This window comes from Paraburkholderia sp., from assembly GCF_036488795.1.
Classification (GTDB): domain Bacteria; phylum Pseudomonadota; class Gammaproteobacteria; order Burkholderiales; family Burkholderiaceae; genus Paraburkholderia.
In genome coordinates, this window is the sequence record NZ_DASXHA010000085.1 from 1 (window position 1) to 50,609 (window position 50,609).

47 protein-coding genes, 1 other RNA gene and 1 pseudogene are annotated in these 50,609 nt (G+C 63.0%); 38 read left to right on the top strand and 11 right to left on the bottom strand.

Annotated features, from left to right (window positions below; genetic code table 11):
* The 11 genes and pseudogenes from VGH41_RS11290 to pyrF all read left to right on the top strand — a co-directional run.
* A pseudogene (locus tag VGH41_RS11290) lies at window positions 1-168 on the top strand (IclR family transcriptional regulator); the annotation flags it as partial.
* Window positions 165-1,292 (top strand): 2-dehydro-3-deoxygalactonokinase, encoded by a 1,128-nt coding sequence (locus tag VGH41_RS11295; RefSeq protein ID WP_331597503.1) that lies wholly within the window; start codon window positions 165-167, stop codon window positions 1,290-1,292. The pseudogene VGH41_RS11290 and the gene VGH41_RS11295, both read left to right, overlap by 4 nt.
* Window positions 1,293-1,335: 43 nt before the next feature.
* Complete coding sequence (locus VGH41_RS11300) at window positions 1,336-2,016, top strand: 2-dehydro-3-deoxy-6-phosphogalactonate aldolase (protein WP_331597504.1); 681 nt, start codon at window positions 1,336-1,338, stop codon at window positions 2,014-2,016.
* Entirely contained in the window at window positions 2,013-2,789 is a 777-nt protein-coding gene (locus VGH41_RS11305; protein WP_331597505.1) for an SDR family oxidoreductase, read from the top strand. The genes VGH41_RS11300 and VGH41_RS11305 overlap by 4 nt, the downstream gene beginning before the upstream one ends.
* Before the next feature lie 198 nt (window positions 2,790-2,987).
* On the top strand, window positions 2,988-3,986 hold the full coding sequence (locus VGH41_RS11310) for an arabinose ABC transporter substrate-binding protein (RefSeq protein ID WP_331597507.1): 999 nt from the start codon (window positions 2,988-2,990) through the stop codon (window positions 3,984-3,986).
* Window positions 3,987-4,195: 209 nt separating this feature from the next.
* Window positions 4,196-5,725, top strand: coding sequence for an L-arabinose ABC transporter ATP-binding protein AraG (gene araG, locus VGH41_RS11315; protein WP_331597508.1), 1,530 nt, complete (start codon window positions 4,196-4,198; stop codon window positions 5,723-5,725).
* Window positions 5,726-5,789: 64 nt separating this feature from the next.
* On the top strand, window positions 5,790-6,806 hold the full coding sequence (gene araH, locus VGH41_RS11320; RefSeq protein ID WP_331597509.1) for an L-arabinose ABC transporter permease AraH: 1,017 nt from the start codon (window positions 5,790-5,792) through the stop codon (window positions 6,804-6,806).
* 42 nt (window positions 6,807-6,848) lie between these two features.
* On the top strand, window positions 6,849-7,649 hold the full coding sequence (locus VGH41_RS11325) for an SDR family oxidoreductase (protein ID WP_331597510.1): 801 nt from the start codon (window positions 6,849-6,851) through the stop codon (window positions 7,647-7,649).
* On the top strand, window positions 7,646-8,560 hold the full coding sequence (locus VGH41_RS11330; RefSeq protein ID WP_331597511.1) for an SMP-30/gluconolactonase/LRE family protein: 915 nt from the start codon (window positions 7,646-7,648) through the stop codon (window positions 8,558-8,560). Before VGH41_RS11325 ends, VGH41_RS11330 begins: the two co-directional genes overlap by 4 nt.
* A 187-nt stretch (window positions 8,561-8,747) precedes the next feature.
* Window positions 8,748-9,851 (top strand): aldose 1-epimerase, encoded by a 1,104-nt coding sequence (locus tag VGH41_RS11335; RefSeq protein ID WP_331597512.1) that lies wholly within the window; start codon window positions 8,748-8,750, stop codon window positions 9,849-9,851.
* A gap of 163 nt (window positions 9,852-10,014) precedes the next feature.
* The gene (gene pyrF, locus VGH41_RS11340) at window positions 10,015-10,830 is read left to right on the top strand and encodes an orotidine-5'-phosphate decarboxylase (protein WP_331597551.1); all 816 of its coding nucleotides are present in this window, start codon (window positions 10,015-10,017) and stop codon (window positions 10,828-10,830) included.
* 54 nt (window positions 10,831-10,884) lie between these two features.
* Here pyrF and VGH41_RS11345 read toward each other — a convergent pair whose 3' ends face one another.
* The 4 genes from VGH41_RS11345 to thiL form a co-directional block, all read right to left on the bottom strand.
* Complete coding sequence (locus VGH41_RS11345; RefSeq protein WP_331597513.1) at window positions 10,885-11,403, bottom strand: cupin domain-containing protein; 519 nt, start codon at window positions 11,401-11,403, stop codon at window positions 10,885-10,887.
* A gap of 92 nt (window positions 11,404-11,495) precedes the next feature.
* Window positions 11,496-11,996: a CinA family protein gene (locus tag VGH41_RS11350; RefSeq protein ID WP_331597514.1), complete on the bottom strand. Its 501-nt coding sequence runs from the start codon at window positions 11,994-11,996 to the stop codon at window positions 11,496-11,498.
* 26 nt (window positions 11,997-12,022) lie between these two features.
* Window positions 12,023-12,604, bottom strand: a complete 582-nt coding sequence (locus tag VGH41_RS11355; protein WP_331597515.1) for a phosphatidylglycerophosphatase A — start codon at window positions 12,602-12,604, stop codon at window positions 12,023-12,025.
* On the bottom strand, window positions 12,594-13,586 hold the full coding sequence (gene thiL, locus VGH41_RS11360; protein ID WP_331597517.1) for a thiamine-phosphate kinase: 993 nt from the start codon (window positions 13,584-13,586) through the stop codon (window positions 12,594-12,596). The genes VGH41_RS11355 and thiL overlap by 11 nt, the downstream gene beginning before the upstream one ends.
* 164 nt (window positions 13,587-13,750) lie before the next feature.
* Between thiL and VGH41_RS11365 the strand changes: the two genes are divergently transcribed.
* From VGH41_RS11365 to VGH41_RS11375, 3 genes are all read left to right on the top strand, one after another.
* The gene (locus tag VGH41_RS11365; protein ID WP_331597518.1) at window positions 13,751-16,090 is read left to right on the top strand and encodes an NADP-dependent malic enzyme; all 2,340 of its coding nucleotides are present in this window, start codon (window positions 13,751-13,753) and stop codon (window positions 16,088-16,090) included.
* 381 nt (window positions 16,091-16,471) lie between these two features.
* Window positions 16,472-16,888 carry a ribonuclease gene (locus tag VGH41_RS11370; RefSeq protein WP_331597519.1) on the top strand — a complete coding sequence of 139 codons (417 nt, stop codon included), beginning with the start codon at window positions 16,472-16,474 and terminating at the stop codon, window positions 16,886-16,888.
* A 7-nt stretch (window positions 16,889-16,895) separates the two neighbouring features.
* Window positions 16,896-17,465 (top strand): barstar family protein, encoded by a 570-nt coding sequence (locus VGH41_RS11375; RefSeq protein ID WP_331597520.1) that lies wholly within the window; start codon window positions 16,896-16,898, stop codon window positions 17,463-17,465.
* 180 nt (window positions 17,466-17,645) lie between these two features.
* On the opposite strand, the gene VGH41_RS11380 is transcribed toward VGH41_RS11375, so the two are convergent.
* The 3 genes from VGH41_RS11380 to speE form a co-directional block, all read right to left on the bottom strand.
* Complete coding sequence (locus VGH41_RS11380; RefSeq protein WP_331597521.1) at window positions 17,646-18,386, bottom strand: 16S rRNA (uracil(1498)-N(3))-methyltransferase; 741 nt, start codon at window positions 18,384-18,386, stop codon at window positions 17,646-17,648.
* 19 nt (window positions 18,387-18,405) lie between these two features.
* A complete protein-coding gene (locus tag VGH41_RS11385) occupies window positions 18,406-18,819 on the bottom strand; it encodes a glyoxalase/bleomycin resistance/extradiol dioxygenase family protein (protein ID WP_331597522.1) in 414 nt (137 codons plus the stop codon).
* A gap of 101 nt (window positions 18,820-18,920) precedes the next feature.
* Window positions 18,921-19,790 (bottom strand): polyamine aminopropyltransferase, encoded by an 870-nt coding sequence (gene speE, locus VGH41_RS11390; RefSeq protein ID WP_331597523.1) that lies wholly within the window; start codon window positions 19,788-19,790, stop codon window positions 18,921-18,923.
* 369 nt (window positions 19,791-20,159) lie between these two features.
* On the opposite strand from speE, the gene tkt reads away from it, so the two are divergent.
* Complete coding sequence (tkt, locus tag VGH41_RS11395; RefSeq protein ID WP_331597524.1) at window positions 20,160-22,181, top strand: transketolase; 2,022 nt, start codon at window positions 20,160-20,162, stop codon at window positions 22,179-22,181.
* A gap of 94 nt (window positions 22,182-22,275) precedes the next feature.
* Entirely contained in the window at window positions 22,276-23,286 is a 1,011-nt protein-coding gene (gap, locus tag VGH41_RS11400) for a type I glyceraldehyde-3-phosphate dehydrogenase (protein ID WP_331597525.1), read from the top strand.
* A 136-nt stretch (window positions 23,287-23,422) separates the two neighbouring features.
* On the opposite strand, the gene fur is transcribed toward gap, so the two are convergent.
* Window positions 23,423-23,851, bottom strand: coding sequence for a ferric iron uptake transcriptional regulator (gene fur, locus VGH41_RS11405; RefSeq protein WP_331597526.1), 429 nt, complete (start codon window positions 23,849-23,851; stop codon window positions 23,423-23,425).
* Window positions 23,852-24,013: 162 nt separating this feature from the next.
* On the opposite strand from fur, the gene VGH41_RS11410 reads away from it, so the two are divergent.
* The 9 genes from VGH41_RS11410 (at window position 24,014) to VGH41_RS11450 (ending at window position 33,549) form a co-directional block, all read left to right on the top strand.
* A complete protein-coding gene (locus VGH41_RS11410) occupies window positions 24,014-24,835 on the top strand; it encodes an outer membrane protein assembly factor BamE (RefSeq protein WP_331597527.1) in 822 nt (273 codons plus the stop codon).
* A 187-nt stretch (window positions 24,836-25,022) separates the two neighbouring features.
* Entirely contained in the window at window positions 25,023-25,820 is a 798-nt protein-coding gene (gene dapB, locus VGH41_RS11415) for a 4-hydroxy-tetrahydrodipicolinate reductase (protein ID WP_331597528.1), read from the top strand.
* A gap of 71 nt (window positions 25,821-25,891) precedes the next feature.
* The gene (locus tag VGH41_RS11420; protein WP_331597529.1) at window positions 25,892-26,554 is read left to right on the top strand and encodes a MotA/TolQ/ExbB proton channel family protein; all 663 of its coding nucleotides are present in this window, start codon (window positions 25,892-25,894) and stop codon (window positions 26,552-26,554) included.
* A gap of 36 nt (window positions 26,555-26,590) precedes the next feature.
* Window positions 26,591-27,022 carry a biopolymer transporter ExbD gene (locus VGH41_RS11425; protein ID WP_331597530.1) on the top strand — a complete coding sequence of 144 codons (432 nt, stop codon included), beginning with the start codon at window positions 26,591-26,593 and terminating at the stop codon, window positions 27,020-27,022.
* A gap of 224 nt (window positions 27,023-27,246) precedes the next feature.
* Window positions 27,247-29,838, top strand: coding sequence for a leucine--tRNA ligase (gene leuS, locus VGH41_RS11430; protein WP_331597531.1), 2,592 nt, complete (start codon window positions 27,247-27,249; stop codon window positions 29,836-29,838).
* Between the two features lie 88 nt (window positions 29,839-29,926).
* Window positions 29,927-30,478, top strand: a complete 552-nt coding sequence (lptE, locus tag VGH41_RS11435) for an LPS assembly lipoprotein LptE (protein WP_331597532.1) — start codon at window positions 29,927-29,929, stop codon at window positions 30,476-30,478.
* A gap of 42 nt (window positions 30,479-30,520) precedes the next feature.
* Window positions 30,521-31,645 carry a DNA polymerase III subunit delta gene (gene holA, locus VGH41_RS11440; protein ID WP_331597533.1) on the top strand — a complete coding sequence of 375 codons (1,125 nt, stop codon included), beginning with the start codon at window positions 30,521-30,523 and terminating at the stop codon, window positions 31,643-31,645.
* A gap of 153 nt (window positions 31,646-31,798) precedes the next feature.
* Window positions 31,799-33,070 (top strand): glutamate-5-semialdehyde dehydrogenase, encoded by a 1,272-nt coding sequence (locus VGH41_RS11445; RefSeq protein WP_331597534.1) that lies wholly within the window; start codon window positions 31,799-31,801, stop codon window positions 33,068-33,070.
* A 62-nt stretch (window positions 33,071-33,132) separates the two neighbouring features.
* Window positions 33,133-33,549, top strand: a complete 417-nt coding sequence (locus tag VGH41_RS11450) for a CopD family protein (protein ID WP_331597535.1) — start codon at window positions 33,133-33,135, stop codon at window positions 33,547-33,549.
* A 194-nt stretch (window positions 33,550-33,743) separates the two neighbouring features.
* On the opposite strand, the gene VGH41_RS11455 is transcribed toward VGH41_RS11450, so the two are convergent.
* Complete coding sequence (locus VGH41_RS11455; protein ID WP_331597536.1) at window positions 33,744-34,589, bottom strand: MurR/RpiR family transcriptional regulator; 846 nt, start codon at window positions 34,587-34,589, stop codon at window positions 33,744-33,746.
* A 290-nt stretch (window positions 34,590-34,879) separates the two neighbouring features.
* Between VGH41_RS11455 and edd the strand changes: the two genes are divergently transcribed.
* The 4 genes from edd to VGH41_RS11475 all read left to right on the top strand — a co-directional run bounded on the left by edd (window position 34,880) and on the right by VGH41_RS11475 (window position 39,556).
* The gene (gene edd, locus VGH41_RS11460; RefSeq protein ID WP_331597537.1) at window positions 34,880-36,751 is read left to right on the top strand and encodes a phosphogluconate dehydratase; all 1,872 of its coding nucleotides are present in this window, start codon (window positions 34,880-34,882) and stop codon (window positions 36,749-36,751) included.
* Window positions 36,752-36,753: 2 nt separating this feature from the next.
* On the top strand, window positions 36,754-37,395 hold the full coding sequence (gene eda, locus VGH41_RS11465; RefSeq protein WP_331597538.1) for a bifunctional 4-hydroxy-2-oxoglutarate aldolase/2-dehydro-3-deoxy-phosphogluconate aldolase: 642 nt from the start codon (window positions 36,754-36,756) through the stop codon (window positions 37,393-37,395).
* Between the two features lie 282 nt (window positions 37,396-37,677).
* Complete coding sequence (locus tag VGH41_RS11470) at window positions 37,678-39,051, top strand: GntP family permease (protein WP_331597539.1); 1,374 nt, start codon at window positions 37,678-37,680, stop codon at window positions 39,049-39,051.
* 10 nt (window positions 39,052-39,061) lie between these two features.
* Window positions 39,062-39,556, top strand: a complete 495-nt coding sequence (locus VGH41_RS11475; protein ID WP_331597540.1) for a gluconokinase — start codon at window positions 39,062-39,064, stop codon at window positions 39,554-39,556.
* A gap of 94 nt (window positions 39,557-39,650) precedes the next feature.
* Here VGH41_RS11475 and purB read toward each other — a convergent pair whose 3' ends face one another.
* Window positions 39,651-41,039, bottom strand: coding sequence for an adenylosuccinate lyase (gene purB / locus VGH41_RS11480; protein ID WP_331597541.1), 1,389 nt, complete (start codon window positions 41,037-41,039; stop codon window positions 39,651-39,653).
* 213 nt (window positions 41,040-41,252) lie between these two features.
* On the opposite strand from purB, the gene VGH41_RS11485 reads away from it, so the two are divergent.
* The 6 genes from VGH41_RS11485 to VGH41_RS11510 all read left to right on the top strand — a co-directional run bounded on the left by VGH41_RS11485 (window position 41,253) and on the right by VGH41_RS11510 (window position 47,096).
* Window positions 41,253-42,209 (top strand): LysR family transcriptional regulator, encoded by a 957-nt coding sequence (locus VGH41_RS11485; protein WP_331597542.1) that lies wholly within the window; start codon window positions 41,253-41,255, stop codon window positions 42,207-42,209.
* 204 nt (window positions 42,210-42,413) lie between these two features.
* A complete protein-coding gene (locus tag VGH41_RS11490) occupies window positions 42,414-43,718 on the top strand; it encodes a Glu/Leu/Phe/Val dehydrogenase (protein WP_331597543.1) in 1,305 nt (434 codons plus the stop codon).
* Window positions 43,719-43,980: 262 nt separating this feature from the next.
* Window positions 43,981-44,874, top strand: coding sequence for a glutamate/aspartate ABC transporter substrate-binding protein (locus VGH41_RS11495; protein WP_331597544.1), 894 nt, complete (start codon window positions 43,981-43,983; stop codon window positions 44,872-44,874).
* Between the two features lie 82 nt (window positions 44,875-44,956).
* Entirely contained in the window at window positions 44,957-45,697 is a 741-nt protein-coding gene (locus tag VGH41_RS11500) for an amino acid ABC transporter permease (RefSeq protein WP_331597545.1), read from the top strand.
* Window positions 45,697-46,374 (top strand): glutamate/aspartate ABC transporter permease GltK, encoded by a 678-nt coding sequence (gene gltK / locus VGH41_RS11505; RefSeq protein ID WP_331597546.1) that lies wholly within the window; start codon window positions 45,697-45,699, stop codon window positions 46,372-46,374. Before VGH41_RS11500 ends, gltK begins: the two co-directional genes overlap by 1 nt.
* Window positions 46,371-47,096, top strand: a complete 726-nt coding sequence (locus tag VGH41_RS11510) for an amino acid ABC transporter ATP-binding protein (RefSeq protein ID WP_331597547.1) — start codon at window positions 46,371-46,373, stop codon at window positions 47,094-47,096. Before gltK ends, VGH41_RS11510 begins: the two co-directional genes overlap by 4 nt.
* Before the next feature lie 124 nt (window positions 47,097-47,220).
* Here VGH41_RS11510 and VGH41_RS11515 read toward each other — a convergent pair whose 3' ends face one another.
* Entirely contained in the window at window positions 47,221-48,144 is a 924-nt protein-coding gene (locus tag VGH41_RS11515) for a class II glutamine amidotransferase (protein WP_331597548.1), read from the bottom strand.
* A 180-nt stretch (window positions 48,145-48,324) separates the two neighbouring features.
* Here VGH41_RS11515 and pyrC point away from each other — a divergent pair, with 180 nt between their 5' ends.
* From pyrC to rnpB, 3 genes are all read left to right on the top strand, one after another.
* A complete protein-coding gene (gene pyrC / locus VGH41_RS11520; protein ID WP_331597549.1) occupies window positions 48,325-49,383 on the top strand; it encodes a dihydroorotase in 1,059 nt (352 codons plus the stop codon).
* A 14-nt stretch (window positions 49,384-49,397) separates the two neighbouring features.
* The gene (locus tag VGH41_RS11525; protein ID WP_331597550.1) at window positions 49,398-50,240 is read left to right on the top strand and encodes a DUF3025 domain-containing protein; all 843 of its coding nucleotides are present in this window, start codon (window positions 49,398-49,400) and stop codon (window positions 50,238-50,240) included.
* Between the two features lie 103 nt (window positions 50,241-50,343).
* Window positions 50,344-50,609, top strand: an RNA gene (gene rnpB / locus VGH41_RS11530) — RNase P RNA component class A; the annotation flags it as partial.

Here is a 50,609-nt window from a genome sequence, read left to right on the forward strand (position 1 = left end):
GCATCGGGCGCGGTGGTCGCGGCATTGTCGGTGGCGAGCACGATTCCCTATATGTCGCTCGAACGGATGGACGAGCTGATCCCGGTCGTACAGCGCGAAGCGCGCGCGATTTCGGAAGAACTCGGCTGGCGTGTGCCGCAGCCCGCGACCCGCAGGATCAAACGATGACGCAATCGGGTTCTCCCATGCCGGTCGCCAATGTCACCCATGCTGCAAGCGTCACGAACGCCGCGAATGCCGCCTCTGTTGGCGCAGTAGACGCCGCACAGCAGACGCAAGGCGTCAACGTGGATCAGGCCGCGCTGGTCGCGCTCGACTGGGGCACGACGTCGCTGCGCGCCTACCTGTTCGACGCCGCCGGCAATGTGCTGGCCACGCGCGAATCGAGCGCGGGCATCATGAATCTGCCGCGCCCGGCCGCGCAAGGCGGCTTCGATGCCGCCTTCGAAGCCGCCTGTGGCGCATGGCTCGAACGTGCACCCGGCGTGCCGGTGATCGCGGCGGGCATGGTCGGCAGCGCGCAAGGCTGGCTCGAAGCGCCGTACGTCGACGCGCCGGCCAGTGCCGACGCGCTGGTCGCGGGCATTGTCCGGGTGCAGACGGCGCGCGGCATCACGCTGCATATCGTGCCGGGCGTACTGCAGCGCGGCGAGCTGCCCAACGTGATGCGCGGCGAGGAAACGCAGATTTTCGGCGCCCTCGGCGAGAGCGGCGTTGCAGCCGAGGGCCTGGGTCAGCAGCGCGAACTGATCGGTCTGCCCGGCACGCACGCCAAATGGGTGGTGGTGCACGGCGAGCGGATCGAACGTTTTCATACGTTCATGACGGGCGAAATCTTCGCCGCGCTACGCGACCATACGATTCTCGGCCGCACCATGGTCAACCCGGCGCATCTGGACACCGATGCTTTCCTGCGCGGCGTGAATATCGCGCGCGAGAAGGGTCAGGCCGGGCCGCTCGCCACCGTCTTCAGCACGCGCACGCTCGGCCTGACTGGCCAGCTGAGCGGTGAACAGCAACCCGACTATCTGTCCGGCCTGTTGATCGGCCACGAACTGGCAGGTCTCGACGCCGTCCTCGCGCAGCAGCAAACCGGCCTCGCCGGGCACGCATTGCGCCTGATCGGTAATGAAGCATTGTGCGAGCGTTACCGGCTGGCGCTGGGCCAGTTCGGCTGCACCCAGGCGGAACTGGTCAAGCAGGCCACCGAGCGCGGCTTGTGGCGCGTCGCCACCCAGGCCGGACTCGTGAAGCCGGCGCCGGGCGCAGCGCTCAAGGCGCACGCCAGCTGACGGACCCAGGCTGCGCCGCACACGACATCGACAAGGAACCGACATGCAACCTCATATCAACCTGCCTGCTCCGTACATGCCGCATGCCGGCCTGATCGCGGCGTTCGAAACCTGTCCGCTGATCGCAATTCTGCGCGGCATCACGCCCGTGGACGCTGCCGAGCACGGCCAGGCGCTCTATGAGGCAGGGTTCCGGATCGTCGAAGTGCCGCTCAATTCGCCGCAGCCGTTCGACAGCATCGCGGCAATCCGCAAGGCCTTGCCGGCTGACGCGATCGTCGGCGCAGGCACGGTGCTGCACGCGAGTTTCGTCAAGGATGTGAAGTCGGCGGGCGGCGACCTGATTGTGATGCCGCATAGCGACGCTGAAGTCGTCATCGCCGCAAAGGCGCAGGGCATGGCTTGCTCGCCCGGCGTCGCCACGCCGAACGAAGCCTTTCTGGCGCTGAAAAACGGCGCCGACGTGCTGAAGATGTTCCCCGCCGAGCAACTCGGCTGCAACGTCGTGAAGGCATGGCGCGCGGTGATCGCGGGCGAAGTGCCGCTGGTGCCGGTCGGCGGCATCACGCCGGACAACATGGGACCGTTCCTGAGCGCCGGCGCGAACGGCTTCGGGCTCGGCTCGGCGCTGTACAAGCCGGGCCAGAGCGTGGCAGCGACCGCGTCGCATGCCAGGGCGTACATCAACGGCTTGCGGATCGCCCGGGCGAGCGCGAAGAAATGAACCGGCTCGCCAACAAGGTCGCGTTGATCACCGGTGCCGGTCGCGGCATCGGGGCTGCGATCGCGCTCGCGTTTGCGCGCGAAGGCGCCGCAGTCGTGCTGGCCGAACTGGATAAGGAAACCGCACAGCGCACCGCGCAGGAAATCGAAGCGGCGAGCGGTGCCAAAGTGCTGGCCGTGCCAACCGACGTCACGCAATCCGCCTCCGTGCAGCACGCCGTGAGCGAGGCGCAGCGCGCCTTCGGTCAGGTGGACGTGCTCGTGAACAATGCCGGCATCAACGTGTTTTGCGACCCGCTGACCATGACCGACGACGACTGGCGCCGCTGCTTCGCCGTCGACCTGGACGGCGTCTGGAACGGTTGCCGCGCGGTGTTGCCGGGCATGGTGGAGCGGGGCGCGGGGAGCATCGTGAACATTGCGTCGACCCATGCGTTCAAGATCATTCCGGGGTGCTTCCCGTATCCGGTCGCCAAGCACGGCGTGATTGGACTGACGCGCGCGCTCGGCATCGAATACGCGCCGCGCAATGTCCGCGTGAACGCCATCGCGCCGGGTTACATCGAAACGCAACTGACGCATGACTGGTGGAACGGCCAGACCGATCCCGCAGCGGCGAGGCAGGCCACGCTGGACCTGCAGCCCATGAAGCGGATCGGCCGCCCGGAAGAAGTGGCAATGACAGCGGTGTTCCTCGCATCGGATGAGGCGCCGTTCATCAATGCAAGCTGTATCACGGTCGACGGTGGGCGCTCGGCGCTCTATCACGACTGACAAGGCAACAACACAGAGCGAGCAGCCGTGCGCCACGCGGCGCGCGTCGCAGAAGAAGCAAAACGCCATAGAGCGTAATGATGAGTTTGACCGATTAGCTTGAACCGGTTGACGCGCTGGCCGCGTGTGTCAGGTCCGGGATAAGAAGACGCGGCCAATACCTTCTCGTTATCTACTAATTAGTCAGGAGACTGCAACATGAAACGAAGAATATTCCTCACGCTGGCAGCCGCAGCGGCAGGTGTGCTGTTCAACGCACCCGTCGTCCAGGCCGCTGACTCGGTCAAGATCGGTTTTCTGGTGAAGCAGCCGGAAGAGCCGTGGTTCCAGGACGAATGGAAGTTTGCTGAGATCGCCGCCAAAGAGAAGGGCTTCACGCTCGTGAAGATCGGCGCGCCGTCGGGCGAGAAGGTAATGAGCGCAATTGACAACCTCGCGGCCCAGAAGGCGCAAGGCTTCATCATTTGCACGCCGGACGTCAAGCTCGGACCGGGCATCGTCGCAAAGGCCAAGGCTGACGGACTGAAGATGATGACGGTCGACGACCGCCTCGTCGACGGTGCGGGCAAGCCGATCGCGAGCGTGCCGCACATGGGCATCTCGGCTTTCAACATCGGCAAGCAGGTCGGCGAAGGCCTCGCTGCGGAAATCAAGAAGCGTGGTTGGGACATGAAGGACGTGGGCGCGATCGACGTGACCTACAACCAGCTGCCGACCGCAGTTGACCGCACGGGCGGCGCTACGGAAGCCCTCGAGGCTGCCGGCTTCCCGAAGGCCAACATCATTGAAGCGCCGCAAGCGAAGACCGACACGGAAAACGCGTTCAACGCCGCCAACATCGCGCTGACCAAGAACCCGCAGTTCAAGCACTGGATCGCCTATGGCCTGAACGACGAAGCCGTGCTCGGCGCCGTGCGTGCAGCGGAAGGGCGCGGCTTCAAGGCGGACAACATGATCGGCATCGGTATCGGCGGCTCGGACTCGGCTCTGAACGAGTTCAAGAAGCCGACGCCGACGGGCTTCTACGGCACCGTCATCATCAGCCCGAAGCGCCACGGCGAAGAAACCTCGACGCTGATGTACGACTGGATCACGCAAGGCAAGGAACCGCCGATGCTGACCCTGACGACCGGCATGCTGGCCACGCGTGACAACGTTGCGGACGTGCGCGAAAAGATGGGCCTCGCATCGAAGTAAGCAGCACAATGAGCAGGACGTAGCAGCAGTGCTGCGGGCGGCCGCTGGATCTGCGGATCCCGGCGGCCGCCTACCGCAACGACAGCGCGCGCCCCAGGTGAGCGGCACGCGCGCTGGCAAGGGGCAACAACGTTTGGGATAGACCGTCGTGCCGGCGAAGCCACAGCCGCGTGGGCATACACGGTTCACAGGATGCAACAGGAGGCGAAGTGTCAGCGACGCTGCGTTTTGACAATATTGGTAAGGTCTTTCCAGGCGTGCGCGCGCTCGACGGAGTGTCCTTCGACGTGAACGTCGGCCAGGTGCACGGCCTGATGGGCGAAAACGGCGCAGGGAAATCAACCCTGCTCAAGATTCTCGGCGGTGAATATCAGCCCAATTCCGGGCGCCTGATGATCGATGGCAACGAGGTGCGCTTCGGCAGCGCCGCTGCGTCGATCGCGGCCGGGGTCGCGGTGATTCACCAGGAACTGCAATACGTACCCGATCTCACGGTCGCGGAAAACCTGCTGCTCGGCCAGTTGCCGAACTCGCTCGGCTGGGTCAACAAACGCCAGGCGAAACGCTTCGTGCGCGAGCGGCTGGAAGCCATGGGTGTCGCACTCGACCCCAATGCGAAACTGGGCAAGCTCTCGATCGCGCAGCGCCAGATGGTCGAAATCTGCAAGGCGTTGATGCGCAATGCGCGCGTGATCGCGCTGGACGAGCCGACCAGTTCGCTGTCGCACAGCGAGACCGAAGTGCTGTTCAAGCTGGTGCGCGACCTGCGCGCCGATAACCGGGCGATGATCTACATCTCGCACCGGATGGACGAGATTTACGAACTGTGCGACGCCTGCACGATCTTCCGCGACGGCCGCAAGGTCGCCTCGCATCCGACCCTGGAAGGCGTGAGCCGCGACACGATCGTGAGCGAGATGGTGGGCCGCGAAATTTCGGACATCTACAGCTACAAGCCGCGCGAACTCGGTGAAGTTCGCTTCGCGGCGAAAGCCGTGGAAGGCCACCCGCTCAAGGAGCCGGCCAGCTTCGAAGTGCGGCGCGGTGAGATTGTCGGCTTCTTCGGTCTGGTGGGCGCGGGCCGCAGCGAACTGATGCATCTCGTGTACGGCGCGGACCACAAGAAGAGCGGCGAGATCGTGCTCGACGGCAAGACCATCAAGGTGCGCAGCGCGGGCGAAGCGATCCGTCACGGCATCGTGCTGTGTCCGGAAGATCGGAAGGAAGAGGGCATCGTGGCGATGGCGACCGTGTCCGAGAACATCAACATCAGCTGCCGGCGCCACTATTTGCGCGGCGGCTTTTTCCTGAACCGCAAGAAAGAGGCGGAAACGGCGGACCGTTTTATCAGGCTGCTGAAGATCAAGACGCCGAACCGTCGCCAGAAGATCCGCTTTTTGTCCGGCGGCAATCAGCAGAAAGCCATTCTGTCGCGCTGGCTCGCGGAGCCGGATCTGAAGGTGGTGATTCTCGACGAACCGACCCGAGGAATCGACGTCGGCGCGAAGCATGAGATCTATAACGTGATCTATCAGCTCGCGGAACGCGGCTGCGCAATCGTGATGATTTCGTCTGAACTGCCGGAAGTGCTCGGCGTCTCCGACCGGGTCGTGGTGATGCGGCAGGGCCGCATCTCCGGCGAATTGCCGCGCAGCCAGGCCACCGAGCAGACCGTGCTGAGCCTCGCGCTGCCGCAAAGCTCGACCGCACCGCAAGACACCGCACCGCAAGCGGCCTGAAACCGAACGGACGCAAGTCTCTAACAACCCGTCAGCCCGTGACGAAAACGGGAGGAGTAATCAAATGCAAGCCAGAGAAAACCTCGCGCAACAGGCCGGCAAGGCCGCCGCCGAAGCGCTGATTCCGCAGAGCAGCGACAAGCAGAAATGGTGGCAGCAGGTCACCGACTACAGCCTGATCGTGATCTTCGCGATCATGTTCATCACGATGTCGGTAACGGTCGACCACTTTTTCTCGATCGAGAACATGCTGGGTCTCGCCCTGTCGATCTCGCAGATCGGCATGGTCGCGTGCACGATGATGTTCTGTCTCGCCTCGCGTGACTTCGATTTGTCCGTGGGCTCGACGGTGGCGTTCGCCGGCGTGCTGTGCGCGATGGTGCTCAACGCCACCGGCAACACGTTCATCGCGATCATCGCGGCAGTCGTGGCGGGCGGCGTGATCGGCTTCATCAACGGCGCGGTGATTGCGTATCTGCGCATCAACGCGCTGATCACCACGCTGGCCACGATGGAAATCGTCCGCGGTCTGGGCTTTATCGTGTCGCACGGTCAGGCGGTCGGCGTGTCGTCGGATACGTTCATCGCGCTGGGCGGCCTGTCGATGTTCGGCGTCTCGCTGCCGATCTGGGTCACGCTGCTGTGCTTCATCGTGTTCGGCGTGATGCTCAATCAGACGGTGTACGGCCGCAATACGCTGGCCATCGGCGGCAATCCGGAAGCTTCGCGTCTGGCCGGTATCAACGTCGAGCGCACCCGTGTGTACATCTTCCTGGTGCAGGGCGCCGTGACCGCGCTGGCCGGCGTGATTCTGGCTTCGCGGATCACCTCGGGTCAGCCGAACGCCGCCGAAGGCTTCGAACTGAACGTGATCTCCGCTTGCGTGCTCGGCGGCGTCTCGCTGCTCGGCGGCCGCGCGACGATTTCCGGCGTGGTGATCGGCGTGCTGATCATGGGCACGGTCGAAAACGTGATGAACCTGTTGAACATCGACGCGTTCTACCAGTATCTTGTGCGGGGTGCGATTCTGCTGGCCGCCGTGCTGCTCGACCAGTTGAAGAACCGCGGCGCGCGCGATTGATGCGCCTTGACTGATTAACCTGTCGAACTGAGGAATCCAGCGATGTCGTCTCCGGCCAATCCGAACGCCCGCCACGCGGATAACCCGTATGCGCGCTATCCGAGTCTCGTCGACCGGACGGTGCTGGTTACCGGTGGCGCGACCGGTATCGGCGCGTCGTTCGTCGAGCATTTCGCGGCGCAGGGTTCGCGCGTCGCGTTCTTCGATATCGACGCGAGCGCCGGCGAGGCGCTCGCCGATCAACTCGGCGATGCGCGGCACAAGCCGCTGTTTCTGGCCTGCGATCTGACGGACATCGACGCGTTGAAGAAAGCAGTCGCCGACGTCAAAGCCGCACTCGGCCCGCTCGAAGTGCTCGTCAACAACGCGGCGAATGACAAACGTCACAAGATTGAAGAGGTCACGCCCGAATCGTTCGACGCGGGTATCGCGGTGAACATCCGCCACCAGTTCTTCGTCGCTCAGGCTGTGGCGGACGACATGAAAGCAGCCGGGCGCGGCTCGATCATCAATCTCGGCTCGATCAGCTGGATGCTGAAACAGGGCGGCTTTCCGGTCTACACGATGTCGAAGTCGGCGGTCCAGGGACTCACGCGCGGCCTCGCCCGCGACCTCGGGAGTTTCAACATCCGCGTGAATACCCTGGTGCCGGGTTGGGTGATGACGGAAAAGCAAAAGCGCTTGTGGCTCGACGACGCGGGCCGTCGCTCGATCAAGGAAGGTCAGTGCATCAATGCCGAACTCATGCCTGAGGATCTGGCGCGCATGGCGCTGTTTCTCGCCGCCGACGACAGCCGCCTGATCACGGCGCAAGACCTCGTGGTCGACGGAGGCTGGGCGTGAGCGAAACACAACGTATCGCCCCCGCCACACTGCTGGTCGACGCGCAATGCACGCTGGGTGAAGGCGCGACCTGGTGTGCGCGGACAAACCGTTTCTACTGGACCGATATTGAAGGCGCGCGTCTATGGCGCTACGATCCGGGCGACGGCAGCAGCACCTCCTGGACGATGCCGGAGCGCCTCGCCACGTTTGCGCTCTGCGCCGATCCGCACTACCTTTTACTCGGTCTGGCGACGCATCTGGCGTTTTTCGACCTTGCAACTGGCGAGACTCAGCGTATCGTCGAGGTCGAACCCGGTTTGGACACGCGCGTGAACGACGGCAGGTGCGATCGGCAGGGGCGCTTCGTGTTTGGTACGAAAGATGAGGGTTCGCCCTTACGCGCCGTGGGCGGCTTCTACCGGCTCAATCGCGATCTGTCGCTGGAGCGTTTGCCTTTGCCGGCGCCGGCTATTTCGAATAGCATCGCCTTCAGTCCGGACGGCGGCACGATGTACTACTGCGATTCGCCGACACGCGAAATTCGCGCATGCGATTACCACGCAGACGGCAGCATCGCGAACGACCGCGTCTTCACGACGTTGACGGATGCGACGGGTGAACCGGATGGTTCGACGATCGATCGGGACGGCGGTTTGTGGAACGCGCAATGGGGCGGCGCTCGCGTGGTGCGTTACGACGCGAACGGTGTCGAAACGGCGCGGGTGAGCGTGCCGACCGTGCAGCCGAGCTGTGTCGCATTCGGCGGCGCGCAACTGGGTACGCTGTATATCACCAGCGCGCGCGCGGATCTGGATGCGGCCGCGCTTGCGAGCGACACGCAAGCCGGCGGTGTGTTCGTGGCGGTGCCGGGTCAGCGCGGTTTGCCTGAACCGCTGTTTGAAGGTGTGCCGCGCGGCGACGCCGTTTGACTGAACTGATCGGGTAGGGGGCGCCTTTGCGTCCCGCAGGGCTTTGAGGTTTTTTGCAGTTGCGGGTTGCAGTGTTGCGCAGCGTGAAGAAGGACCCAAGGACTCAAAGAGGCGGCCGGCCGAGTCGCCCGCATAAACGTCCGTCAACCATGACGGCAACGTCCCTCGCCTCTCGTTGGAGCCTGATATGACTGTTGCGAATCTCGTTTCACCTTCTTCCAGCAGTTCGACCTCTTCGACTTCCGCCACCGCCTCGAGCAGTTCGGCGGCTTCGCAGACGCGTCGCGCGCGCCTCGCGGCCGCCGCCAATCCTGTGCTGGCGGGACCCAGCACATCGGCGGTGGCGCTCGGCGAAGGCAGTGCAGCCGACGTCGCGTGCATCACGCTTGCCAACACCCAATTGCGGCTCGACGTGGCGCCGCTGCTCGGCGGCGGCGTCACCCGTTTCGACTGGCGCAACGAAGGCGCGCTGGTGCCGATCTTTCGCCGTTGCCGCCACGTGGACAGCGATACCGATCCGAATCAGCTGGCCTGTTATTCGCTGCTGCCGTATTCGAACCGGATCGGCGGGGGCTATTTCGAGGTCGGCGGCCGGCGCGTCGAAGTCGCGCGCAATCGCCCCGGCGAAGCGTTGCCGATCCATGGCGACGGCTGGCTCGCGCATTGGAGCGTTGCCGACAGCGACCGCGAGAACCTGCGTCTGACGCTCGATCGCAGCAGCGGCAAACCGTACGCGTACCGCGCGGCGCAGACGTATTCGCTCGAAGGCGCGACGCTCGTGATCACGCTGGAGATTGAAAATACCGGGCGTGACACCATGCCGTTCGGTCTCGGCATTCACCCGTTCTTCGTGCGCGATGCGCAAACGGAGCTGTCCGCGGCGGCGGCCGGGTTGTGGCTGCAAGGCGACGACTGGTTGCCGGTGCGGCACGTGCCGGCGCCGCCGGCCTGGCAGTTCGGCGTTGCGTATCCGTTGCCGGAGACGGTCGTCAATCATGCGTTTACCGGCTGGAGCGGACAGGCCGCCGTAGTCTGGCCGAAGCGGCGTCTCTCCCTGACGATCGCAGCGGACACCGATTACTACGTGCTCTACACACCGCCCGGTGAAGAGTTTTTCTGCTTCGAACCAGTGGATCATCCGATCAACGCGATGAACCTGCCGGGCGGCGCGGCCGAAAACGGCATGACCATGCTCGCGCGCGGCCAGCGCCTGACGCGGTCGTTCCGCTTTACAGTTGAGCGCACCGGCTTGCGTGCCGCGGCGGGTGCACGCGGGACGCGTCGACAATAGGCGAGGCGGGTCGGGGCATGAGGGGGCGGTGAAGGCTGACGAAGCCGGGTTTTGGCGGTGCCCGGCGCGTCAGGCGCACGAGGACGGGTAAAATACGCGCCACTTCTCCTATCGCCCCGCCACGAGACCGCCCATGTCTATACAGAACGTGTCCATACAGACCGTGTCCACTTTCAGCCAGACACTCAACGACGCCTGGCAGCGTACGAATTCGCTGCTGTGCGTCGGCCTCGATCCCGAGCCGACCCGATTCCCTGCCGCACTCGCCGGCCGCGCCGATGCGATCTTCGAATTCTGCCGCACCATCGTCGACGCAACCGCGCCGTATGCGTCGTCGTTCAAGCCGCAAATTGCCTACTTCGCTGCGCATCGTGCGGAAGACCAGCTCGAGCAGCTGATCGCGCATATCCATGAGAAGCATCCTGGCCTGCCGGTGATTCTCGATGCGAAGCGCGGTGATATCGGCAGCACCGCAGAGCAATATGCGCGCGAGGTCTTCGAGCGTTACGCTGCGGACGCCGTCACGGTGAATCCGTATATGGGCTTCGATTCGATCGAGCCGTACCTCGAGCATCACGGCAAGGGTGTGATCGTGCTGTGCCGTACTTCCAACCCGGGCGGCTCGGATCTGCAGTTTCTCGAAACGGCGGGGCGCCCGCTGTATCAGGTGGTCGCGCAACTGGCGGCGGACAAATGGAATGCGAGCGGCCAGCTTGGCCTCGTGGTGGGCGCAACTTTCCCGAAAGAGATTGAGGTGGTGCGTGGGATCGTGGGCGACATGCCGCTGCTGATTCCGGGCATCGGCGCGCAAGGCGGCGATGTCGAAGCCACGGTGAACGCAGGCCGCACCGCGGCGGGCAGCGGCATGCTGATCAACTCCTCACGGGCGATCATCTACGCGGGCAAGGGCGAGGACTTCGGCCAGGCGGCAGCGCAGGCCGCACAAGCGACGCGGGATCGGATCAACGCGTATCGGTGAGCGGGTGCCGGCTGCCGGGGCTCGGGCTGGCCGTGTCCCGGCGTTTTGTGCTGATCATGCAGGCCGTATCGCCGGACCCAGGCGCGCCACGCACTCCGCATGTGCTGGATACGCCTTCTGCAGGGCGCCGATATCCGCCAGTTCGAACTCGCTAAATTCGAACCCCGGCGCCACGGTGCAGCCAACCAGTGCGTGCGTCGCCGGGTTCTCGCATTCCGCGGCAAACCACAAGCCTGCGGGCACGACGGCCTGAAACACGGTGCCCGGATGGGTGAGCGCATTGCCGAGGCGGTGCGTGATCAACGCGCCCGTTGCGTCGAGCACATGCACCAGCAGCGGCTCGCCGGCATAAAAATGCCAGACCTCGTCGGACCTGATTCGATGCCACGCCGAATGCGCGCCGTCGCATAGCAGGTAATAGATTGCCGTCGACGCCGCGCGCGTCTCACCCGTCGCTGCCCGGCTGACCTGATCTGCAGATCGATACGTCTCGCGAAAAAAACCGCCTTCAGGATGCGCTTGCAAATCGAAGCGGCGGATCAGTTCGTCTTTGGCGAAAGCTTGGCTGGACATAAGCGGCTGGGTCGGGTGGAGCGGCGGTCAGTTGAGAACAGGCAACGCGGGACGCAGTACAACATGCAGACGGGTGAGGAAAACGTAGCCGCCTAGCGCTCGCGCTCATCCAGCAATGCCAGCAACCCGCGCAGCGCATGCGCTGCTGCCTGCACGCGGATTCTTTCGCGATCGCCCTTGAACACGACCGTTTCCACCGACGTATGCAGCCGGTTGCTCCAGCCGAACGACACCATGCCGACCGGCTTGGTTTCAGTGCCGCCGCCTGGGCCCGCTACGCCAGTGACGGAGAGCGACACCTGCGCGCGGCTGTTGCGCAGCGCGCCTTCGGCCATGGCGCGCGCCACCGGTTCGCTGACCGCGCCGTGCTTGTCGATCAGATCGGCCGGGACGCCGATCATTTCGCTTTTGGCCTGATTCGAATACGTGACGAAGCCGCGCTCGAACCAGCCGCTGCTGCCGGAAATATCAGTGATTGCGGCGGCGACCATGCCGCCGGTGCAGGACTCTGCGGTGACGAGCATCAGGCGTTCGTCGCGCAACCGGTTGCTCACGCGGATCGCAAGTTGATGGACGACGGAATCGGTAGGCATGCGTAGTTCCGGAAAGCGAGAGACGGTCAGACCGACATGCGCCACAGTGCAATCACGAGCAAAGTGAAAAACGCCGCGACCAGGTCATCAAACATGATGCCAAAACCGCCTTTCAATCTGCGGTCGAAGTAACGGATGGGCGGAGGTTTTACCGTGTCGAAGAAACGGAAGACGACGAACGCCCACACCTGGCCTGTCAGCGTGACCGGCGTGACCATCAGCAGCACCAGCCAGAAGGCAACGACTTCGTCCCAGACGATAGACGACGGATCTTCGATGCCGAGCTTTTTTGCGGTGAACCCGGTGATCCAGATGCCGGCGAAAAAACCCACCACGATCAGCAAACCCCAGTCGAGCACGGTCAGATAGCGGTTCAGCACCGCGAACGACGCCCACGCGAACAGCGTGCCGAAGGTGCCTGGCGCGACCGGCGACAGGCCGCTGCCGAAGCCGAGCGAAAACAGATGCAGTGGATGCGACAGCATGAAGCGAGCGCTCACCTGGCGCGGCCGCACGGCGCCGGGGTCGGGCGCGCGAGGCGGCTGTCCGTCGGGCGGCACGTCACCCGGAGTCTTGTCAGCGGGGCCGAGCGAGGGTTCAGTCTGCATGGAAATGGTCGAAGCCTTGCAAGGTCAGGGTGAGCGGTTGGCCGGCTGCGTCCTGCCAATGAATGGCGGGACGATCCGCTGAAAAGGGATCGCTTATTGTACCGATCCGGGTCACCGGAATTCCTACCCGTGCGCCGGCCGCTTCGACCTCGGCGCGCGCGGCGGCGGGCGCCGTAAAGCATAGCTCGTAGTCGTCGCCGCCTGCCAGCGTGCAGCGGCGCTGGATGTCTGCAGGCAGCCGGCGCAGTGCGGCAGAGCGGGGCACGGCGTCGACGTCGACGCTCGCGTGCAGGTCCGAGCGTTCGAGGATATGCAAAAGATCGCCGGCCAGTCCGTCCGACAGGTCGAGCGCCGCATGCGCGATACCTCTGAGCGCGAGACCGAGCGCGACGCGCGGCTCGGGGCGTTCGAGGGCGCGGCGAAATGTCGCAGTGTCCGCCGCATCGGCTTGCCACTCGCCGCGCAGCACGCCGAGTCCGGCGCGCGCATCGCCGAGCGTGCCCGAGATCCAGATGTCGTCGCCCGGCCGCGCAGCGTCGCGGCGCAGCGCGAGTTGAGGAGGGACGCTGCCGAAAACAGTCAGGCAAAGGTTGAGCGGACCAGCGGTCGTGTCGCCCCCAATCAGATCGCATCCGTAGCGTTCGGCCAGCTCGAAAAGCCCGTCGCTGAACGCGGCAAGCCAGTCTTCACGTGCTTGCGGGAGCGCCAGCGCCAACGTGAACGCCTGCGGGCTGGCGCCCATCGCGGCCAGATCCGACAGATTGACGGCCAGGGCCTTATGGCCGAGCGCGTGTGGGTCGATATCCGGGAAGAAATGGCGGCCTTCTACCAGCATGTCCGTAGAAATGGCCAGCATCTCGCCCGGACGAGGCGCTAACAGCGCGCAATCGTCGCCGATACCGAGCGAACCGTCGTCGCCAAGGCGCGTGATCTGTGCGCGGCGCGCGAAAAAGCGGTCGATCAGCGAAAACTCAGAAAGCATAGGAAGGATCCGTGCACGGAAAAGCCGCTAACTGCAAGCATTGTAGGGTGATGATGCTGCAGTGCCGCAATAGGCCGATCGGGTAAATTGACTGCGTTTCACATTGTTTCGGTCGCGGCAGCTGTGCCCGGATTGAAGGAATCACGTCTGGGAATGGCGCTACAATGCCGTCGAACGTCTATTCTAATCCGCACTTCCAAGCCCGCCTTATGTCGAATCCCGTCAATAGCAAACTCCGCGAAGCCGCTCTCGATTATCACGAATTCCCGACCCCCGGGAAGATCGCAATCGCCCCTACGAAGCAGATGATCAACCAGCGCGATCTGGCGCTGGCGTACTCGCCGGGCGTCGCGTTCGCGTGCGAGGAAATCGTCGAGAATCCGCTGAATGCCGCCCGCTTCACCGCGCGCAGCAACCTGGTCGGTGTCGTGACGAATGGCACGGCGGTGCTGGGTCTGGGCAACATCGGTCCGCTCGCGTCCAAGCCGGTGATGGAAGGCAAAGCGGTGCTGTTCAAGAAGTTTGCCGGCATCGATGTGTTCGATATCGAGCTGAACGAGTCGGATCCGCACAAGCTGGTCGACGTGATCGCGGCGCTCGAACCGACCTTCGGCGGCATCAACCTGGAAGACATCAAGGCGCCGGACTGCTTCATCGTCGAACGCGAATGCCGTAAGCGCATGAAGATTCCGGTATTTCACGACGACCAGCACGGCACCGCCATCGTCGTCGCGGCCGCCGTCACCAATGGTTTGAAGGTGGTCGGCAAGGACATCAAGAAGGTCAAGCTGGTGGCCTCCGGCGCAGGCGCTGCGGCGCTGGCCTGCCTCGACCTGCTGGTCGACATTGGCCTGCCGCTCGAGAACATCATGGTGACCGACCTGGCCGGCGTGGTGTACAAGGGCCGTAAGGAATTGATGGACCCGGACAAGGAGCGCTTTGCGCGCGAAACCGAAGCCCGCACCCTGGCTGAAGCCATTGGCGGCGCGGACGTGTTCCTGGGTCTTTCGGCCGGCGGCGTGCTGAAGCAGGAAATGGTCAAGCAGATGGCGGACAGGCCGCTGATTCTGGCGCTGGCGAATCCGACCCCGGAAATCCTGCCGGAACTGGCGCTGGAAGTGCGTCCGGATGCCGTGCTGTGCACGGGCCGCACCGACTATCCGAATCAGGTGAACAACGTGCTGGTGTTCCCGTTCCTGTTCCGCGGCGCGCTGGACGCGGGCGCGACGACGGTGACGCGGGAAATGGAAATCGCGGCAGTCAACGCAATCGCAGAACTGGCGCGCCAGGAGCAGAGCGATATCGTTGCGACGGCGTACGGCATTCAGGATCTGTCGTTTGGCCCGGAATATCTGATTCCGAAGCCGTTCGATCCGCGCCTGATCGTCAAGGTGGCGCCGGCGGTGGCGAAAGCCGCGATGGATTGCGGCGTCGCACAGCGTCCGATCGAGGACATGGACGCCTACGAGCAGCATCTGCAGCAGTTCGTCTACCACAGCGGCACGACCATGAAGCCGATCTTCCAGCTGGCGCGTGGCGTCGAGCCGGAGAAGAAGCGCATCGTGTTTGCAGAAGGCGAAGAAGAGCGCGTTCTGCGTGCATTGCAGATCATCGTCGACGAAAAGCTCGCCAAACCGATCCTGATTGGCCGCCCGGCTGTGATCGAGCAGCGCATCGCGCGCTACGGTCTGCGCCTCGTCAACGGTCAGGATTACACCGTCGTCAACACGGACCATGACGAGCGTTATCGCGACTTCTGGCAGTCGTATCACAAGCTGATGGCGCGCAAGGGCATCAGCGCGCAGATGGCCAAGCTGGAAATGCGCCGCCGCACGACGCTGATCGGCGCGATGCTGGTGAAGAAGGGCGAAGCCGACGGCATGATCTGCGGCACGGTCAGCACGACGCATCGCCACCTGCATTTCATCGATCAGGTGATTGGCAAGAAGGAAGGTCGCAACGTCTACGCGGCGATGAACGGTCTGGTGCTGCCGGGCCGCCAGATTTTCCTCGTGGATACACACGTGAACGTCGATCCGACGCCGGAGCAACTGGCCGAGATCACGATCATGGCGGCCGAAGAAGTGCGCCGCTTCGGCATTGAGCCGAAGATCGCGCTGGTGTCGCACTCGAACTTCGGTACGAGCAATGCGCCGACCGCGCAGAAGATGCGCGATGTGCTGGAGATCTTGCGCGAGCGCGCTCCGGATCTGCAAGTGGACGGCGAAATGCACGGCGATGTTGCACTCGACGCCAACCTGCGTCGCGAAGTACTGCCGGAATCGACGCTGGAAGGCGACGCCAACCTGCTGGTGATGCCGAACATCGACGCCGCCAACATTTCGTACAACCTGCTGAAGACCGCGGCCGGCAACAACATCGCAATTGGGCCGATCTTGCTGGGTGCGGCCAAGCCGGTGCACGTGCTGACCTCGTCGGCCACGGTACGCCGGATCGTCAACATGACCGCGCTGCTGGTTGCGGACGTGATGGCAGCGCGTTAAGCGCCGAACGCCGAAAAAGTACGACGATGGCAGCGCACCCCGCTGCCTGCCCAAAAAAAAGGCGTGCCCGCAATGGGCACGCCTTGGGCGAACTGGGGATAGTCACCCAACGAAGCATGAAACGACGGCTCTCCACCTCCAGATAGCCCGGCACAGAGAAGGCCCTTCTCACGTACCTCGAACTATCGCCGTCGAGATAATTTTATCCCGGGTGCGATAAATAAATCTGTCAAAAGTCGTCAAGAGCCGGGCGCGCGCGATTTTCCGGAATCCTGGATTCTTTCGTCTACCGAACGAACGTTGATTCCAGGGGCCATTAGCGATACCCTTACGTCTTTCATGGTCGTCAAACTCGTGATCTAACAGCGGGAACCCTGATTCATGGCACGCAAGTGGCTCCGCAGCGGCGTGCTCATCGGCGCTCTGGCGTTCGGCTTGTTCGGAAATGTGGTGTCCGGCAGCGCATTCGCGCGGGACTACTCCGCGTCCGGCAACGGCGGGAATCAGGTGCAGGGCACCATCGCGGTGGCGCAATTGCCGCGTGAAGCAGTCAATACGTTGAACTTGATTGCCGCAGGCGGGCCTTACCCGTATGAGAAGGACGGCATCGTATTCGGCAACCGCGAACGGCTGCTGCCGCCGCATCGGCGGGGCTACTATCACGAATACACCGTTCCTACGCCGCACGCTTACAACCGCGGCGCGCGTCGCATTGTTTGTGGTGGTCCGCTAAGGCGTACCGACAATTGCTACTACACGGACGACCACTACTCCAGTTTTAATCGTATTGTTGAATGACATCGGGATGAACGGTATGAGCGACAACATCTACGCGCACGACTCCGGAGTCGCGAGGGATCTTTTCGCGGCCGGTGACGGCAATCTGTTCCAGCGCGTCATGCAGATGCGCGCCGCCGGTGACGGACGGGACACCCAGAGCGAAGCCGGCGCAGAGCTTTCATCGAACGAGGGGCCTATGAGTCTTTTCAAGACCGTACGACCAAACATCGTACAGTCGATCCGCGCGTTTCGCGTTCAGGATCTCGCTGATGAAGCCCAGCAGCTCGGCCAGCACTTTCTGTATGCCTATTGCGCAAATGCGCAATCGAAACAGGAGGTCCTCGAGACGATTGCGACTTCATTTCTGTTTCCAAAGCATTTCGGTAAGAACTACGACGCCCTCTACGATTGCCTGACCGATCTGGTCGCCAAAGCCGGTCCGCAACCGGGTTTTGTCATCGTGCTGGAAGCGCTGCCGGTCGCGCAAAAATTCGATAAGGAAGGGCGCGAAACGCTGCTCGACGTTTTCCGCGAAGCGGCGGAATTCTGGGCTGAACGCAAGGTGGCGTTCCGCGTGTTTTATTCGTTCGCCTGAGCGGGTGCGTACCTGCATGCGGGGCACTGGCCGCCGCGACTGATGAGCTGATTGGGCGAACTACGCATTAGCTGAACGAAGAAAGGCCCGCCGGATGATCCGGCGGGCCTTTTGATTGATGCATTCCGGCCAGCAAGCGATCCCTGAACCCTTATAGATTGCCAGTCTGCTTAGACCGGCTCACCAGCCACCCCAGCGTGCGGCTAGCGCGGCGAGTACGGCGATCCCCGCCGTTTCGGTGCGCAGCACCCGTGGACCGAGGCCGACGGCGGTAAATCCGTGACTGGTGGCGGCCGCTTCTTCGGCGGCGGAGAACCCGCCCTCCGGGCCGATCAGCAAGGTCACGCGGCCGTGCGGCGGGGTTGCCGGCAGTGCGGAAAAAGCGATGCTGGCGCGCGGCGACAGCAGCAGCCGCAATTCACCTTCTTCGGCAGCACGCGGTAGCGCACCGAGCCAGGTCGCGATTTCGCGAACCGGCGCAACTTCAGGCAGACGGTTACGGCCGCATTGTTCGCACGACGAACGTACGATGCCTTGCCAATGCGCGTGACGCCGTTGCGCCCGTTCGCCCGAAAGACGCACGACGCTGCGCGTGGTGGTGAGCGGCACGAAAGTCGAGGCGCCCAGTTCGACGGCTTTTTCGATCAGCCAGTCCATCTTGTCGCCGCCGGCGATGCCTTGCGCGAGCGTGAGGTGGTAGGGCGGCTCCACTTCGATGTCGCGAAATTCACGGATGCGGACCGTGGCCGAGCGTCGTTCCACTTCGACGAGTTCGGCGCTGTATTCGCCGCCCTCGCCGTTGAACAGCACGATCGAATCGCCGGGTTGCAGGCGCAGAACCTGGATGTGCCGTGTGACGTCATCGGGAAGCTGCATGATGTCGTCGGGTTTGAGGGGAGAACCGACGAAGAAGCGAGGCATCAGGAAAATACTCATTAGTTCACGAAAGGTGGCGAGCGAGCGCCCAACGGTAGCCGTCCAGATCTTCGACCTGGGCGAAACGGTCACCCCAGAACTGATCCTGCGGCTCGCTCAGCGATTTCGCGCCGGCGGCCAATGCCCGCGCATAAACCGCGTCGACATCGTCGACATAAACATAGAACGATTGCGGCGCAATCGCGCCCGCGCTTTTAGGTGTCTTCGCAGTCGAGCCGAACGCACCTTCCGGCGCGAACATCACGATCAGCTGACCTTGGTAGACCATTTCGACATGCATGACGATGCCGTCGTCCTGGACGCTGTCGCGTACCTGAAAACCGAAGGCGGCTTCGAAGAACGCAATCGCGACACGCGCGTCGCGGACTGTCAGATAGGGGGTCAACCAGGGCACACCAGCGGGGCGAGAGGCGGTCATGGAGTTCTCCGGATCTAAGGTCAGCAGGGCAAGTGGAGGACGGCCAGCAGGTCAGCGCGCGAGACCTCAGCGCCGACCAAACCGCTCATTCTGCCGCCGCGTCACCGTGATGGCTTTAAGAATTGACTTAGTTTATCGCGCACTGCCCGAGATGCCGAGAACAGTCCGCCATGTGCGATGGCGTCATACCACATCAGGTCGTCGATCTGGCGTGCGGCGAGCCGCCCGGTGATCTCTGCGGGCATGAGCGCGGCGGGGTCGAGGGTGTCGCTGGCGGTGGCCATCGTCCATAGCGAGCCGTATAGCGGCACGAACGCGCCCATCGTGCGCACGACCGCAAATGCCGAGCGCAGATCGTCGAGCAGCGCCGCGGCGCGCGCGCCGTGAAAGTATGGCGCGCCAAGGTGCAGCGACAGCGCGGCGCAGGGACTCATCACGCGCTTGAGCTGGGCGTAGAACGCGGACGTGTAGAGGCTCGCTGCCGGAGAATCCGGCGGTGTCAGGTCGAATATCACCAGATCGAACAGTTCGCGCGTCGCGGCGACGAACTCGACGGCATCGCCGATCACCAGTTCCACGCGTGGATCGTCAAATGCGCCGCCATGCACCTGAGGGAGAAATTCGCGCGTGAGGCGCACGACTTCCGCATCCAGTTCAGCCACCACGATTCTGCCGATCTCCGGATGTTTCAGCAGTTGCCGCGCTGCGCCGCCGTCGCCGCCGCCCAGCACCAGCGCGGCGCGCGGCGCCGGATGGGCGAGCGCGGCCGGATGCACCATGCATTCGTGATAGATGAACTCGTCGCCCACCGAGGTCATGGGCCGGCCGTCGAGCGTGAATAACCGGCCAAGCTGCGGCGTATCCCAGACTTCGATGTGCTGATAGGGCGAAGCGACGCTCGCGAGGCGCCGCGCATTCGGGAAGCCGTAAAGGGCGTACGGAGTCGGCTGGAACAGTAGCGGGGCGCTCACGGTGGGCAGGGCGCGGGCGGCGCGATGGGTGGTCGATGGCCGGATTATAAAGTCCACTGCGCAGGCAGGCCGCCGGCAGGCGCGCAAACGGCGGCCGGCGCGCTGCGGGAAGGCGCGGCGAAACCTCATCCGGGCGGCCGAACCACGGCCCGCCACAGGCATGGGCAAAGGCCCGGCCCCACGTCCCATGCGGTTTCCAGCCGGGTACGCCGAAACCATCTGCTAGAATGTGACGCTTTGCGGCCCTCTCCGTTTGCTCTGCCCGTTTCGCGTCTCCAGGCGCCGCATCGTGCGCCGGAGCGACTGGCCGCCGAGCTTCCGGACCATCCCCCCGCGCCCCGCTTTTTGGACTCGTTCTCCGGACTCGACATGACGACCTCGTCTCCCGCACCCACCTCCCTGATGGCCAACGCAATCCGCGCGCTGGCTATGGATGCTGTTCAACAGGCGAATTCAGGCCACCCCGGCATGCCGATGGGCATGGCTGAGATTGGCGTTGCACTCTGGTCGCGCCATCTGCGCCACAACCCGACCAATCCCCAATGGGCCGACCGCGACCGCTTCGTGCTGTCGAACGGCCACGGCTCGATGCTGCTGTATTCGCTGCTGCATCTGACCGGCTACGACCTGCCGATCGAAGAACTGAAGAACTTCCGTCAGATGCATTCGAAGACGCCGGGTCACCCGGAATACGGCATCACGGCGGGCGTCGAAACGACCACCGGCCCGCTGGGTCAAGGTCTGGCGAATGCAGTGGGCATGGCGCTGGCTGAATCGCTGCTGGCCACCGAATTCAACAAGCCGGACGCGAAGATCGTCGATCACCACACGTACGTGTTCGTCGGCGACGGCTGCCTGATGGAAGGTATCTCGCACGAAGCCTGCTCGCTCGCGGGCGTGCTGAAGCTGAACAAGCTGATTGCATTCTATGACGACAACGGCATTTCGATCGACGGCGAAGTGGTGCACTGGTTCCACGACGACACGCCGAAGCGTTTCGAAGCGTACGGCTGGAACGTGATCCCGAATGTGGTCGGCCACGACGTGGAAGCAGTGGACGCCGCCATCAAGCGGGCCAAGCAATCGGACAAGCCCACGCTGATCTGCTGCAAGACCGTGATCGGCGAAGGTGCGCCCACCAAGGCCGGCAGCCACGATTCGCACGGTGCGCCGCTCGGCGAGAAGGAAATCGCTGCGACGCGTGAAAAGCTTGGCTGGAAGTGGGAGCCCTTCGTGATTCCGCAGGAGGTCTATGCGGCCTGGGACGCGAAGGAAGCCGGCGCGCGCCACGAGTCCGAGTGGGACAAGGCATTCGCCGCTTACCAGTCCAGATATCCGCAGGAAGCGGCCGAGTTCACGCGCCGTATGGCCAAGCAATTGCCGGCTGACTGGGCGCAGCAGGCGCAAGCCATCATCGCTGGCGCAAATGAGCGTGCCGAGACGATTGCCACGCGCAAGGCATCGCAGCAGGCCATTGAAGGTCTCTCGGGCGTGCTGCCGGAATTGCTCGGCGGCTCGGCTGACCTGACCGGCTCGAACCTCACCAACTGGAAAGCGGCCAGGCCCGTGCGTGTGAACGCAGAAGGCAAGGCGGCCGGCAACTACGTCAACTACGGCGTGCGCGAATTCGGCATGAGCGCCGCAATCAACGGTATCGCGTTGCACGGCGGCTTCAAGGCCTTCGGCGGCACCTTCCTGACCTTCTCGGACTACAGCCGCAACGCCTTGCGCGTCGCTGCGCTGATGAAAGCGCCGTCGATCTTCGTGTTCACGCACGATTCGATCGGCCTCGGCGAAGACGGCCCGACGCACCAGTCCATCGAACACGTGGCGAGCCTGCGTCTGATTCCGCATCTGCAAGTGTGGCGTCCGGCCGATACGGTCGAAACCGCGGTGGCGTGGACGCAAGCTGTCGAACATCATGGCCCGTCGTGCCTGATCTTCAGCCGTCAAAACCTGCTGTTCTCGGAGCGCACCGACGCGCAGATCGCCAACGTCGCCAGGGGCGGTTACGTGCTGCGCGACTGGAACGACGAGATCGTCGCGCGCAAGATCATCCTGATGGCGACCGGCTCCGAAGTGGAACTGGCGCTGAAGGCGGTCGAGCCGCTGGCGCGTGAAGGCATCGCGGCACGCGTGGTGTCGATGCCGGCCACCACCGTCTTCGATCAGCAAGACGCCGAATACCGCGAGCGCGTACTGCCGAAGGGCGTGCGCCGCGTAGCAATCGAAGCTGGCGTGACGGATTTCTGGCGCAAGTACGTGGGTCTGGAAGGCGGCGTGGTCGGGATCGACACGTTCGGCGAGTCCGCCCCGGCTGGCGTGTTGTTCAAGCATTTCGGCTTCACCGTCGAGCACGTCGTGGAGACGGCGAAAGCCGCACTCGACTGATCTTCCGCACGCCTTGCCGTGCTTTCGAACGCACGGCAAGGCTGCCGGTCAGACGAAACACGGACGTATTTTTTCAGCCATCAGGAGATAGACAATGACGATTCGCGTCGCAATCAACGGCTACGGCCGGATCGGCCGCAACACGCTGCGCGCCTTCTATGAAAACGGCAAGAAGCACGACATCCAGATCGTTGCCATCAACGACCTGGGCGATGCCAACACCAATGCTCACCTGACGCAATACGATACGGCACACGGCAAGTTCCCGGGTGAAGTGTCGGTGGACGGCGATTACCTCGTCGTCAACGGCGACCGTATTCGCGTGCTGGCTAACCGCAACCCGGCTGAATTGCCGTGGGGCGAGCTGAACGTCGACGTCGTGATGGAATGCACGGGCTTTTTCACGACCAAGGAAAAGGCTAGCGCGCACATCAAGGGTGGCGCGAAGAAGGTCATCATCTCGGCACCGGGCGGCAAGGACGTGGACGCGACGATCGTCTACGGCGTGAACCATCATGTGCTGAAGGCATCGGACACGGTCATTTCCAACGCATCGTGCACGACCAACTGCCTGGCACCGCTCGTCAAGCCGCTGAACGACAAGATCGGCCTGGAAAACGGCCTGATGACGACGATCCACGCGTACACGAACGACCAGGTTCTGACCGACGTGTATCACGAAGACCTGCGCCGCGCCCGCTCGGCCACGCACAGCCAGATCCCGACGAAGACGGGCGCGGCATCGGCTGTCGGCCTGGTTCTGCCGGAACTGAACGGCAAGCTGGACGGCTACGCGATTCGCGTGCCGACCATCAACGTGTCGATCGTCGACCTGTCGTTCATCGCCAAACGTGACACGACCGTGGACGAAGTCAATGCGATCATGAAGGAAGCATCGGAAGGCGCGCTGAAGGGCATCCTCGGCTACAACAAGGCGCCGCTGGTGTCGATCGACTTCAACCACAACCCGGCTTCGTCGACCTTCGACGCAACGCTGACCAAGGTGTCGGGCCGTCTGGTGAAGGTGTCGAGCTGGTACGACAACGAGTGGGGTTTCTCGAACCGCATGCTGGACACGGCCGTGGCGCTCGCAAACGCGAAGTAAGCAAAGCGGGTGCGGCGCCTTCAGCGCCGCGTCTGCCAATGTTGTAATGAGCCGCTCTTCGGAGCGGCTTTTTTGTGCCTGCGCCTCGCAGAGGCGCCGTTACCGCATGCTTTAAGACATGTGGCCTTTGCGCCCATTAATGCTTACGATGCGGGCAGTTCTCCTTGGTGCAGGCGCCGTACAGGGCCAGCGCATGCTCCTGCAGCTTGAAACCGCGATCCTTTGCGATAGCCTGCTGGCGGCTTTCGATTTGCTGATCGAAAAACTCCTCGACCAGTCCACAGTCGATGCACACAAGGTGATCGTGGTGAGTTCCTTCGTTCAGCTCAAAGACGGCCTTGCCGGATTCGAAGTTGCTGCGCGACAGCAAGCCGGCCTGCTCGAACTGCGTAAGCACACGGTAAACCGTGGCCAGCCCGATATCGAGCTCTTCATGTAGCAAATTGCGGTAGACGTCTTCAGCGGTCAGGTGGCGCACCGGGCTGTGCTGGAAGATCTCAAGGATCTTGAGGCGCGGTAGGGTCGCCTTGAGCCCGATATTTTTCAGATCGGTTGGATTGGTCATGACAAGGGATCCCTAGAGTACAATGCAGGGTTCTAATAGTAATGTGTTTTCGCTGTTCAGGTCATCTTCGATGCAATGAAACTCGCGCGGCTCGCCACAGGCAGGGCCCGCACGGTGAGTGAAATGATTTCAAAATCTCTATTGATCTACCGGGGGAGCCGCATGCGGGGTACCTTGATTGCTGCAGCGACTGTCGCGGTTCTTGCCGGATGCTCCACTTACGACAGCCTAACGCAGCGTATCGCACAAAGCATCACGCCGTATCGGATTACCGTTGTGCAAGGCAACTTCGTCTCGGCCGAGGCCGCGGCGCAAATGAAAGTTGGCATGACGCGCGACCAGGTGCGCCAGGTTCTCGGCACGCCGCTTCTGACCGACATGTTCCATGCGGACCGCTGGGACTACGTGTTCTACTTCAAGCGCGGCAACAAGAGCATCGTCGAACAGCGCGACTTTGTCGTCTTGTTCGCGGGTGATACGGTCGCCAGCTGGTCGGGCGGCGAGGACCTGCCGTCGAACCTTGAACTGCTCGCCGAAATCGATGGCGACAAGGGCGGCAAGAAAGCCCGTGCGGCTGCGTTGGCAGCGGCAGCGAGCGCGTCGGCAGCCAGCGCGCCGGCCACGGCGTCGGGCGCAGCGGCGGCTGCGGCTGCTCCGGAGGCCGCGTCGGCACCGTCCATGGACGCGAACGCCGAAGCCGCGCAGGCAGCCAACCGCGCAACCGAGGCGGTGCAGGCGCCTACCGGCAAGATCACGCCTTCGGTGCGTGCCGGCACGCCCACGGCGAACGGCGGCGTGGTGCCGTCCGGCGCAACCGCGCCGGGCCAGCCGCAGTTCCAGTTCACGCGTCCGCCGCCACCCACGGTGCCGGGTGCGCCGGAAAGCAATCCGGTTGGGCCCACAGGTCCGCAGAGCAACAGCGGCCCGACCCACAACACGCCGTTGACGTCTTCTTCCGCGGCAAGCTCGGGAACGGGCAGCTAAATTCGCTGTCCCTGACAATGACGGGTCACGCGCGGCGCGCGGGCCCGTCATTTCTGTTTCTTACCGCGTTCATGGCGCGCAGTGCGGCGTTGTTGCGCAGCGTGCGGACCCACGGTGCGCCCGCTGGCGTACCCGCTTGTGGGCCATCTTTCGCGACTTTTTTGCACGTGCTCCCCACGTGATTGCCATGAAAATTGCCATTGCCGGGGCATCGGGCCGTATGGGCCGGATGCTCATCGAAACCGTTCTGAACGACTCTGGCGCGACGCTGTCCGGCGCGCTCGTGCGGACTGGCTCGCCGCATATCGGTGAGGACGCCGGGGCGTTCCTCGGCAAGCAAACCGGCGTGCGCCTGAGCGACGACATCGAGCAGATGTTCGCGCAATCCGACTATCTGATCGACTTCACGCGCCCCGCGGCCACCTTGGTACATCTCGAAGCCGCACAGCGCCACCAGGTCAAACTGGTGATCGGCACCACGGGTTTCGACAACGACCAGAAGGCGCAGCTGCGTGCCGCAGCCGACAAGGTCGGCATCGTGTTCGCGGCCAACATGAGCGTGGGCGTCAACGTCACGCTGAAGCTGCTCGATTACGCAGCGCGTCATTTCGCCACCGGCTACGATATCGAGATCATCGAAGCACATCACCGTCACAAGGTGGACGCGCCGTCCGGCACGGCGCTCGCCATGGGTGAGGTGATCGCCGGCGCGCTCGGCCGCAATCTCGACGAATGCGCGGTGTATGGGCGCGAAGGCGTCACGGGCGAGCGCGATCCGTCTACCATCGGTTTCTCGGCCATTCGCGGCGGCGATATCGTCGGCGACCATACGGTGCTGTTTGCGGGCATTGGCGAGCGCATCGAAATTACGCACAAATCGGCGAGCCGGCTGTCCTATGCACAGGGCGCGCTGCGCGCCGCGCAGTTCCTCGAAGGCCACGCGACCGGCCTGTACGACATGCAGGACGTGCTCGGCCTGCGCTGAGCGAGAAGTCGCTTTTGCCCCAGCTTGCGCTGTCCTGAACGTCAGCGCGCTCTTTTCGAAGGCGAGGTCCAATGGCAGGCACCGGCATCGTTCACTACTTGCAAACCAGCGACGCGATCACGCACGCCGTGGCCTACGTGCTGCTGGCCATGTCGATTGCGAGCTGGTGCTTCCTGATCGTCAAGAGCTGGATGCTGGGCCGCGCGAAGCGTCAGGCGGCACACGCCATCGCCCAGTTCTGGCAGTCGCCTACGCTCACCGAAGGGGTCGCCGCGCTGCGGCGCGCCGATAGCGAGCGGGTCTTTGCGCCGCTCGCCGAGGCGGCCTTGCAGGCAGCGGAAGTGGACATCCCGGGCGCGCTGCTCGCGCGCGTCGAACGCAGCGAGCGGGTGCTACGGGCGCTGCGCCAGGCACTCAACACGTCGCAACGGCGGCTCGAATTCGGTCAGGTTTTGTTGGCGTCGGTGGGTGCGACGGCGCCTTTCGTCGGCTTGCTCGGCACGGTGTGGGGCATCTATCACGCGCTCGGCAGCATTGCCGCCAGCGGGCAGGCGATGATCGAAAACGTCGCCGGACCGGTCGGCGAGGCGCTGATCATGACGGCCTTTGGCCTCGTGGTCGCGATTCCCGCCGTACTTGCGTATAACGTGCTCGGCCGCATGGTGCGGCATTTGTCCGAGGAACTGGACGGCTTCGCGCACGATCTGCACGCCTACGTGTGCGCGCCGGCCTGACAACTGCGTCAGGAGGCGGTGAGTCAGGAGCTCTCAATGGCATTCGGCGGACTCGAAAAGAAAACCACGGCAGCGCCCATGGCGGACATCAACATGACGCCGCTGATCGACGTGATGCTGGTGTTGCTGGTCATCTTCATCATTACCGCGCCTTTATTCACCCACGCGATCCGGCTCGATCTGCCCAAGGTCGCCGCCGCGCCCGCCCGCCAGACGCCGCAAACCATCTCGCTTGCGATCGACGACGCGGGAAAAATCTACTGGAACGGCAACGTCATCACGCTGGACCAGATGCGCGCGCGCTTCGCCGACGCGGGCAAGGCGGCGCAACAGCCGGAAATCCAGCTACGCGCGGCGCGCGCCACCCGCTACGAGGTGATCGCGCAGATCATGGGCGCGGCGCAGCAGGCTGGGCTCGAACGGCTCGGCTTCGTAACGGATCCGCCGCCGCCTGTGCCAGGCCACTAGCCGCAAGCCACCCAGCGCGTCTGCGCGGCGCACGACGAACCGCTTCCCGTGTCCGTCGCTCTTGAGCCGCAGGCCTTTCGGCTTATGCCGTTTGCCGCGCGGCGTACCCGCGTGCGAACGGTATAATCAGCGTTTTCCCCTGTAAAAGGGGAAACGACGCCATTTCATCTAGCAGAGCACCAGGCCCGGTGCGAAAGCACCGAACCCAGCGATCCCATCACACCATGCACGAAAAATACGTTCCCTCCGACGTCGAATCCGCCGCGCAAGGGCAATGGCGCGCCACCGACGCCTATAAGACAACGGAAACCACCGAAAAGCCCAAGTTCTACTGCGTTTCGATGCTGCCGTACCCGTCGGGCAAGCTGCACATGGGCCACGTGCGCAACTACACGATCAACGACGTGATGTACCGCTATCTGCGGATGAACGGCTACAACACGCTGATGCCAATGGGCTGGGACGCATTCGGCATGCCGGCGGAAAACGCGGCCATGGCCAATGGCGTGCCGCCGGCCAAGTGGACCTACGACAACATTGCTTACATGAAGAAGCAGATGCAGTCGATGGGCCTCGCCATTGACTGGTCGCGCGAAGTGGCCACCTGCAGTCCCGACTACTACAAGTGGAACCAGTGGCTGTTCCTGAAGATGCTGGAAAAGGGCATTGCGTACAAGAAGACCGGCACGGTGAACTGGGACCCGGTGGATCAGACCGTGCTCGCCAACGAGCAGGTGATCGACGGGCGCGGCTGGCGCTCGGGCGCGCTGGTGGAAAAGCGCGAAATCCCGATGTACTACATGCGCATCACGCAGTACGCCGAAGAATTGCTGAACGACCTGGAAGGGCTCGGCTGGCCCGAGCGCGTCAAGGTCATGCAGCAGAACTGGATCGGCAAGAGCTTCGGCGTGAACTTCGGCTTCCCGTATGAGATCGACGGCGAAGAGAAACTGCTGCGCGTGTTCACCACGCGCGCCGACACCATCATGGGTGTGACCTTCTGCGCGGTCGCCGCCGAACATCCGCTCGCCACGCGCCTCGCGCAGGACAAACCGGAACTGCAGGCCTTCATCGAAGAATGCAAGCGCGGCGGCGTCGCCGAGGCTGACGTGGCGACCATGGAAAAGAAGGGCATGGCCACCGGTTTCTACGTCACGCATCCGCTCACGCAAGAGCCGGTCGAAGTGTGGATCGGCAACTACGTGTTGATGAGCTACGGCGAAGGCGCAGTGATGGGCGTGCCGGCGCACGACGAGCGCGACTTCGCGTTCGTCAAGAAATACGGTCTGCCGGTCAGGCAGGTGGTGAAGGTCGAGGGCAAGGAATTCTCGACCGACGCCTGGCAAGAATGGTACGGCGACAAGGACGGTACGCTCGTCAACAGCGGCAAGTACGACGGCATGAGCTACACGCAGGCTGTCGACTCGATTGCCAGCGACCTGAAGGAACTGGGCCTCGGCGACAAGCAGATTACCTACCGTCTGCGCGACTGGGGCGTGTCGCGCCAGCGCTACTGGGGTACGCCAATTCCGATCATCCACTGCGCCGCCTGTGGCGACGTGCCGGTGCCGGAACAGGATCTGCCCGTGGTGCTGCCGGAAGATCTCGTGCCGGACGGCACGGGCAACCCGCTTGCCAAATCCGAAGCATTCGTGAACTGCACATGTCCGAAGTGCGGCGCGCCCGCGAAGCGCGAAACCGACACCATGGACACTTTCGTCGACTCGTCGTGGTATTTCTACCGCTACGCGGCGCCTGACGCCAAGACCATGGTCGACGAGCGCACCGACTACTGGATGCCAATGGACCAGTACATCGGCGGCATCGAACACGCCATTTTGCACTTGCTGTATTCGCGCTTCTGGGCGAAGGTTTCGCGCGACCTGGGCATCGTGAAGTTCGGCGAGCCGGCCAAGAACCTGCTCACGCAGGGCATGGTGCTCAACGAAACGTATTTCCGCGAAGACACTGCGGGCAAGAAGACCTGGTACAACCCGGCCGACGTCACCGTGGCGTTCGACGACAAGGGACGTCCGGTCGGCGCCGTGCTGAATTCGGACGGTCAGCCGGTCGTGCTGGGCGGCGTCGAAAAGATGTCGAAGTCGAAGAACAATGGCGTCGATCCGCAGTTGCTGATCGACCAGTACGGCGCGGACACCGCGCGCCTGTTCGTAATGTTCGCCGCACCGCCGGAGCAGCAGCTGGAGTGGTCGGGCGCGGGCGTCGAAGGTGCGAGCCGCTTCCTGCGCCGGGTGTGGGGCTACGGCCATGCCAACGAAGCGGCGCTGCGCGAACGCGCGTCGTTCGATGCCGCGCAACTCGCCGAAGCCGACAAGGTGCTGCGCCGCGAGATCTACAGCGTGCTGAAGCAGGCCGATTTCGACTATCAGCGTCTGCAGTACAACACCGTGGTGTCGGCGGCCATGAAGATGCTGAATGCGCTGGACAGCGCCAAGGGTGCCACGCCGGCCGTACTGCGCGAATGCTATGGCGTGATGCTGCGCGTGCTGTATCCGGTCGTGCCGCACGCCACCTTCCAGCTGTGGCAGGAACTGGGCTATGCGGACGAATTCGGCACGCTGCTCGATGCACCGTGGCCGAAGGTCGATGAGGAGGCGCTCGAACAGGCCGAGATCGAACTCGTGCTGCAGGTAAACGGCAAGGTGCGTGGCGCGGTGAAGATTGCCAAAGACGCGCCGCGTGACGCAATCGAACAGGCCGCGCTGGCCCATGAGATGTTCGCGAAGTTCAGCGAAGGCAACGCGCCGAAGAAGATCATCGTTGTGCCGGGCCGGCTGGTGAACATCGTCGTGTGACGGCGCATTCGAAGCTTGCCGGGGTGCCGTCGCAAGGCGTGGCGGCACGGGAATGTTGTACGGTTTCTACTGCGAACCAGGAGCCAATGTGACTCGCAGATCGTTTTTGACACTGGCATGCGGGGTGATGCTGTTGTCCGCGTGTGGTTTTCAGTTGCGCGGCCAGCAGGACTATCCGTTCAAGCGCCTCGCCGTAGTAGGCGGGCCGCCTGCTTTCGTAGGCCGGCTGAGCCGGATCGTGCAGGGTGGCAGCGACACGGTGATCGTCAGCTCACCGGCCAACGCGGACGCCGTTCTGCGGGTGACGGAAAGCCGTGGCAACAGCGTGCTGACCATGAACTCGCTGGGCATCGTCGAGGAATACCAGCTCAACTACACGATCAGCTATACGCTCACGGGCTCCGATGGAACCGTGCTGATTCCGGGTAGCGTCATCGCGCTGAACCGGGCCATGACGTACAGCGATCAGTTCTCACAGTCGAAGGTTGCGGAAGCAGATCTTCTGTACGCCGACATGCAGAGCGACGCCGTTGACCAGTTGACGCGCCGCCTCGGCGTGGTGCACTCGCTGCATCCGGCGCCGGGTCAGGAAGTGCCGGCCGTTGCGCCGCGCGCACCGTTGCCGCCGCCGCCGCTTTGAGCGCCGCTGTGTTTTGTCTCTTTTGTTGATTGATGCGTAGCCATGCAACTGCGACTTGACGCGCTCGAAGCGCACCTCGCGAAGGGACTCGCCGGCCTGTACGTCGTGTACGGGGACGAGCACCTGCTCGCGCAGGAAGCGTGCGATCGTATCCGCGCGGCGGCGCGCGCGGCCGGCTATACCGACCGCACGGTGTTCACGGTCGAGCGTGGCTTCGACTGGAGTTCGCTGCTGGGTGCGAGCCAGTCGATGTCGCTGTTCGGCGACCGGCAACTGGTCGAACTGCGCATCCCGTCGGGCAAGCCCGGCAAGGAAGGCGCGGACGCGCTGAAGTCGCTGGCGGACGCGGTCAATCCGGACGTGCTGACTATCGTCACGCTGCCACGTCTCGATGCGGCCACGCAGAAATCCGGCTGGTTTACCGCGTTATCCGAAGCGGGCGCGGCGCTGAAAATCGATCCGGTGGAGCGCGCGCAGTTGGCCAACTGGGTCGGCCAGCGGTTGTCGCAGCAGGGTCAGCGGGTGGCCGCCGGGGAAGAGGGACGGCGCGCGTTGCAGTTCATTGCGGAGCGGGTGGAAGGCAATCTGCTTGCAGCGCACCAGGAAATCCAGAAGCTTGGGCTGCTGTATCCGGCCGGCGTGCTGAGCTATGAGCAGGTTCAGGACGCGGTGCTGAACGTGGCGCGTTATGACGTTTTCAAACTGAACGAAGCCATGCTGGCGGGTGATGTGGGCCGGCTGGCGCGCATGCTCGACGGCTTGCGCGGCGAGGGCGAGGCGGCGGTGCTGGTACTGTGGGCCGTCGTCGAGGAAGTGCGCACGCTGTTGCGCATCAAGCGTGGTGTCGCAGCCGGCAAGCCGCTTGCCATGCTCACGCGCGAGAACCGCGTCTGGGGGCCGCGTGAGCGGCTGATCGGGCCCGCGCTGTCGCGTGTGACCGAAGCGGCGCTGGAGAAGGGCTTGGCGCTTGCTGCGAAGCTCGATCGCCAGGTGAAGGGTTTGTCGGGCGGCACGCGGGGCGACTATCGCAACAATCCGCCGCCTGATCCGTGGGACGGACTTTTCGAGCTGGCCATGACGGTGGCTTCACCGGCGAAGGCCGCGCCGCCGCCGTCGTCGGCGAAGCCAGGGCCGAGGCCGGCAGCGCCAGCACGTCGGCCAGCTTGAACCCCGCGGACCCAGGACGGCGCCGGTTTTGTCAGGCGCTGCAACTGCAGGCAGTCGAGCAGGCCGCCGTCACCCGTCTTACAATCGTTTGATGTTTCATTCATTCTGCCTGCCCGCAGCGCGTCAAGCGGGCCCGGCACCACGAGAATCACCATGGATATCAACCAGTACATGACCGACCTCGGTCGCCGCGCCCGTCACGCTTCGCGTGCAATGGCGCGGGCCTCGACGGCTGCGAAGAACGCCGCGCTGGACGCGGTGGCTCGCGCGATCGAGCGCGACGCCGCGCAATTGAAAGAAGCCAATGCGCGCGACGTCGCCCGTGCGCGCGAGAAGGGGCACGACGCCGCTTTCATCGACCGCCTGACGCTGTCGGACAAGGCTTTGCAGAGGATGGTCGAAGGCTTGCGCCAGGTGGCGGCGCTGGCCGATCCGATTGGTGAAATCAGTAATCTCAAGTATCGGCCGAGTGGCATCCAGGTCGGGCAGATGCGTGTGCCGCTCGGCGTGATCGGGATCGTCTACGAATCGCGTCCGAACGTGACCATCGACGCCGCCGCTCTCTGTCTGAAATCGGGCAACGCGACCATTTTGCGGGGCGGCTCGGAAGCGCTCGAATGCAACACGGCGTTGGCGAAGCTGATCGGCGAAGGGCTGGAAGCCGCCGGCTTGCCGCAAGACGCGGTGCAGGTGGTGGCCACTTCGGATCGCGCCGCCGTCGGCGCGCTGATCACCATGACGGAATACGTGGATGTAATCGTGCCGCGCGGCGGCAAGAGCCTGATCGCGCGTCTGATGGAAGAAGGCCGCGTGCCGATGATCAAACACCTCGACGGCATCTGCCACGTGTATGTCGACGAGCGTGCGGATCTCAAAAAGGCGCTGACTGTCTGCGATAACGCCAAGACGCATCGCTACGGCACCTGCAACACCATGGAAACGCTGCTGGTGGCGCGCGGCATTGCGGCCGAAGTGCTGCCGCCTTTGGGCAAGCTGTACCGCGGCAAGGACGTTGAACTGCGCGTCGACCCCGCGGCACGCGCCGTGTTGGCGGATGCGGGCGTCGGGCCGCTCGTCGAGGCCACCGAAGAAGACTGGCGTACGGAATATCTGGCGCCGGTGCTCGCCATCAAGGTGGTGGACGATCTCGACGCGGCCATCGAGCACATCAATACCTACAGCTCGCAGCACACCGACGCCATCGTCACGGAAGACCACGACCGCGCGATGCGCTTCCTGCGCGAAGTGGATTCGGCAAGCGTGATGGTGAACGCGTCGACGCGCTTCGCGGACGGCTTCGAATTTGGCCTGGGCGCGGAAATCGGCATCTCGAACGACAAGCTGCATGCGCGTGGACCGGTCGGGCTGGACGGGCTGACGTCGCTGAAATATGTGGTGCTGGGGCACGGCGAAGGGCGGCAATAAGTCGGGCCGCCATGTCACGCAATAGCCAACAATAAGGTCAACAAGTCGTGCTAGGACTGCCGATGCTTTGGGTGAAGACGTTTCACATTGTTTTGATTGCTTCCTGGTTCGCCGGTCTGTTCTACCTGCCGCGCATCTTCGTCAATCTGGCGATGGAGACCGAACCCGCCGCAACCGCGCGCCTGCTCATCATGGCGCGCAAGCTGTACCGCTTCATGACGTTCATCGCCTTTCCCGCGCTGGCCTGTGGCTTGTGGTTGTGGCTCGTGATCGGGATTGGACGCGGGCAGGGCTGGATGCACGCCAAACTGACGGTGGTGGTGCTGCTGATCGTCTATCACTTCTACTGCGGGCGACTGCTGGCGACCTTCGAGCGGGGTGAAAACCGCCGCACCCACAAGTGGTACCGCATGTTCAATGAACTGCCGGTGTTGGGGATGTTGGCGGCGGTTGCCCTGGTGATACTCAAGCCGTTTTGAAAACAGGACGCTCTCTATCCGGTTATTGCGAGCGATCCGCGCGTCGGCTATCAGCGCGTCGTACCGGTGCCAGGAGCGGTAAGCAGTTCATGGTCATGATCATGCCAGACCGGATCTGATCCGGCAGTCGTACAAACAGAAACGGGCTCCCTTCGCGGAGCCCGTTTCGTTTGGCGCGCTGCACCGGGCTCAATTCAGGTGCCAGGCTCGATCCTGCGCCGGTTGATGACCTCTTTGGTCTGCGCCAGCTTCCCGACCAGTTCCGGTCCACGGCTGAGCGCCACGCCCACCGCCAGAATGTCCCCGATCGCCAGATGCGAGACGCGCGAAGTCATCGGCGAAAAGATATCCGTGTCTTCATCGACGTTGGCGAATAAGCCGACCGTGGCGAGGCGCGCCAGGGGCGAGTTGCCATGCGTAATCGCAATCACCTTCGCACCGGCAGCGAGAGCGGCCTTCGAGGCGTCGACGATATCGCGCGTGCGCCCGGTGTTCGAAATGGCCACCACCACGTCTTCCGGGCCCAGCAACGCCGCGGACATCAGAAACGTATGCGGATCCGAATACGCGACGCTCGGCATGCCGAGCCGGAAGAACTTGTGCTGCACGTCGAGCGCGGCGATCCCCGAGCCGCCTGCGCCGTAAAACTCGATCCGCCGTGCCTGCGACAACAGCTTGATCGCCGCCGCGACGCTGTCCGACGAGAGGTTGTTGCGCACCTGGATCAGCGCGCCGATGGTCCGGTCCAGCACCTTGGCCGCCACGCCCGGCGCAGGTTCGTCAGCGCGTACATCCCGATAGACTGCGGGCACCTCCGCCGCAATGCCCTGCGCGAGGCGGATCTTGAATTCGCGGAAACCCGAAAAGCCGAGCGCATGGCAAAAGCGCGCGATGGTCGGCTGGCTCACGCCCGCGCGAGCAGCCACTTCCGTCATGGAGAGGTCGAGCACCTCGCGCGGCGCTTCGATCACATAGTCGGCCAGCTTGCGCTCGGATGGCCGCAACTGATCGCGCATCTCTTCTACCTGGGACAGCATCATTGGAAAACTCGCACTATGCTGAAGAATGCGTGGACTATAGCTGATTGCCGATATGTACAAAAACTACATATTGAGAGTAGGTGTATTCCCTAATGATGTGCAGATTTAGGGTAGAGAGCCCGTGTAGTATGGCTTTAAATGAAATCCAGAGTGATCGCGTTACGGGGCTAAATCACATTGCGATCGTGTAGTTTTTCTACTAAACTCTCGACGTCGGCTTGATCCGACGTCCCCGCGACCCACCTGGCCCTGCGCGCGTGTTCGCCTCAGCCAGCGACGAAGGAGCTTCGATGGTTTCCCCGCATTCGCAATTGCTCAAGGTCACGCAGCGCGTGATCGAACGCAGCAAGCCCACCCGCGCCGCCTATCTGGCTCGCATCGACAAGGCCCAAGGCAAGTTTCCAGCGCGCGGCGCGCTGTCCTGTGCCAATCTGGCGCACGGTTTCGCCGGCCTCGAGGGCAACGACAAACTCGTGATCAAGCAGATCCGCGAGCCGAATATCGGCATCGTGTCCTCGTACAACGAGATGCTTTCGGCGCACGCGCCGTACAAGAATTTCCCCGACATCATCAAACACGCCGCCCGTGAAAACGGCGGCGTCGCGCAGTTCGCGGGCGGTGTGCCGGCCATGTGCGATGGCGTCACGCAGGGCAATGCTGGCATGGAACTGTCGCTGTTCTCACGCGAAGTGATTGCCATGAGCACGGCGGTGGCGCTCACCCACAACATGTTCGACGCGGCGCTGTGCCTCGGCATCTGCGACAAGATCGTGCCGGGTCTCCTGATCGGCGCGCTGCAGTTCGGCCATATCCCCACGATCTTCGTCCCGGCGGGCCCGATGACGAGCGGTCTGGGCAACGACGACAAGGCGAAGGTTCGCCAGCAATTCGCCACCGGCCACTGCGACCGTGGCGCGCTGCTCGAAGCGGAAGCGGCCGCGTACCACGGGCACGGCACCTGCACCTTCTACGGCACGGCCAACAGCAACCAGATGCTGATGGAAGTGATGGGGCTGCATTTGCCGGGGTCGGCGTTTGTCCATCCCCATACACCGCTGCGTGATGCGCTGACCGCGCAAGCCGCGCGGCGCGTGCTCGACTTGACCGTGGAGCGCGGCAACTACATGCCGATCGGCCGCGTGGTCGACGAGAAAGCGATCGTCAATGGCATCGTCGCGTTGCTGGCAACGGGCGGTTCGACCAATCACACGCTGCACCTCGTGGCGATTGCCCGCGCAGCAGGCATCGTGATCGACTGGGACGACTTCGACCAGCTGTCGCAAAACGTGCCGCTGCTCGCGAAGATCTATCCGAACGGCAAAGCCGACGTGAACCATTTCCACGCGGCGGGCGGCGTGGCGTTCCTCGTGCGTAACCTGCTTGAAGGCGGCTTGCTGCATGAAGATGTGAACACGGTGGCGGGCAAAGGCCTGTCGCATTACACCGAAGAGCCGAAGCTGCTCGACGGCAAGCTGACGTGGGTACCGGGTGTCACGGAAAGCCAGGAAACGGCGGTGCTGCGCGGCATCAACGAGCCGTTCCAGAAGGACGGCGGCCTGCGTCTGATGCAAGGCAAGCTTGGCCGTGGCGTCATCAAGATTTCCGCGGTTGCGGCGCAGCATCGCAAGGTGAAAGCGCCGGCGATCGTGTTCGATTCGCAGGAAGCGGTGCAGGAAGCCTTCGATAATGGTGAGCTGAAGCGCAATTTCGTCGCCGTGGTGCGCTTCCAGGGCGCACGCGCAAACGGCATGCCCGAACTGCACCGTTTGACGCCGCTGCTCGGCGTGTTGCAGGATCAGGGTTTCCACGTCGCGCTCGTCACGGACGGGCGCATGTCGGGGGCCTCGGGCAAGGTGCCGGCGGTGATCCACCTGTCGCCGGAAGCGCTGCTGCAAGGGCCGATCGGCAAGGTCGTCACGGGCGACATGCTGGTGATCGACGCTGAAGCCGGAGTGCTCGACATCGAAATCGACGACGCCGAATGGGCGGCGCGGCCGCAAGCGCAGCCGCTGCATCAGGCGGAAAACGAAGTCGGTTTCGGCCGCGAACTGTTTGGTGTGTTCCGTGCCGCCGCGGCGCCGGCGGAACTGGGTGCTTCGGTATTCGGCCCGATGGTGGGCGAAGTTCATGCAAGCCACGAGCTGCAGAAACAAGGAGTCTGACTATGACGGCAAAGAAAGTAAGCGACATCGTGCGCCTTGGCCCAGTGATTCCGGTGCTGGCATTCGACTCGGCGGAGCAGGGCGAGAACGTGTCGCGCGCGCTCCATGCCGGTGGCGTGAAAGTGCTGGAAATTACGCTGCGTACGGCCGCCGGCCTCGAAGCAATCGAACGGGCGAGCCAGCTGGCGGAAGACATCGTGGTGGGCGTCGGCACGATCACGAGACCGGAACACTGCGCGCAGGCCAAGAAAGCGGGTGCCCAGTTCGGCGTCTCGCCGGGTCTGACGAAAGACATGCATAAAGCCGCGCAGGACGCGGGTTTGCCGCTTTTGCCTGGCGTGATGACGCCGAGCGACATCATCGTTGCGCTCGAGCTCGGCTATGAGATCGTCAAGTTCTTCCCGGCGCAGCAAGCAGGTGGCGTGCCGATGCTGCAGGCCTTCCACGGCCCGTTCCCGACGCTGAAGTTCTGCCCGACCGGCGGCATCACCGCCGAGACTGCCCCCAATTTCCTCGCACTACCGAACGTCGTGTGCGTGGGCGGTTCGTGGCTGACGCCGAAGGCCGCACTCGCGGCGCAGAACTGGGACGAAGTCACGCGTCTTGCGCGCGCTGCGAGCCAGCTTGCGGCGCCGTCGCATTGATTGATCTCAACCGTCGCATGTCATTTGCATGAGCGCCGGGTAAAAACGCGTTTCACCAGAAGGAGCCTCAGTGTCGCAGCCGTCAAGGCTGTGCCGGCGAGGCTCCTTTTTCATCTGCGCGGTACGTTTCGCGCGCCTATCATCCAGACAGACAGTAAAATTCAGCGACCGCGCGCCTGTCAGGGTATTGCCCAGTTCGCATAGGGCGCAGGGACTGGCTGCCGGCCCCGACCTACATCGCGCTTACATCCAAGAACCAACAACGCAATAAGGAGGCGCTCCATGGGAGCTAACCATGGCAGCTTGCTGCTGATTTACGCGGTCGTCGCCATCGCCGCGTTGATCCTGCTGATCACGCGCTACAAGGTCTATCCGTTCCTCGTCCTTATCATCGTGTCGCTGCTGCTCGGCCTCGTGGTCGGCATGCCGATGGGCACGATCGTCAAGTCATTCGAAACCGGCAATGGCAACACGCTGGGCCACATTGCGATTGTGGTCGGACTCGGCACCATGCTCGGCAAGATGATGGCCGAATCGGGCGGCGCGGAGCGCGTCGCCACGACGCTCATCGAGAAATTCGGCGAAAAGCACATTCATTGGGCCATGATGGTGGTGGCCATCATCGTCGGCTTGCCGGTGTTCTTCGAAGTGGGTTTCGTGCTGCTGATTCCGATCGCCTTCAACGTCGCGAAGCGCACCGGCAAGTCGCTGCTGCTGATCGGCTTGCCGATGATCGCGGGCTTGTCCGTCGTGCACGGACTGATTCCGCCACACCCGGCCGCCATGCTCGCGGTGCAGGCGTATCACGCCGATATCGGCAGGACCATCGCATACGGTCTGATCGTCGGCGTGCCGTGCGCGATTGTCGCGGGACCGCTGTTCGCGCTGCTGGTCAGCCGCTACATCAAGCTGCCCGAGCACAATCCGCTGGCGGCCCAATTCCTCGGTTCTGCTGAGCAAGACAAGGAAAAGAAAGCGCAGCGTGAGTTGCCGAGCTTCGGCATCACGCTGTTCACGATTCTGCTGCCGGTGATTCTGATGTTGATCGGCAGTTGGGCGGACCTGGTGTTCGCGCCGAAAACCTTGCCGAACGACCTGCTGCGCTTCGTCGGCAATTCGGATGTGGCGCTGTTGATTGCGGTGCTGGTCAGCTTCTGGACCTTCGGTGCGAAACGCGGCTTCACCCGCGAGCAGATCCAGAAGTTTTGCGGCGACTGTCTCGCGCCGATCGCCGGCATTACGCTGATCGTGGGCGCAGGCGGCGGTTTCGGACGCGTGCTGATGGATAGCGGCATTTCCAAAGAGATCGTCAATACGGCGACGGCGGCGCATCTTTCGCCGCTGTTGTTCGCATGGTGCGTGGCTGCGCTGATCCGTCTGGCGACGGGCTCTGCTACGGTTGCCATGACGACCGCGTGCGGCATCGTTGCGCCCATCGCGGCCGCCGGCACAGTGCAGGTGCGCCCGGAGCTGCTGGTGCTGGCAACGGGTTCGGGTTCGCTGATCTTCTCGCACGTCAACGACGGCGGATTCTGGCTGATCAAAGAGTACTTCGGAATGACGGTGGGGCAGACCTTCAAGACCTGGTCGCTGCTGGAAACCATCATTTCGCTGATGGGTTTGGGTTTGACCTTCGCACTCGCGACGGTTCTGTAAGGAGCATCTGATGATTCTGATCGCAATGGGCGTGTCGGGCGCCGGCAAGACGCGCATTGGTGAAATGCTGGCGGAACGCCTGCAATGCAGCTTCACCGACGGAGACGCATTTCACAGCGTCGCCAACAAGGAAAAGATGCACAAAGGCATCCCGCTGACCGACGATGACCGCTGGCCGTGGCTCAGGACCATTCGCGTTGCCATCGTGGAAAAGCAGGGCGCCAATGAGACGGCGGTGTTCACGTGTTCGTCGTTGAAACGTTCGTATCGCGACATTCTGCGCGGTGGCGACAAGGACGTGGTGTTCGTGTATCTGAAGGGCTCGTACGAGGTGTTGCATGAGCGTCTGCAGACGCGTACCGGTCATTTCTTCGATCCTTCGCTGCTGCAAAGCCAGCTCGACACGCTGGAAGAGCCGGGCGACGATGAGGCGATTACGGTGAGTATCGAGTTGTCGCCCGAAGCGATCGTGGATGAGGTGCTGGAGAAGATGAAGCTGCGTTGAGATCCCGTTGAGGCGCGTTGCCTTGCAACCCGCAGAATGGAAAATGGCGCTCCACGGAGCGCCATTTTTTCGCCTGAGCAGAAGCTGAAAGCCTTTAAGCAATCCGCTTCGCGAGTTCCACCGCCTTGCCCACATACGAAGCCGGCGTCATCGCAAGCAAACGTTCCCTGGCATCAGCCGGAATATTCAGGCCGCTGATGAACGTCTGCAGCGCCTCGCGCGTAATGCCCTTGCCGCGTGTGAGTTCCTTCAGCTGTTCGTACGGGTTTTCGATCCCGAAACGGCGCATCACCGTTTGCACCGGCTCGGCCAGCACTTCCCAGCAGTTGTCGAGGTCTTCGTTCAGACGTTGCGGGTTCACTTCGAGCTTGTCCAGACCGCGGATCAGCGCGTCGTATGCGAGCAGCGAATAACCGAACGCGACGCCGATATTGCGCAACACCGTCGAGTCCGTCAGATCACGCTGCCAGCGCGAGATGGGCAGCTTGTCGGCGAGGTGGCGCAGCGTGGCATTCGCGAGACCGAGGTTGCCTTCGGAGTTTTCGAAGTCGATCGGGTTGACCTTGTGCGGCATCGTGGACGAGCCGATTTCGCCGGCCTTCAGACGCTGCTTGAAGTAACCGAGCGAGATGTAGCCCCATACGTCGCGGTCCAGATCCAGCAGGATTGTGTTGGCGCGCGACACTGCATCGAACAGCTCGGCCATGTAATCGTGCGGCTCGATCTGAATCGTGTACGGATTGAATTTGAGCTTCAGGCGGTTCTCGACCACATCGCGCGAGAACGCTTCCCAGTCGAACTCGGGATACGCCGACAGATGCGCATTGAAGTTGCCGACCGCGCCGTTCATCTTGCCGAGCAGTTCCACCTTCTCGATACGCTCGATGGCACGCGCCAGGCGTGCGGCGACATTGGCCATTTCCTTGCCGAGCGTGGTCGGGCTGGCGGGCTGACCGTGCGTGCGCGAGAGCATGGGCTGCGCAGCCTGGGCGTGCGCCAGCGCGACGAGACGCGCATGCACCGAACGCAGCGCCGGCACGATCACGTGTTCGCGCGCGCCGGCCAGCATCAGACCATGCGAGGTGTTGTTGATGTCTTCCGAGGTGCACGCGAAGTGGATGAACTCGCTGGCGCGTTCCAGTTCCGGCTGCCCCTTCACCGATTCCTTCAACCAGTATTCGACGGCCTTCACGTCATGGTTCGTGACGCGCTCTATTTCCTTGATGCGCGCGGCGTCATGCGCGGTGAAGCGCTCGACCAGTTGCAGCAGGAATTGCTCGGAGGCTTCCGAGAAACGCGGCACTTCAGCGAAACCGGCGTGCGATAGCGCGATCAGCCAATGAATTTCGACCGCCACACGATGGCGCATGAACGCGGCTTCCGAAAGCCAGTCGCGCAGGGCTTCGGTTTTCGACGCATAGCGGCCGTCGAGCGGAGAGAGCGCGGTGAGCGCGAACAGGGTATCGGGGCGGGTGTCGGACATGATGGAGGCGTGAGCGCTCGGTGAGCAGATCGGAAACGGAGGGAACCGGGAATTTTACCACCGTACTGAGATAGCTCCCGCAAGCGCCAGCGGCGGGCACGGACCGGGTGCCCGGCGCCGGATGTCTTTTGCGTCAGGGCCGCTAGACGGGGCCGTTGCACAGTCCCCCCGCTAGAATGCTGACTTCTCCTTTCCCGCTGCTCACAGGTTCGCATGGAACTGAAATGGCTCGAAGACTTCGTTTCGCTCGCGGAGACGCGCAGTTTTAGCCGTTCCGCGGAGTTGCGCCACGTGACGCAGCCCGCCTTTTCGCGGCGCATTCAGGCACTGGAGGGCTGGCTCGGCACGGAGCTGATCGACCGTTCGGTTTATCCGACGCGCCTGACGGCGGCGGGGCAGGTGTTCTACGAGCAGGCTCTGGCGATGCTGTCGCAGTTCCACGAAGCCCGCACGCTGCTCAGAGGTCATACGGCCACGCCTGCGGCCACCATTGAATTCGCGGTGCCGCATACGCTGTCGCTCACGTATTTCCCGCGCTGGCTGCAACGTATCGAGGCGCAGCTGGGGCCCGTGCATACGCGCCTGCGCGCGCTGAACGTGCACGACGCGGTGTTGTCGCTGGTGGAAGGCGGGTGTGATCTGGTGATGGGCTATCACCATCCCAGCCATCCGGTCGCGCTCGATCCGGCACGCTACGACATGCTCACGCTCGGCATCGAGCCGATCAGTCCTTTCTCCGCGCCCGGCCGGGCAGGCCGCGCGCGTTACACGCTGCCCGGCACGTCCGGCGAACCGGCGCCGTATCTGTCGTACACACCGAATGCGTATCTCGGGCGCATGACCGAGGTGATCATCGCGAATGCGCCGGGCCGTCTGTATCTTGATCGTGTCTATGAAACGGACATGGCCGAAGGCCTGAAGGCGATGGCGCTGGCCGGTCATGGCATTGCGTTTCTGCCGCATAGCGCAGTCGAGGATGCGGTGGCGGAGGGCAAGCTGATCCGCCTCGATCGCGCGGCACGCGGCACGCCGCAAGGGCAGTTCACGCTGACCATGGAGATTCGTCTGTACCGCGACAAGCTCGCCGCGCAAGGTGACGATCCGCGCCATGTGCTGGTGCGCCAACTGTGGGACGTCGTGACCGACGAGCTCGCACAAGGCGCGGCCTAGACCACCCCATCAGCCGTTTCAGGCAGCGCTTTCATGCAGCTCAGAGGCGCTCCGCGCGCCCGCATTGTTACGTCCTATGCGACATGCTTTTGCGCTTTTTTAGCGTTATGCAAGAAAAACATAACGGGATGACCAAACGGCATTGGATTTCAAATTGGCGTTTTTCGACAATGGCGTCATTCGGTCAAAACGCTTGGAGCGTTCATGTCTTCCCAACCGCAGTCCGCAGCATCCTTGCAGTCCGTCCCGTCCTATCTGAATAGCGACAACCTCGGCCCCTGGGGCAACTATCTGCGTCAAGTCGATCGCGTCGCGCCGTATCTCGGCTCGCTGTCGCGCTGGCTTGAAACGCTGAAGCGCCCGAAGCGCATTCTCGTCGTCGACGTGCCTATCGAACTCGACAACGGCACCGTTGCGCACTTCGAAGGCTATCGCGTGCAGCACAACGTATCGCGTGGGCCGGGTAAGGGCGGCGTGCGTTATCACCAGGACGTGACGCTGTCCGAAGTGATGGCGCTGTCAGCATGGATGTCGGTCAAGAACGCGGCGGTGAACGTGCCGTACGGCGGTGCGAAGGGCGGCATCCGCGTCGACCCGCGCACGCTGTCGCGTGGCGAACTGGAGCGCGTGACGCGTCGCTACACCAGCGAGATCGGCATCATCATCGGACCGAACACCGACATTCCCGCGCCGGACGTGAACACGAACGAGCAGATCATGGCGTGGATGATGGACACGTACTCGATGAATCAGGGCCAAACGGCCACCGGCGTCGTGACCGGCAAGCCGATCACGCTCGGCGGCTCGCTCGGCCGTAAGGAAGCAACCGGCCGCGGCGTGTTCGTGGTGGGCACCGAAGCGGCGCGCCGCATCGGCTTCGATATCGAAGGCGCGCGCATCGCGGTGCAGGGTTTCGGCAACGTCGGCGGCATTGCGGCGCGTCTGTTCCAGGAAGCCGGCGCCAGGGTCGTGGCCGTGCAGGATCACACCGGCACGCTGTACAAGTCCACGGGTATCGACGCTGTGGCATTGCTCGATTACGTAGCGAAGCATGGCGGTGTAGGCGGCTTCCCTGAAGCGGACACGATCGCGAACGACGACTTCTGGGCCGTCGAATCGGACATCCTGATTCCGGCGGCGCTGGAAAATCAGATTACGGAAAAGAACGCCGGCAAGATCAAAACGAAGATCGTCGTGGAAGGCGCCAACGGCCCGACCACGACGGCGGCCGACGACATCCTGCACGACAAGGGCATTCTCGTGATCCCGGACGTGGTGGCCAATGCCGGCGGCGTCACCGTGTCGTACTTCGAATGGGTGCAGGACTTCTCGAGCTTCTTCTGGACCGAAGACGAGATCAACCAGCGTCTCGAGCGCGTGATGCGCGAGGCCTTCGCGGCAGTGTGGCAAGTGTCGAGCGAGCAGAAGGTTTCGGTGCGTACGGCGGCGTTTATCGTGGCCTGTAAGCGCATTCTTGAAGCGCGCGAATTGCGTGGCCTGTATCCCTGATCAGCCGTTTTAGCTTCTATTCAGTTTCCCCTGCGTCAACGCGGTTTTCGTCAGACCGCGGGTCACACCTGGCGGGCAGCATCATCATGATGTTGCCCGTCTTTTTTATGGGCGCAAGATCCTGAGCCGTGAGACCAGAAACAAATGCCGGCCACGCCGTTTGTCGTCCAAAACCAACGTGGGGAAAAACCTGGCTTACAGTAATACTTTCAATCAGATTACTTTGCTAAACTGGCGCCGATTCTTGCCAAGGAGATCACTCATGAAAATTAAACAGGCTGCGCTGCTTCTCGCGACTCTCGGATTGATGACGGTTGGCGCGCACGCGCAGGAAGCCGGTACGCTGAAAAAGATCAAGGATACGGGCGTTATTTCGCTGGGTCATCGCGAATCGTCCATTCCGTTTTCCTATTACGACGACCAGCAAAACGTGATCGGATACTCGCAGGAGTTTTCGCTGAAGGTGGTTGAAGCCGTCAAGCAGAAGCTCAACATGCCGAACCTGAAAGTCAGGCTGACACCGGTCACATCGCAAAACCGCATTCCGCTGGTGCAGAACGGCACCGTCGACATCGAATGCGGCTCGACCACCAACAATGCCGAACGCCAGCAGCAGGCGGCCTTCTCGAACACCATTTTCGTGATCGGCACGCGGCTCATGACCAAGAAGGATTCGGGCATCAAGGACTGGTCCGACCTGAAGGGCAAGACCGTGGTTACCACGGCCGGCACGACCTCGGAACGTCTGTTACGCAAGATGAACCAGGACAAGAGCATGGGCATGAACATCATCAGCGCGAAAGATCACGGTGAGTCGTTCCTGACGCTCTCCACCGGCCGCGCCGCCGCGTTCATGATGGACGACGCGCTGCTCGCGGGCGAGCGCGCCAAATCGAGCGCGCCGGGCGACTTCGTGATCGTCGGCACGCCGCAGTCGCATGAGGCGTACGGCTGCATGATGCGCAAGAACGATCCCGAGTTCAAGAAGGTGGTGGACGACGCCATCGCCAAGGTGGAAACCTCCGGCGAAGCGGATCAGATCTACAAGAAGTGGTTCGAGTCGCCGATCCCGCCGAAGGGGCTCAACCTGAACTTCCCGGAAAGCGACGACATCAAGGCGCTCTTCAAGAACCCGAACGACAAGGCAATCGACTAACCCGTCGCCACCAGTTCAACGCATCGAACGAAACGGAAGGAGCCGCGCGCTTCTTCCGTTTCTTTTTGCTGGAGTCTTTGTCATGTCATATCACTGGAACTGGGGCATTCTGCTGAGTCCGGTTTCCACCGGCGAACCGACCACGTATCTCGGCTGGCTCATGTCGGGCTTCTGGGTGACGATCGTCGTGTCGCTTTCCGCATGGGTGATCGCGCTGATCGTCGGCTCGTGGTTCGGCGTGCTGCGCACCGTACCCAACCGTTTTCTGGCGGGTATCGGCACGCTGTACGTGGCGATTTTCCGCAACATTCCGCTGATCGTGCAGTTTTTCATCTGGTATCTGGTGATACCGGAACTGTTGCCGGTGTCGGTCGGAACGTGGTTCAAGCAACTACCGCCTGGCGCGCAGTTTTTCTCATCGTCCATTTTGTGTCTGGGCCTTTTCACCGCGGCACGCGTGTGCGAACAGGTGCGCTCGGGCATCAACGCGTTGCCGCGCGGTCAGCGTGCCGCCGGTCTCGCAATGGGCTTCACGCAATGGCAGACGTATCGTTACGTGCTGTTGCCGGTGGCCTACCGGATCATCGTGCCGCCGCTCACCTCCGAATTTCTGAACGTGTTCAAAAACTCCGCGGTGGCGTCGACCATCGGTTTGCTCGATCTTTCTGCGCAGGCACGCCAACTGGTCGACTACACGGCGCAGACCTACGAGTCGTTCATCGCGGTCACGCTGGCTTATGTGCTCATCAACCTGGTCGTGATGCAGTTGATGCGCTGGGTCGAACAGAAGAGCCGGCTGCCCGGCTATATCGGGGGCAAGTGATGCATCATTTCGACTGGAGCGGTATTCCCGGCGCGCTGCCCACGCTGTGGACCGGGGTGATCGTCACCTTCAAGATCACGTTGATCGCGATCGTGATCGGCATTGTCTGGGGCACCGTGCTCGCCATGATGCGGCTGTCGTCGTTCAAGCCATTCGCGTGGTTTGCGCGTGGGTACGTCACGGTGTTCCGTTCAATTCCGCTGGTGATGGTGCTGCTGTGGTTCTTCCTGATCGTGCCGCAGGTATTGCAGAACGTGCTTGGCCTGTCGCCGGAGATCGACATCCGGCTCGCGTCGGCCATGGTGGCGTTCTCGCTGTTCGAGGCCGCGTATTATTCGGAGATCATTCGCGCCGGCATTCAGGCGGTGCCGCGCGGCCAGATCAACGCGGCGTCGGCGCTCGGCATGAGCTACGCGCAGGCCATGCGCCTCGTGGTGCTGCCGCAGGCGTTTCGTGCCATGGTGCCGCTGCTGCTGACCCAGGCTATCGTATTGTTCCAGGACACGTCGCTCGTCTACGTGATCAGCCTCGCCGACTTTTTTCGCACCGCCACGAATATTGGCGACCGTGACGGCACGAACGTCGAAATGGTACTGTTCGCGGGCGCGTGTTATTTCGTGGTCTGCGTGATCGCGTCGAGCCTCGTCAAAGGTCTTCAGAAAAAGGTTGCAAGATGATTTCTATCAAGAACGTTTCGAAGTGGTACGGCCAGTTCCAGGTGCTGACCGACTGCACGACGGAAGTCAAAAAGGGTGAAGTGGTGGTGGTGTGCGGCCCGTCGGGCTCGGGCAAATCCACACTCATCAAGACGGTCAACGGCCTTGAACCCTTCCAGAAAGGCGAAATCACCATTGATGGCCAGTCGGTCGGCGACAAGAAGACCAATCTGTCGAAACTGCGCGCGAAAGTCGGCATGGTGTTCCAGCACTTCGAACTGTTTCCGCATCTGTCTATCACGGAAAATCTGACGCTCGCGCAGATCAAGGTGCTGGGCCGTTCGAAAGATGAAGCCGCGGCCAAGGCGCTGAAGCTGCTGGATCGCGTCGGCCTGCGCGCGCATGCGGACAAGTTTCCGGGGCAGCTGTCCGGCGGTCAGCAGCAGCGCGTGGCGATTGCGCGCGCGCTTTCCATGGACCCGATCGCGATGTTGTTCGACGAACCGACCTCGGCGCTCGATCCGGAGATGATCAACGAAGTGCTCGACGTGATGGTCGAACTTGCCCAGGAAGGCATGACCATGATGTGCGTCACGCACGAAATGGGCTTCGCGAAGAAGGTCGCGCACCGCGTGATCTTCATGGACAAGGGCTTGATTGTCGAAGACGATCGCAAGGAAGATTTCTTCGCCAATCCGAAGTCGGATCGGGCCAAGGATTTTCTGGCGAAGATCCTGCACTAAGGTTCCGGCTGGCAGCGTCTCCGCTGCGTGCCGCAACAACGAAAAAGCCGCTTCATTGACTGAAGCGGCTTTTTTTGCGCCTGGAAGAGCCCTCGGCGCGCAACGCGGCGAGCTCGACAGTTCATCAGGATTCGAATGCTGCCGCGTCATCCGCTGCTTCGACATCCAGTGTGACGGGTTGATTGTGCGCCGCCTGGCGTATCGTCGTGGCCGAAGCGGATGCGTCCATAGCGGGATTGCGCAGCTTCTCCAGCACGCAGGGCGGCACCGGCACATTGGCGCGGCCGGCCACGTCGCCATGCTGGAACATCAGCAGGTCGCCGGGCTGGAACGCGGTCCACACCTCGTTGTCCGTCAGCGGCTGCGTGGCGATCACCGCGACGCGGTCCTCGGGCGTGGTGTACTTGGCGAAATCGATGGACACGTCCGCGTCGACCAGATGCGCGGTGGAAAACGGCCAGCGCCGCACGAGGTAATGCAGATTGGTCGAGCAGTGCGCGAACAGCGCCTGGCCATTCGACATCAGAAAGTTGAACACGCCGAACTGCGTGATCTCGCGTGTCAGCGTTTCGAGCGCGGCGAACAGTTCATCGAGCGGCGGCTGCGAACCGGGAAAGGTCTTACGCAAACCTTGCAGCAACGCGCAGAAGGCCAGCTCGCTGTCCGTGGTGCCCACCGGTTGATAGACGCCGGTCAGAAACGGTGCATAGTTTTTCAGATCGCCGTTGTGGGCGAAGATCCAGTGACGGCCCCACAGTTCGCGCATGAACGGATGGCAGTTCTCCAGCTGGATGTGCCCTTGCGTCGCCTTGCGGATGTGCGCAATGGTGTTCTTCGACTTGATGGGATAGCGCTTGACCATCTCGGCAATCGGCGAGGTGGCCGACGATTGATGGTCGATGAACAGGCGGCAGGCCTTGTCTTCGAAGAAGGCGATACCCCAGCCGTCTGCATGATGATCGGTGACGCCGCCGCGCGCCGCAAAGCCGGTGAACGAGAACGTGACGTCCGTCGGCGCGGCGCAGTTCATTCCGAGAAGTTGGCACATGTTGCGGTTGCTAAGGCGGTGAACGGGGAGGACCCGTTACAATGACGATTTCCAAGCATATCACCGAGCCAGGCGCGTCAAATAGCTAATTTGGCGGGTGTTCAGGCCGCAATGTTGCGGTTTGTCCACGGGTTGTCTACGTCAATGCCGCTGCGGCGCCGGGTTCGTCAACTTCTCGCCATGACTGCTTCCACTTCCCTCAATTCCCTGACGCTGGCCCGCCCCGACGACTGGCACCTGCACGTGCGCGACGGTGCAATGCTCGCCGCAGTGCTGCCGCACACGGCACGCCAGTTCGGCCGCGCGATCATCATGCCGAACCTGAAGCCGCCGGTCACCACTACGGCCATGGCGCAGGCGTACCGTGAGCGCATCGTCGCCGCGATCCCGGCCGGCGTGACGTTCGAACCGCTGATGACGCTGTACCTGACGGACAACACGCCGCCCGACGAAATCCGCCGCGCGCGTGAAAGCGGCTTCGTGCATGGCGTAAAACTGTATCCGGCGGGCGCGACGACCAACTCCGACGCGGGCGTGACCGACATCATGAAGTGCGCGAAAACGCTGGAAGTCATGCAGGAAACCGGCATGCCGCTTCTCGTGCACGGCGAAGTGACCGACGCTTCGATTGATCTGTTCGACCGCGAGAAGGTGTTCATCGACCGCGTGATGACACCGCTGCGCCGCGCATTCCCGGCGCTGAAGGTGGTCTTCGAGCACATCACGACCAAGGATGCGGTGGACTACATCCGCGAAGCCGGGGCGTCCCCCGAGCTACTGGGCGCGACCATCACCGCGCATCATCTGCTGTACAACCGCAACGCGATTTTCCAGGGTGGCATTCGTCCGCACTACTACTGCTTGCCGGTGTTGAAGCGCGAGACGCATCGCGTGGCGCTGGTTGAGGCCGCAACGTCCGGCAATCCGCGCTTCTTCCTCGGCACAGATAGCGCGCCGCATCCGAAGGGGCTCAAGGAGCACGCGTGCGGTTGCGCAGGTTGCTATACGGCGCTGCATGCACTCGAACTGTACGCGGAGGCGTTCGATCAGGCGGGCGCGCTCGACAAGCTGGAAGGCTTCGCGAGTTTCTTCGGCGCTGACTTCTATGGCCTGCCGCGCAGCAGCGAGCAGGTGACGCTGGTTCGCGAGCAGTGGACCCTGCCGGCCGAACTGCCGGTCGGCGATACACCGGTCGTGCCGCTGCGTGGCGGCGAGCCGATCAACTGGCGGCAGCTTTGAGGTAGAGGCGGGTGGTGGGGCAAAGCAGCAACCCGGCGGCTCCTGTATGCAAGCCCGGCTTTGCCGAGATCGACTGGTCGACCCCGTGGTTTGCGCAATTTGCCGCGCGTGGTGCGCGTTGGCAGCAGGCCGCGCTGAGCAGCTACGGCGAACTGCTGGGCGAAATGAATGCCGACGCGCTTCAGTCTCTCCAGACTACCGGGCGCGGCGAGCGGCTCGCTTTCATCGCCCAGGACGATCTGCCGCCCGGCGCCGCGTACGAAGCGCATATTGCGTCGACCGGCTGCGTACCGACCCGCCACAACCTGCACGACTTCTTCAATGCGTCGGTGTGGTTCGCGTTCCCGCGTATCAAGGCGGCGCTGAATGCGCGGCAAGCAGCGGCCATCGACGCGCTGGGAGTCGGTCCGACGCGCGGCGGCATCCGTGATGCGCTGACCCTCTTCGACGAAAACGCGCTGTTATTTGCGTGCGCCGATCCTTCGTTGAGCACCGCGTTGCGTCACTTCGACTGGCAGACCTTACTGGTCGCGAACCGCGCGGCGTGGGGGGGTCGATGCGAAGTGCGCTGCTTCGGCCACGCGTTGCTGGAAAAGCTGATCGCCCCTTATAAGGCTTGCACCGGACATGCGTGGATTGTCGAGGTGCCCGGCGACTACTTCACATGGACCGTCGCGGCACGCGACGCGTGGCTCGACGAAGCAGTCAGCCGCGCGTTGACGAAGACGCCCGAATTGACGAGCCGCCTGTTCGCACCACTGCCGGTGCTCGGTATTCCCGGGTGGTGGGCCGCCAACGAAGCGCGCTCGTTCTATGACGATACGGCGGTATTTCGCACGGGGCGCCGTACCCGCTGACGAGGCGGGTGCGGCAAGGACACTCCTCTTGCTGGACCTCCATCCATTTGTTTCAGGCACCGGACCGGCGGGACGTCTGCGGGGTGTTAAAATCGCGCCCAGCAAAGCAGGCCAGGCAGTCGCGGCCTCTACGGCTTCGGCCAGAGAGGGCGAGGAAAGTCCGGACTCCACAGGGCAGGGTGATGGCTAACGGCCATCCGTGGTGACACGCGGAACAGGGCAACAGAAAGCAAACCGCCGATGGCCCGGCGCAAGTCGGGATCAGGTAAGGGTGAAACGGTGCGGTAAGAGCGCACCGCGGCTGCTGCGAGGCAGACCGGCACGGTAACCTCCACCCGGAGCAATTCCAAGTAGGCAGGCGCGCATCTT

What these genes read in the sequence shown, in the direction of transcription:
- VGH41_RS11295 (WP_331597503.1), top strand. Translation starts at nt 165, where the DNA reads ATGACGCAATCGGGTTCTCCCATGCCGGTCGCCAATGTCACCCATGCT.
- VGH41_RS11300 (WP_331597504.1), top strand. Translation starts at nt 1,336, where the DNA reads ATGCAACCTCATATCAACCTGCCTGCTCCGTACATGCCGCATGCCGGC.
- VGH41_RS11305 (WP_331597505.1), top strand. Translation starts at nt 2,013, where the DNA reads ATGAACCGGCTCGCCAACAAGGTCGCGTTGATCACCGGTGCCGGTCGC.
- VGH41_RS11310 (WP_331597507.1), top strand. Translation starts at nt 2,988, where the DNA reads ATGAAACGAAGAATATTCCTCACGCTGGCAGCCGCAGCGGCAGGTGTG.
- araH (WP_331597509.1), top strand. Translation starts at nt 5,790, where the DNA reads ATGCAAGCCAGAGAAAACCTCGCGCAACAGGCCGGCAAGGCCGCCGCC.
- VGH41_RS11325 (WP_331597510.1), top strand. Translation starts at nt 6,849, where the DNA reads ATGTCGTCTCCGGCCAATCCGAACGCCCGCCACGCGGATAACCCGTAT.
- VGH41_RS11335 (WP_331597512.1), top strand. Translation starts at nt 8,748, where the DNA reads ATGACTGTTGCGAATCTCGTTTCACCTTCTTCCAGCAGTTCGACCTCT.
- VGH41_RS11345 (WP_331597513.1), bottom strand. Translation starts at nt 11,403, where the DNA reads ATGTCCAGCCAAGCTTTCGCCAAAGACGAACTGATCCGCCGCTTCGAT.
- VGH41_RS11350 (WP_331597514.1), bottom strand. Translation starts at nt 11,996, where the DNA reads ATGCCTACCGATTCCGTCGTCCATCAACTTGCGATCCGCGTGAGCAAC.
- VGH41_RS11355 (WP_331597515.1), bottom strand. Translation starts at nt 12,604, where the DNA reads ATGCAGACTGAACCCTCGCTCGGCCCCGCTGACAAGACTCCGGGTGAC.
- thiL (WP_331597517.1), bottom strand. Translation starts at nt 13,586, where the DNA reads ATGCTTTCTGAGTTTTCGCTGATCGACCGCTTTTTCGCGCGCCGCGCA.
- VGH41_RS11365 (WP_331597518.1), top strand. Translation starts at nt 13,751, where the DNA reads ATGCCGTCGAACGTCTATTCTAATCCGCACTTCCAAGCCCGCCTTATG.
- VGH41_RS11370 (WP_331597519.1), top strand. Translation starts at nt 16,472, where the DNA reads ATGGCACGCAAGTGGCTCCGCAGCGGCGTGCTCATCGGCGCTCTGGCG.
- VGH41_RS11375 (WP_331597520.1), top strand. Translation starts at nt 16,896, where the DNA reads ATGAACGGTATGAGCGACAACATCTACGCGCACGACTCCGGAGTCGCG.
- VGH41_RS11380 (WP_331597521.1), bottom strand. Translation starts at nt 18,386, where the DNA reads ATGCCTCGCTTCTTCGTCGGTTCTCCCCTCAAACCCGACGACATCATG.
- VGH41_RS11385 (WP_331597522.1), bottom strand. Translation starts at nt 18,819, where the DNA reads ATGACCGCCTCTCGCCCCGCTGGTGTGCCCTGGTTGACCCCCTATCTG.
- tkt (WP_331597524.1), top strand. Translation starts at nt 20,160, where the DNA reads ATGACGACCTCGTCTCCCGCACCCACCTCCCTGATGGCCAACGCAATC.
- gap (WP_331597525.1), top strand. Translation starts at nt 22,276, where the DNA reads ATGACGATTCGCGTCGCAATCAACGGCTACGGCCGGATCGGCCGCAAC.
- fur (WP_331597526.1), bottom strand. Translation starts at nt 23,851, where the DNA reads ATGACCAATCCAACCGATCTGAAAAATATCGGGCTCAAGGCGACCCTA.
- VGH41_RS11410 (WP_331597527.1), top strand. Translation starts at nt 24,014, where the DNA reads ATGCGGGGTACCTTGATTGCTGCAGCGACTGTCGCGGTTCTTGCCGGA.
- dapB (WP_331597528.1), top strand. Translation starts at nt 25,023, where the DNA reads ATGAAAATTGCCATTGCCGGGGCATCGGGCCGTATGGGCCGGATGCTC.
- VGH41_RS11420 (WP_331597529.1), top strand. Translation starts at nt 25,892, where the DNA reads ATGGCAGGCACCGGCATCGTTCACTACTTGCAAACCAGCGACGCGATC.
- VGH41_RS11425 (WP_331597530.1), top strand. Translation starts at nt 26,591, where the DNA reads ATGGCATTCGGCGGACTCGAAAAGAAAACCACGGCAGCGCCCATGGCG.
- leuS (WP_331597531.1), top strand. Translation starts at nt 27,247, where the DNA reads ATGCACGAAAAATACGTTCCCTCCGACGTCGAATCCGCCGCGCAAGGG.
- holA (WP_331597533.1), top strand. Translation starts at nt 30,521, where the DNA reads ATGCAACTGCGACTTGACGCGCTCGAAGCGCACCTCGCGAAGGGACTC.
- VGH41_RS11445 (WP_331597534.1), top strand. Translation starts at nt 31,799, where the DNA reads ATGGATATCAACCAGTACATGACCGACCTCGGTCGCCGCGCCCGTCAC.
- VGH41_RS11450 (WP_331597535.1), top strand. Translation starts at nt 33,133, where the DNA reads ATGCTTTGGGTGAAGACGTTTCACATTGTTTTGATTGCTTCCTGGTTC.
- VGH41_RS11455 (WP_331597536.1), bottom strand. Translation starts at nt 34,589, where the DNA reads ATGATGCTGTCCCAGGTAGAAGAGATGCGCGATCAGTTGCGGCCATCC.
- edd (WP_331597537.1), top strand. Translation starts at nt 34,880, where the DNA reads ATGGTTTCCCCGCATTCGCAATTGCTCAAGGTCACGCAGCGCGTGATC.
- eda (WP_331597538.1), top strand. Translation starts at nt 36,754, where the DNA reads ATGACGGCAAAGAAAGTAAGCGACATCGTGCGCCTTGGCCCAGTGATT.
- VGH41_RS11470 (WP_331597539.1), top strand. Translation starts at nt 37,678, where the DNA reads ATGGGAGCTAACCATGGCAGCTTGCTGCTGATTTACGCGGTCGTCGCC.
- VGH41_RS11475 (WP_331597540.1), top strand. Translation starts at nt 39,062, where the DNA reads ATGATTCTGATCGCAATGGGCGTGTCGGGCGCCGGCAAGACGCGCATT.
- purB (WP_331597541.1), bottom strand. Translation starts at nt 41,039, where the DNA reads ATGTCCGACACCCGCCCCGATACCCTGTTCGCGCTCACCGCGCTCTCT.
- VGH41_RS11485 (WP_331597542.1), top strand. Translation starts at nt 41,253, where the DNA reads ATGGAACTGAAATGGCTCGAAGACTTCGTTTCGCTCGCGGAGACGCGC.
- VGH41_RS11490 (WP_331597543.1), top strand. Translation starts at nt 42,414, where the DNA reads ATGTCTTCCCAACCGCAGTCCGCAGCATCCTTGCAGTCCGTCCCGTCC.
- VGH41_RS11495 (WP_331597544.1), top strand. Translation starts at nt 43,981, where the DNA reads ATGAAAATTAAACAGGCTGCGCTGCTTCTCGCGACTCTCGGATTGATG.
- VGH41_RS11500 (WP_331597545.1), top strand. Translation starts at nt 44,957, where the DNA reads ATGTCATATCACTGGAACTGGGGCATTCTGCTGAGTCCGGTTTCCACC.
- gltK (WP_331597546.1), top strand. Translation starts at nt 45,697, where the DNA reads ATGCATCATTTCGACTGGAGCGGTATTCCCGGCGCGCTGCCCACGCTG.
- VGH41_RS11510 (WP_331597547.1), top strand. Translation starts at nt 46,371, where the DNA reads ATGATTTCTATCAAGAACGTTTCGAAGTGGTACGGCCAGTTCCAGGTG.
- VGH41_RS11515 (WP_331597548.1), bottom strand. Translation starts at nt 48,144, where the DNA reads ATGTGCCAACTTCTCGGAATGAACTGCGCCGCGCCGACGGACGTCACG.
- pyrC (WP_331597549.1), top strand. Translation starts at nt 48,325, where the DNA reads ATGACTGCTTCCACTTCCCTCAATTCCCTGACGCTGGCCCGCCCCGAC.